This is a genomic window from Arcobacter sp. s6, from assembly GCF_040884245.1.
Classification (GTDB): domain Bacteria; phylum Campylobacterota; class Campylobacteria; order Campylobacterales; family Arcobacteraceae; genus Aliarcobacter.
The window spans coordinates 1-57,671 of the sequence record NZ_JBEVTN010000020.1; the positions used below are offsets into that span (position 1 = coordinate 1).

The window sequence follows — 57,671 nt, forward strand, 5'->3', positions numbered from 1 at the left end:
AAGTGTCTATTTATGGGCTTTATAAAGCTTTTATACATAAGAAATTGATGATTTTTTTATGTGCGAAAGTTGAGTAATTATTGTAAATAATTTACTACTTAAGAAAATTCTAGTAAAATGAGTAAAATCAAAAGAAAGTGAGAACGAAAATGTTTGTAAAATTAAATGAAAGAGTTTATTTAAACTTATCAAAAATCACAAGAACAAAAATTGACCATGTAGAAGATGGAATTAGAGTTAGATTTTATGAAGGTAAAGATCAAGTTGCTAAATCAAAAAGATTTGAAACAGTAGAAGATGCTAATAAATGGTTAGAAACATTAATTAATTTTTCAAGTAAGTAAGTATAATGAAAAAAATAATACTATTTTCATTATTTATTGCATCAACACTTTTTGCAGCAAAAGAAGATTTTCAAGGTTGTATTGAGTTGAAATTAAGTGAAGCAAAAAGTATTATTTCTTGTCCAAGTGGTGACTATGAAGTTACTTTTGCATTAAATCGTGATAAAAGAGATATGGTTGAAGAACCAAATATTGTGAAAATAGGTGAAGCTCCTCAAAAAGTTATTCAGTATATTACAAAATAAATAAGACACATAATGTGTCTTATTTAATATTATCTATTTAAAAATATCTGTCATTTGGTTTTTATACCAACCAACAGCATATTCTGCCTCTTGCATTCTGATACTTTCATTTGCATATGAAGGACTGAGTCCACCTGCACCTAATTCTTTTAAATCAATTATTTTCTCATCATGTGCTTCATATACAGCAGCAATTGAAATACCATAATTTGGAGCTACTAAACTATAACAAGTATTTGCAAGTTTTGGAGGATTTATTACTTCTTGTTTTGCTAGAATTCTAGAAATTTGAAGTGCAACAATTTTACCTTGAGAGTTTGCAGAAAAACCAGATTTAGGCATAGGAGATGCAATACATGCATCACCTATTACATATACATTTTTTACAAGTTTTGATTCAAATGTTTTAGTATTAATAGGACACCAATCTCCGTCTGTAAGGCCAGAATCAAAAGCTAATTTTCCAGCTTTTTGTTCAGGAATATAATTAAGTACATCTGCTACTATATCTCCCTCATCTGTTTTGATAGTTCTTGTTTTAGGATCTACAGATATTACTTTCCCTCCAAATTCAGAGCTTCTCCAATCAATCATACCTTTATAAAGTTTTTCCCAACCTTCTTGAAATAATCCTTGTTTAGAGAAATTGTTTTTTTGGTCAAGAATTACAATTTTAGAGTTAGGCTTATTATGTTTTAAATAGTGAGCAACTAAAGAAACTCTTTCATAAGGACCTGGAGGACATCTAAATGGATTTGCCGGGGCAACCATTATAAAAGTTCCTCCATCTTTCATATTTTGTAGTTGCTCAGTTAAAAGAACGGTTTGAGTTCCTGCTTTATATGCGTGAGGTGCATACTCTTCTGATCCTTCTATATAACCTTTATCATATTTAAAATCAATTCCTGGTGCAACAATAGCTTTAGTATAAGGTATGATTTCACCATTTTCTAAAATAACACTATTTGTAGTTCCATCAACTTTTTGAACTTTTTCATGTTTTACAATAATTTTGTATTTACTTTCTAAAGTTTTATAATCATGTTTTATATAATCAATTTTATTTATTCCAGCAATTACAGTATTACTAAATGGACAAGTATAATAATCTTTATTTTGCTCTATTAGCATAACTTCAGTATCAGGACTAAATTTTTTTAAATATTTAGCAGCTGTCGCTCCACCAAATCCACCACCTACAACAATAACTCTTTTTTTATTTGTAGAGAGTTTTGTATCTGCAATACTTGCGCAAGTTGCAAAAGATAGTGCTGTTGTTCCTAAAAGTATTTTGTTGAAACTTCTTCTATTCATCATCTTCAATCCTTCTATCTTTTAATATTTGAAAAGTAATAAGAGATTTGCTCTAACTCTTCATCGCTAAAACCTTTTGCATGTTTTTGCATCATAGTTTCAACTCTTTTACCATTTTTGTAATCTAATAAAATTTGGTACATATTAGCTTTACCCATACCAGCAATATATGGTGTAATAGCTTCAGATTTTCCATCAATTCCATGACATGAAGTGCAAGATAGGGATAACATTTCTCCACGAATTGGATCATAATCAGCAGCAAATGATAAGCTACTTAAACAAAGTAATGCTAGTGCAATTTTTTTCATTTTTTCTCCTTAGTTATACAAAGTATAATCTAAATATCATAGTTTAAAAAGCTTAAAGATAAGATAAATAGTTTTTAATAAAAACATAACAAAATGAAAGAAATTCATATTATTTTTTTTAAATAGTATAAAATATAAGTATGTTTGTTCATATTGACATCGATTGTTTTTTTGTTTCTGCTCACAGAACCCTTGATAATAGTTTATTTCATATTCCAGTTGCGGTTGGAGGACGAAGCAATCTTAATATTTTTTCATCAAAAAAAGAGATTAGAAAGATCTCAGAAAACAGTGGTGCTTTTGTTAGTACAATTCTTACTAATGAAGGTCAAAAAACTTTCAAAGAATATTTTGTAGATGAAAATGGAAAAATAAGAGGAATAATAACAACATCATCATATGAAGCAAGGTCTTATGGAGTAAAAACAGCCATGAGTGTAAATGAAGCTTTAACTTTATGTCCACATCTTAAAATGCTTCCTCCAAACTATCCTTTATATCATGATTTATCAACAAAATTAAAAGAAATATTAGTAAAAGAAATTCCTTTAGTAGAACAATTTTCTATAGATGAATTCTTTGGAGATTTAACTGGATATATAGGTGATGATGAGATAGTTGAATTTGCTTATTATTTAAAGAAAAAAATATTTAATGAGCTAAAATTACCTGTTTCAATAGGAATTGCAAATACAAAATTTCTATCAAAACTAATAACAGAATATGCAAAACCTGATGGGGTTAAATATGTTGGTGCTGATAATATAGGAAATTTTATAAAAGATATTCCAATAAAAGAGTTTCCTGGAATTGGAAAAGCTTTTCAAGAAAGACTAAAAGGTTATGGAATTAGAACTCTTGGAGATATTAAAAAAAATCAAAAACTTTTTTACTCTTGGAAAAAACCAGGAATTGATTTATACAATCGTGTTTGCGGAATAAGAGATAATAAACTAACAATAGAGCGAGAAAAAAAATCAATAGGAATAGGGCGAACCTTTGATGTTATATTTGATAGAGTTGAGCTAAAAAGAAGAGTAATGATACTTTGTAGATATCTATGCTTTTTAGTAAAAAAAGCAAATGTAAATCCACTCACCTATGCTATTTTAATAAGATATGAATATAAAGTTAAATCCAAAAACTATATAAATGTAAATAGAATATTTAATGAAATGGATTTCAAAAATGAAATGGTAAAACTTTTTGAAAGTACAGACAATCACAAAACCCATGGAATAATCCAATTAAATATCACAGTGTCAAATTTTGCAAAGGTAAATGAATATACTTATAATCTTTTTGAGTATGAAAGTGATACAAAAAAAAGAGCTTTGACAAATCAAATGCAGAAATTAAGAAATAAATATGGAATTGATATTATAAAAAGTGGTTTTGAGATTAAAAAATAAAATCATATTTATATAAAATATAGTATATTTAAATATAAAAATAAGAGAAGGATTTAAATGGCATATTTATTACAAGTTGACTTTCCACACCACGGACCTTTTGGTGAAGAATTTTCAAATGCTTTTATTGATTTAGCAAAAAATATATCAGAAGAATCTGGTTTAATTTGGAAAATTTGGACAGAAAATGAGCAAACAAAAGAAGCAGGAGGAATCTATCTTTTTGACAATGAAACTGATGCAAAAAGATATTTAGAAATGCACACAAAAAGACTTGAATCTTTTGGATATAAAGATATAAGAGTAAAGATTTTTAATGTAAATGAACCATTAAGTAAGATTACAAAAGCATCTTTTTTAAATTAAGAAAAAGGGATTATCCCTTTTTTAATCTCTTAAACATTTATGCCAAATTTGAGAAAATAAATTTATAGAAGGTTCTATTTCTTCCTCTTTTAATCCCCCAAATCCCATCATAAGAGCTTCCCATTCTCCACCAGATTTTTCTTTTGCATAGTGAAGTTTTATTTTATTTTTTACTGCTAATACTTTTAGTTTATCCCAATCAAAAGGAACAGTTGGATTAATATGAATAGATAATCCTCCTCCTTGATTTACAATCATCATTGTATCACCCAAATTTATCTCAAGATATTTTTTCATTAGAAGATATTTCTTTTTATTAAGTGTTCTCATTTTTCGTAATTGTCTATCCCAATGTCCTTCCTTCATAAACTTTTCTAATGTTTTTTGCGTGAATAAACATACTCTTGATTCAAAAACTTCGTTAAATTCTTTGAGTAAAATACTAGGAGCTACTAAATAACTAACTCTAATAGCTGGGGATAAGGATTTAGCAAATGTGCCCACATAAATTACTCTACCAAATTTATCTAACCCTTGCATGGAAGGGATAGGTCTATTGTCATATGTTAATTCACTGTCATAGTCATCTTCGATAATTAAAGCATCATTTTGTTTTGCCCATTCTAATAACTTGAGTCTATTAGAAATAGGTATAGTAACTCCTGTTGGGTATTGGTGTGATGGTGTTAAATAAACGAGTTTTGCATTTGATTTTTTAAGTTCTTTTAAATCAATTCCACTTTTATCAACAGGAATTTTTTTTATTTTATAATTATTAGCTTCAAATATTTTTCTTGTTACATAATAACCAGGATGCTCTATTGCTAATGTATTATGTGTTTTATTTAGAAGTCTTATTATAAGTTCCATAGAATCGCCAAAACCATTACATATAATAATTTGATTTGCAGTACACTTTACTCCTCTTGATTCAATAAGATATTTTGCTATTTCATCTCTTAAACCATATTCACCTTGAGCATCACGATAGGTACTAAAATTTATACTTTCATCAATAGCTTTATTAAAAATTCGTTTCCATGTTTTTAGAGGGAAAGACTCTTTTTCTAATCTTGCAGGATGAAAGTCGTATAAAAATTCCTCCTTAGTCTTCTCTTTTCCAATAGGGAGTTTAGTTTCATTTTTAAAGTTCTCATAATTTGTATCTGTCACAAAATATCCTTTTTGTGGATAACTATCAATAAACCCTTCAGCAATAAGTTGAGAATATGCAGATTCAACACTTGTTTTACTAAGATTATATATTGTTGCAACTTTCCTTATAGATTGGAGTTTATCTCCCACTTTTAGATTATGTATTATCTCTTTTTTTATCTCTTCATATACTTGGATATGAAGAGGAGTTTTACTATTTTTATTAATAAAATACAAAACTGTCCCTTTATTTTAAAATATTTTGACACTTGATAGAAGTACAGATAAATGATATATTACCATAAATAAAAGGAAAGGAATCAAGATGGAATTATTAGAAAATATAAGTAGGGATACATTAAAACTACTTAATAAATTGGAAAATATATTAAAATATATAGATGATAATACAATTTTTACAAAAAGAAATACACAAAATAGAACGATAAAACAAATTGTAGGGCATTTAATTGACTCAGCATCAAACAATACACACAGAATTATACATTTACAATATCGAAGAAGTCTATTGAATTTTCCTGATTATGCAAATCTTGGCGTCAATAATAAATGGATAGCAATACAAGATTATGATAACTATAACTGGGAAGATTTAGTGCAATTGATGAAATATACGAATATTCATATGACTAATGTAATAAAAAATATCAATATTTCAAAATTACAAAATATATGTATAAGTGCATTATTTACCAAATATACATTAGAAGAGATGATAATAGATTATCCAGTACATTTTAAATTACATTTAGATGAAATAAAAGAATTAATAGCACAAAAAAGGAAACCACGATGAAATTAACTGCATGTCCAATGGATTGTTTTGATGCTTGTGAAGTTATATATAAAGATGGTATTTGTAAAGCAAATGATAACTATATTACAAATAAAAAACTTTGTAAGAATTTTGCATATCTTATAAATGAAGAGAATATTTTTGATAAAGATTTGGTTTCTACATTAAAAAAAGTTGTAGCAAAATTAAAAGAACCTAATCAAAAAATTCTTTACTACAAAGGAAGTGGAAATATGGGTGTAATGCAAAAAATTCCAATGAAGTTTTTTGACAAAATTGGTGCTACATTTTCAAGTGGAAGTATTTGTGATGCTTCTGGTGAAGCAGGTATTGAAATGGGTAGAAAATATAATGTAAACCCAAGTATTGAAGAACTTCAAAACAGTGAGGTGATTTTGGTTTGGGGAAGAAACCTTACTCAAACATCAGCTCATATTTATAAATTAATAAAAGATAAAATATTTATCACAATTGATCCAGTAGCAACGCCTATATCTAAAAAGTCTGAAGTTTTTTTACAAATACCTCCAAAAGGAGATTTTCTTTTATCTAAGTTATTACAACAAGCTTTGGATAATAAAACTATAAAAACAGATGATTTAGCAAAACTAAATATCACACAAGAGCAGCTAAATAAAACAGTAGAACTATTAAGTAATAAAAAAGTATCTGTTATGCTTGGTGTTGGAGCCCAAAAATATAAAGAAGGTGCAGTTATATTTCATGAGATAGATAAACTATGCGATAAACTAAATCTTTTTGATGGTAAAAATAAAGGTGTTTGGTATTTGGCAAATAGTGCATATCCTTTTGAAAATAAAATATCTATAAATCCTAGTAAAACATGTACTTATGCAGATGTTAAATTTGATGATTATGATGTAGTATTTATACAAGGAGCAAACCCAGTAATATCAGCTCCTAATACTCAATATGTAATTGAATCATTAAAAAATACCTTTGTTATATTTATGGGTACCACTGCAAATGAAACTTCAAAATACGCAGATATAATCATTCCTTCCAAAACTTTTTTACAAAAAAAAGATGTAAGACTTAGCTATGGACATGATGAAGTTCGATTTTGTGAAGTGTGTGAAGAGAATAATCATGCAGTAAGTGAATATGAGCTTACTTCGTATTTATTTAAAGAGTTTGGATTTGATGGACTTCTTAGTGAAGATGAATATCTTGATTGTTTTAAAACAAAAGTAAATGATAAACCAGATATAAGATTTATGGCACAAGATACAAAAAATATAGAGTTATTAGATTTAAAAGATGATGAGTATTATCTTCTTACATCAAAACATACAGATACATTAAACTCACAATTTAAATATGATGAGTATGCATATATTCATCCAAGTAAAGGTTTTGTCGATAACCAGTTAGTTACAATATCATCTAAAATAAAGAGGATACAAATAAAAGTTAAAAATGATGAAAGAGTTTATTCAAATTCTATTTTGATATATGCAGGAAATAAGCAAGTAAATAAACTCACATCAAATGAAATAAGTGATTGTGGAACAAATGCAACATTTCAAGATATAAAATTAACTATAGTGTAATAAATAAAAAATAAAGGAGATTAAAATGAATATAGGAATATATATCTATGATGAAGCGGAAGTTTTAGATTTTGCAGGACCTTTTGAAGTTTTTTCAGTTGCAGCTAGATTTTTAGATGAGCAAAAGAAACATAATGTATTTTTAATTAGTGAAAATAATGAGCTTATTATGGCAAGAGGTGGTTTTAAATTAAATGCAACTTACCATTTTAAAAATTGTCCTAATTTAGATGTTCTAATTATAGTTGGAGGTATTCATACTGATGAGTTAAAAAAAGATAAAGTTATAGACTGGATTAAAGAAACTTCAAAAAATGCCAAACTAATAGCCTCAGTTTGTACAGGAGCTTTTTTATTAGCAAAAGCAAATGTTATTACAAATCACCAAGTTACAACTCATTGGGAAGATATAGATGATTTACAAAATGATTATCCAAGTTTAAAAGTAGTAAAAAATAAAAGATGGATAGACGAAGGAAATATTGTAACATCAGGAGGAATCTCTGCTGGTATTGATATGAGTTTGCATTTGATTCGTAAATTATATGATGAAGAACTAGCTATTAAAACAGCTAGACAAATGGAATTTGATTGGACTCAAAATTTTTAAAATTTTGAGATTAAAAAATAAAAGGGATTAGTTTTGATTAATCCCTTTTTTATGGCTGAAAAATATAAAACACAGTTAAATATTAACTATACTCTTCTGTTAATTTATTATAAAACTTTACGTATTGTGTATCACCTTCGTCTCTTGCTTTCATAGCAGGTCTTGGGTGTTCATTTAAGTGGCCAGTTAAAATATAAGGTACACTTGGCCCCCAATCTAATTCTTTTTCTAAAGGTACAATATGAGTTTCAATAAATTTAAGTACAGGAACTAATTTGTATTTTGGATTTTTTAAGAAACCTAATAATAGCTCCATTGCACAATTTCCAGCACCACGTCCAAGTCCTGAAACGGTAACATCTAAATAACTTGTACCATAAATCATAGCTTCTAGCGTATTTGCATAAGCAAGAGTTAGATTATTGTGTGCGTGAATTCCTACTTTTTTACCAACAGGTTTTGCAGCACCTAGGTATTTAGCAGTTAATTTATTGATTTGTTCTGGATAAAATGAACCAAAACTATCAGCAATATAAATAACATCAACATTTGTTTTGCTAAGTGTTTGTAAAACTTGATCTAATTCATCATCAAATGATTTTGAAATAGCCATAATATTACAAGTAGTTTCATAACCTTTTGCATGGAAATCTTCAATTAATTCAATAGCTTCTGGTAATTGATGAATATAAGTAGCAACTCTAATCATATCAACTACACTTTCACTTTTTGGTGGAATCTCTTCTTTTATTGTTCTTCCAACATCAGCCATTGTTGCAATTTTTAGATTTGTATTATTCTCACCTACAATTCTTCTAATATCAGCTTCTTTGCAGAAATTCCAAGCTCCATACTCTTCTTCCCTCATTACTGTTGGAGATACATTTTTACCAATCTCCATATAATCAATACCAGCAGCTACACATGTTTCATAAAGTGCTTTTACGAAATCGTCTGTAAAATGGTAATTGTTTACAAGTCCACCATCTCTGATTGTACAATCAAAAACTTTGATGTCTTCTCTAACTGTTAGTATTGAACCTTTTTTTTCAATCATTTTTTTCCCTCGTTGTTCTTCTTAAATAATATTTATTATAATATCTGAATGCTGCTCAAATCATCTTTAATATGAAGTTAAAGATAAAACATCTTCTACTTTATTATATGAATAAAAAGCAAAATCTTTATTTTTTGCTTTTATTGTATGCACAGCCATTCTATCAGCTAATTCATTTCCTTCTACACCTGAGTGGCCTTTTACATGATGAATTTCAATTTTATTTTTTAATTTTTCATATAATTGGTGAGTCTCTTTTATAAGTTCAAGATTTTTTATCTCTCCAGCTTTTTTTGTCCAACCCTTTGCTTTCCAGCCATAAGCCCAAGAGGTAATACAATCAATACTATATTTTGAATCGGAATAAATAGTGATAATATTTTGGCTATTTGTTTGTCTTGCTATTAATAAAGCTTGATAAAGAGCGTTTAATTCAGCAATATTATTAGTTCCTTCCTCTTCATAAGCTCCATAAAGTAAGACAGGATTTTTTTTATTTGAATAAATTGCAAGTCCACTTCCTGCATTTCCAGGATTTCCCGAACATGCTCCATCACAATAGATTCTTATATGCTCTTCCTCATCATCTTTTTCTTCAATTTTAGAAATAGTTGTTTCTTCTTTCTTAGGAATTTTATAAACTGATTTCGCTTTAATATTGTTAAACTCTAATACCATATGATAATTTTTTATTATTTGCTCTTGAGCTTTTAGGGATAAATCACCCTTTAAAAGCATTAATAAATTTGTATCATTCTTTGATACTTCTTTATTTAAAGCCAATTCTTTCCAATTTTCTAAAGCAGGGTAATCTAAATTTAATATTCTAAATTGTTCTTTATTTAGGGTATTTTTATGGGATATTAGCTCTATGAAACTATTATTTATGATCATTCTTATTTTCTCTATTTCTTTAAATTTAATAGGAAGTATACTAAAAAATATTATAGGGCTTGCTTTTATTAAAACATTCAGTTATACTGTGTGTACTTAAGATGAATTCGAGTTTCATCTGTTATTTTATTTTATGCTTTTTATTGATTCCCACACTATTAATATTACACATTATTTACATTTAGACAACAAGCTCATATTTATCTTTTGATTAACTTCATAAAAATGAAGAAAAAAAAGGAAAATCATATGTCAATTACACATATAAAAACAAACAAAAAAATCGAAGTTTTATTAAGACTTTTAGCAAATAATGAAAACTTAGCGGATGCAAGTTCAAAAGCTGGATTAAATATTGAAAAAACAAAAGTAATTCTTAATAAGAAAAACAACTAAAATTATATAGAAATTATTATTTCTATATAAAATCGAGTATAAAAGACTCCCTCTAATTATTTCTAATAATCTATTGACTATAATCATGCCTAACTTATTTTAAATTAGTTACAATAAATAAAATTAAAGAAAATGGAGTTTTTATGCTTTCAAAATTATCAATAAAACAAAAACTGATTTTAATAATGTTAATACCACTTATTGTGGTTATTTTATTAGCAGCAAAATTAGCAATAGATTCATTTAGTACATCTAAAAATTTAAGAAATTTAGATCAAGTTGTTATTCTTTCTACAAAAATTGGAGCTTTAGTTCATGAAACTCAAAAAGAAAGAGGAATGACCGCTGGTTTTTTAGGAAGTTCAGGTGAAAAATTTAAAACTGAATTACCATCTCAAAGATTAAATGTTGATGAAAGATTAAAAGAATTAAACAACTTTTTATCTGTATTTGATAAAAATAAATATAGTTCTGAATTTTTAGAATATTTAAGTAATGGACTTAAAAAACTTGAAGATTTGTCAAGCACTAGAAATGGTGTAAGCTCTTTATCTTTAGATGCTTCTATCGCTATTGGATATTATACAGATTTAAATAAATTATTATTAAATGTGATTGGAACAATTACAAAATTGTCAAATAGTGCAACTGTATCCCAAGAATTAGTTTCTTATATGAATTTTTTATTATCAAAAGAAAGAGCAGGAATTGAGCGAGCTGTAGGGACTAATACTTTTGCAAAAGATAGTTTTGGTGCTGGAATGAAAGCAAAATTTTATACTTTGGTAGCTGAACAAAATGCTTATATGGATTCCTTTTTAAAAGTTTCTGATTTAGAAATAGTTAAATTTTATAAAACTACTTTACAAGGTGAATCGGTAGATGAAGTTGAAAGAATAAGAAAAATTGCATTGTATAGTGATATTGATTCAAAGTTTAATGTAGATGCTAATCATTGGTTTAAAGAAATTACAGAAAAAATAAATCTATTAAAAAAAGTTGAAGATCATATTTCAGGAACTTTGTTAAAAACAATTGAAAATGAAATGAGTACAGCAAATCAAAATATGATTGTGTTTGGTTTATTAAGTATTTTAGGAATTGCTTTAACTATGATTTTAGCAAGAACTATTGCTTTTACTATTTTAATTGATGTTGATTCTGTAAAAAGAGGGGTAGAAAACTTTTTTGCATTTATTAATTTTGAAAAAGATGATATAGAACTTATAGATGTAAAATCTAATGATGAGTTAGGGGTTATGTCAAAAATCATCAATAAAAATATTGAAGATACAAAAGTAAATATTCAAAAAGATAGAGCATTAATAGCTGATACTATTCGTGTTACAAATGCTATTAACAATGGATATTTAAATACAAAAATAGAACTTGATTCAAATAATCCTTCTTTAAATGAATTAAAAAATATCATTAATGAAATGTTAGAAACTTTAAATGGAAATATTTCGAATATTTTAAAAGTACTAACTTCATATTCAAAACTTGATTTTAGACCAAAATTAGCCAATAATAATCTTGAAGGTATTATAAAAGAACTTGAAAAAGATGTAAATATTTTAGGTGATGTTATAACTCAAACTTTACTTGAAAATAAAAAAATAGGTGTGACTTTAAGTAATAATGCCAATATATTAACTCAAAATATGCAAGGAATTGCAAATGCTGCAAACTCTCAAGCAGCATCATTAGAAGAGACAGCTGCATCTTTAGAAGAGATAACTTCAAATATAACAAATAATACTCAAACAACAGCAAAGATGGCAGATTATGGGAATAAAGTTAAAACTTCAATCTCTTTAGGACAAGAATTAGCTAATAAAACTGTAGATTCTATGGAAGATATTAATTCTCAAACAACAGCTATTAGTGAAGCAATAAGTGTTATTGATCAAATTGCATTTCAAACAAATATTCTTTCACTAAATGCAGCTGTTGAAGCAGCAACAGCAGGAGAAGCTGGACGTGGTTTTGCAGTTGTTGCAGGAGAAGTGCGAACACTTGCTAGTAGAAGTGCTGAAGCTGCCAAACAAATAAAAGATTTAGTTGAAAATGCTCAAAGAAAAACTAAAGAAGGTAAAGATATAGCTTCTGATATGATAAAAGGTTATGGTGAATTAAATGAAAATATTACTATAACATTAGAATTAATTCAAAATGTAACAACAGCTAGTAAAGAGCAATCAATAGGAATGATTCAAATAAATGATACAGTTAATAGTTTAGATCAAATTACACAACAAAATGCGCAAAATGCATCTTCTGCAAATGAAATAGCTCAACAAACTCTTGAAATATCAAATGAAATTATTACTCAAGCTGATGCAAAAGAGTTTAATGGAAAAGATTCTATTAAAATATAAGAATTCTTATTTTAATAAAGTATTAGAGTAAAGGCTTAGTCTTTTACTCTTCTTTATGACGTCTTCCATTGAAAAGTACAACTTTATCTAGTCTTATTTTCTCTTTTGTATTTAAAACCATAAATTCAAACCCATCTATTACTTCCATTGTTTGAACTAAACCTTTAAGTGTTTTTTTCTCACCATTATCTAAGAAAACAACAGTTGATGGAATTTTTCTTTGCATTGCTACATTTAACTGATCAAAGAAATCTAAAGAAATTGGAGTGTACATAAATAAGACCTTTTTTTGATTTGAAAAAGGATTTTAGTATTAATTGAATTAATAAATGATTTTTTATTTTAAAATGATATACTTAAAATACTTATATAAAAGGAGCCACATGATAACAAGAAAAATAATTGGTAGTAGAATGAGTAAAATTGTTGAGCATAATGGTGTAATATATTTTGCAGGAATTGTTCCAACTGATAAAACGGTTGATGTAAAAGGTCAAACAAAAGAGGTATTAAATATTGCAAAAGAACTTTTTGAACAATCAAATACAGATAAAGAAAATATTTTAAGAGCTGAAATTTATTTAAAAGATATAGATAGAGATTTTGCAGATTTTAATGAAATTTGGGATGAATGGGTTTCAAAAGAGAATCCTCCTGCACGTGCTTGTGTACAAGCTAGTATGTCAACACCTCAAACTTTAGTGGAGATCATATTTACATCTGTAAAAAAGTAAAAACAATTTGTTTTTACTTTTTTAAGGTATATAGCTTTGCTTTTTATTTATAAAAGAAGTAGTATAAAAAATCTCTCTTAAAAATAAAAATAGAGAGATTATCAAACAAATCATCGCTAAAATAAATAAAATAGCGATAAATAAAAAGTCTTTAAAATCAAAGATAGCACTTAAAAACATAGTTACAATAACCATAGCTACAAGCAAGCCTGTACTTGTAGCAAATAGTATGGCTAGATTTGTATTTTTCATTCTCATAGTTAGGAATTCTCTTCTTTGAGTTATTTTTAAAATAGATTTTTCATCTTTTAATATATTCTCTTCTTCATATTTATCTAACTTATCAACTTTATCAATAATTCTTGAAAGTCTTCCAGTAAAAACATTTAACAATCCTGCCACGCCTGCCAGTAAAAATACAGGAGCTACAGAGAGTTGTATCAGTTGAGAAACTATATTTACGCCATCTGAATTTAATTGAGTTATCATATTTTCTTCTTATTTTTTTATTTACTTTATATTACATTTCCCAAATTTACATTTCAGAAGTTTTATTATCATATAAATGAAGTATAAAGCAATACCAACTTCAAATATTTTATATATTATTTCCAATATTTTGCCTATTTTATTTCATCAATAATTTCTAATAACTGATCTTGTGCTTCTTGAGCAATTTCTATTAAATCAGGATTAATATCATCAACTAATTGAACAAGTGAGTTCATGGCTATCATAGTTTCACCATCTTGAGTATAAACAGAGATTTTACAAGGCATAATAATAGAAAGAGACATATCTTCACTTAAAAACTTTTCAGCAATTATAGGATTGCAAATATCAACTATTTGACACTCATTTCCTAAGTCAATTCCTTTAGATTTTAAAGTTTCTTTTACATTATGAATATGTTGAATTCCAAATTTATATTTTGAAGATATTTCTTTTAGGCTCTCAACTACTTCTTGAACACTTTTACTTGATGTTTCTACATATTGCATTTATTTTCCTTCTTTTAGTTTTGAAATTTTATTAATTATATCAAATTAGTTTTTATAAAAAGCCAATTTTTTTACTTCAAGTTTATCAAACATACTTAGCATATTGTTATAATCTTGGTGTAAAGTTCTATTGATTAAAAACTCTTTTCCTTCAAGAATATTTACAGCTCTTTGTATTTTTTCTTTTCCATAAACATTATTTAAAGCCTCTTCATAATCAGCCCATACAATTTCTTCATTATTCATTCTAATTAATTGAGCAACTAAATGACCAAATTTATTACTTGAGAATTCTAAGATTTCTAGAGCATCATCATACTCTTGTAAAAGTAGTAACATTTGAGCTTTAAAATCTCCCATTGTGAAGTTTTCTTTGAAAATTACACCAATATAAAGTTGCATATTAAGTGAATCATCTAAACTATCAACTGTGTCTAAAATATCATTTACATCATATTTTTCAAAGTTTAAAACCATATCTCTGATTAGTTTTCCATTGTTTTTATTATTGTAAACCATATCATCAAGAGGATAAACTTCTGAGAAGTTTGGAACAATCATTTGACAAGAATAGAAATCTAAATATGTATATTCTCTTACATACATTTCTCTATTTTGTGAAGCTAAAATATCTAATAAAAATGCATATTCATCATCACTTCCATTTCCTTCATATTTCCAAGGAGCATATTCAAAGCTTTTTTTAGCACTTAAAAATGGGAATCCAATTTTCCCATTTGAATCAATAAAATGAGCTTCAATATTAAAGCTATCAGCTACTAAACTCATATCAAAAGTAGGAATTTCAAAGGCATCAAGATTTGTCAAATCTCTTCCTTGCATAAGTTCAGTCATGGTTCGCTCAAGACTCACTTCTAAAATAGGGTGAGCTCCAAAAGATACAAAAAGAGTATTGTTTTTAGTGTTTATTAGAGAAATTGCAGTTACAGGAAAAACTCCACCTAAAGATGAATCTAAAACTTCAATGATATAACCTAAACTTCTTAAAGTCTCTACATCTTTATAAACTTTTGGAAAAGATTTTACTAATTCATCCGGAAATTTAGGAAGTGCATAACCTTCTTTGATAATTGCGATTTTTACATATCTTTCAAAAATTTCACTTAAAGCTTGAACTTTTGCTTCATTTGCTGTGTTTCCAGTTGCAAGACCATTACTTACAAATAGGTTACTTAAGATATTTATTGGAATATATGTTTTTACTTTATCAGATTCTCTAATAAATGGAAGAGCTACTATCTTGTCCATATAATCACTGTTAAAGTCTACTAAGTCCTTGTCTTCTAGTTCACCATTTGCATCATAAATCTCTTTTAATTTAGGGTTTAAATAATCTCCTCCAAAATCAAAAGCAACTTCATCAGGATAATATTTTCTATTTGGAAGATGGAAATCTATAAAAAAGTTGTTAGTTTGTAATCTTTCGATATATTCTCCATAAGCACTTGCTATTGAAGCATCTGAGATTGTTCCTTTTCCATTTGAATAGATATGATTTGGAGCTTCATTTGAAGCTAAATTTACTGAAAAGCAATTTTCTAAAGGATGTTTTTCTTGTGAAAAAGATGCTTCACAACCTACATCTTTTAAAACTTCTTTCATTTTATTAATTGATTGTTCTACTGGGCTATTTTTTGATAATAAATTCATTTGATTATTTTTCTCGATTCATATTGATTTTTAAGATATTCAGATTATAGCCAAAAAAAATATATTTTAAGAATAGCTTAGAATTATTAGATACAATATGAAACTAATATAAAATAAAAGGTTGCTAAATGGCAAAAGGGAAAAAAACTTTAATCAAAGAAATTAAAAAATTAGATGATGATATTCTATTAATAAATGGAAAAGAGTATGTAATAGTTGAAGATACAGAAAATATTGAAACAGCAACAACAATGAAAATCTCATCAAATGGAAATAGAATTTTAAGATTTGAAGATGAAAAGAAAAAAGCTACAATAGATGTAAAAAGGGATATTGATATAGTTAAATATACATTTTTAGATGCAAGTGTTGCTAAAAAATTTGCAAAAGGCTACGACAAATCAGTAATCACAAAAGATGATAAAAGAGAAGAGATAGGAAATGCAAGTTCATTTGTAAAAGCTAGAAAAATCATAAATACATATATTTCAAAAAATGGTGAAAACTATGACCCAAAAAATGGTAAAACTACTTTTTACGTAACAGAAGAAGCGTAAAATAAGAAACATTAAATTGTTTCTTATTTACTAAAAGCAATTTTCAATCCAATTAATATTAATACTGCACCTACAACTCTATCAAACCAAATACCAAATTTTTTAAAGAATTCTCTAACTCTTCTTTGACTTAAAATTATCGATAAAAAAACAAACCATAACATAACTTCAAAAATACAAGCAATTCCATATATAGCCTGGACATAAATAGGCGTATCAATAGAGATAATAACTGTAAATAATGATATGAAAAATATTGTTGCTTTAGGATTTAGAGCATTACATAAAAATCCCATAGAAAAAGATTTTATATTGCTCATATTTTTTATCTCAATATCTTTATTTTCTTCTATTTTTAAACCTTTTGATTTTAGACTTTGATAACCTATATATATCAAATATCCAGCACCTAAAAATTTGATAATAGTAAATAGAATTATAGATTTAGAAATAATAAGCCCAATACCAAGTAGTGTATAAATCACATGAACACCAATACCTAAGCCAATACCAATACTTGTATATATTGATGATTTTTTCCCATAAGTTATACTTTGTTTTAAAACCATAGCAAAATCAGGACCAGGACTAATAACTGCAAAAAATGTAGCAATGATAACTATTAGAAATTCATTTAAATATGTAGAAAATTCAATCATTTATTTATTTCTTTTTTTAAAATTATATCATCAAATTTATTCTAAAATATAGAAGAAAATTGCTATTAACTTTGAGAATAGAGATAAATATTACAAAATGCAATAAAATAAGCTTTAAAAAATTAAATAATATATAATTCAAAATACATAAACTCAAGGAGTATATTTTGAAAATATGTGCAATAGACTTAAAAGCAAATAATACAATATTAGTAGTTTTAGAAAAAAACAATGATGAAATAGATTATATAGATTTAAAAGTGAAAAAAATCGAGTTAGCTGATGATGAAGTTCAAGAAAATATCATCGCTTATTCTAAAGTTATAAATGAGTTTTTACAAAAGAATCAAATAGAGCAAGTTCTTATCAAAAAAAGAGCTAAAAAAGGCTCTTTTTCTGGTGGCTCAAATACTTTTAAAGCTGAAGCTATTATCCAACTAAATACGGTTTGTAAAGTTGAGCTAATTTCTGCTCAAACTATCAATGCCTTTGAGAAAAAAAACAATATTGAATTTCCAAAAAATCTAAAAAAATATCAAGAGCAAGCATACTTATGCGCCCTGTCATTTTTGGAAAAACAGTGAAATAATCTAAATTAATTCAAAAATAGTTTTAATTGTTACAATTATGATATAATGTTGTAATTTCAGCGTACATCGGTCTACGCCTGACTTCGTTTTTGTATCCACTTTACAACTCAACTAAACTCATATTATATAACCTAGATCGTAACTCAAGTTTACAGCTTTTGATAGGTTCATAAAAAACAAGGTACTTATGTCATTTTCAAACTTAGGGCTATGCTCAGAACTTTTACGTGCAATAAAAGAAGAGGGTTATACAACTCCTACGCCTATTCAATCAAAGTCTATTCCAGTAATTTTATCAAAAAAAGATGTTTTAGCAGGTGCTCAAACGGGTACTGGGAAAACAGCTGGTTTTACACTACCTTTATTACAAAGGTTAAAAACATCTTATTCAAAAGATAAAAAATCTCATGTAAGAGCACTTATTTTAACTCCTACAAGAGAACTTGCAGCTCAAGTTGCAGCTAGTGTTGAAACTTATGGAAAATATCTTCCTTTTAAATCAGCTGTAATTTTCGGTGGAGTTGGAATCAATCCTCAAATTGCACTTTTAAGAAAAGGTGTTGATATCGTTATTGCAACTCCTGGAAGACTTCTTGATTTAGTTTCTCAAAATTGTTTAGATTTAACAAAAATAGAATTTTTTATTTTAGATGAAGCTGATAGAATGCTTGATATGGGATTTATAAATGATATTAAAAAAGTTCTTGCAATCTTACCAAAAGAGAGACAAAATCTACTTTTTTCAGCAACTTTCTCAGAAGATATCAAAAAACTTGCAGATAGTTTACTAAATACACCTGTTTTAATAGAAGTTGCTAAAGCAAATAGTACTTCACATAAGGTACAGCAAATAGTTCATCATGTAGATAGAGAGAGAAAAAAAGAACTTTTACTTCATCTTGTGCATAAAAACAATTGGAAACAAGTTTTAGTTTTTACTAGAACAAAACATGGAGCAAACAAATTGAGTGAAGCGCTTGTAAAAGATGGTATTACATCAGCTGCTATTCATGGTAATAAATCACAAGGTGCAAGAACAAAAGCCTTAGATGATTTTAAAGTTGGAAATGTAAGAGTATTGGTAGCCACTGACATTGCAGCACGTGGTATTGATATTGACCAACTTCCACATGTAATAAATTTTGAATTACCAAATATTGCAGAAGATTATGTGCATAGAATTGGAAGAACAGGACGAGCTGGAAATGAAGGTATTGCTATATCTTTAGTTTGTGTAGATGAGCATGATTATTTATGGGGAATTGAAAAACTAATTAAAGAAAAAATCAAAAAGATTGAAATACTAGGCTTTAAAGTAGATCCAAATATAAAAGCTGAACCAATTCAAAACAGAAGCAACAGAGGAAATAGTTCAAATCAAAATCGAACAGCAAAACCTAAAGATGGTGCAAAAAAATCATTTGGAAGAAAAAAAGAAGATGCATCTGCACCTTCTAAAAATAAAAATAACAGAAATAGTGAAAATAAATTTGGAAGTAAAAATAGTAACCACTCAACTAATAATACTTCAAAAAATAGAAGAACTAATTCTGGTTTTAAAAATAATTAGTAAATTCTAAAAATATGCAAGTAAAGTATGATGTTTATACAAAAATGACTTTACTTGTTTAAATACTAACTCAAAACTATCTAAAATCTCATCTTGAAAACTTCTTTGTTTATACATTGATGTTTGCATAATTTATCCTTTTATAAAGATTATTCCTTATTTTATCAATATTTATAAAAATTATCAATATATTTTGTTAGAATTGGAAAATAAAAATTAAGTGGAGTATAGATGTTTAGTCAGATAAAATTATCAAAAATAAAAGTATTTTTATTAGGAATATTTATTTCTAATTCTTTTTTATTTGCAAGTGACATTCAAATAGAAACTATTTTTAAAAATAAAAATATTGAAGGAACTCTTATTTTAGAGTCTTTAAATACAAAAAAAACATATATTTATAATGAGAAAAAAGCAGAAACTTTACTAAGTCCTGCCTCTACATTTAAGATACCTCATACTTTGATAGCTCTAAACGAAGGAGTAATTTCTGCTGATTCAATTATACTTTGGGATAAAACAGATAAGGGAATGACTCCTTGGAATAAAGATCAAACTTTAGAATCTGCATTTAAAGTTTCATGTGTTTGGTGTTATAAAGAATTTACTTCAAAAATTGCAGCTTCAAAATATAAAGAATATTTAGAAAAGCTAAACTATGGAAATAAAACTATAGGCATTGATGTAAGTGATTTTTGGTTAGATGGATCTTTAAAAATTACAGCTTTAGGACAAATTGATTTTCTAAAAAAACTTTATAAAAATGATTTGCCTTTCAAAATGGAGTATATAAATACATTAAAAAATATTATGATAGAAGAGAAAAATGAAAATTATACTCTTAGTGCAAAAAGCGGTTGGAGTACAAGATTTGAATTTGAGAGTGGTTGGTATATTGGATATATTGAAACAAAAGATGATGTATGGTTTTTTGCTACAAATATAGTCACACATGGGCAAAAAGATTTACCTTTACGAAAAGGGATTACATTAGAAGCTTTAAAAATAAAAGGAATTATAAATTGAATTATGAAATAAAAAATGCACTCATAAGTGCTAAAATTGACTCATTAGGAGCACAATTAAATAGTTTGAAAAACAATAATCAAAATCTTGAATATATGTGGCAAGCTAATCCAAAATATTGGAATAGACATGCTCCTATACTTTTCCCAATAGTTGGAAGATTAAAAGATGACGAGTATTTTTATGATGGAAAAACATATAAAATGTCTCAACATGGATTTGCTAGAGATTGTGAATTTGAACTTGTAAAACAAGAAGATGATTATTTAAGATTTAGACTTAAAAGTAGTGAAAAGAGTTTAGAAATATATCCTTTCTTCTTTGAGCTTAATCTTTCTTATGAGTTAGTTGAAAATAAATTAGTAATATCTTATGAAGTAAAGAATAAAACAGATGGAAAAATGCTTTTTTCAATAGGAGCTCATCCTGCTTTTAACTGGCCTTTAGATAATGAAGAAAAAAATGATTGTTTTTTCGAGTTTCAAAATATAAAAAATACAAAAAGATATTTTTTAAATGATAAAGGTTTAGTTTATAAAAGTGCAGATTTAGAAATAAAAGATAATAAAATACCTTTAAGTGAAGAGTTATTTAAAGATGATGCTTTAGTTTTTAATGATTTAAATATAAAACAAGTAACATTTAAAAACTCAAAAAATAAGAATTATGTAAAATTGCAGTTTGAGAAATTCCCATATTTAGGTCTTTGGTCAAAACCAAGTGGTGCGCCTTTTTTATGTATTGAACCTTGGTTTGGAGTTGCAGATAGTTATGATTCTTCAAAAAATTTAGAAGACAAAAAAGGGATAATTTCTTTGAAAAAAGATGAAATTTTTTCTTGTTTTTATAGTATTGAAATCTAAAAAAATTATAATATTTTTTAATAATGGAGTTTTAAATGAATGAAAAAATCTCAAATGTTTTATATGTAAAAGTAGGAAAAGTAACTACAACAAAAATAGAAAATAAAAGAAATGAATTAGTTTCAGGAATAAAAAAATATCCAGTTTCAAAAGCATACCTTACAAAAACAGGTTTTAAAGAGGATTCTCAAGCTGATTTACTTCATCATGGTGGAGAAAATAAAGCTTTATTTCTATTTTCTGCAATTACTTATGAAAAAATAAACTCTTTTTTTAATAATAATTTTGATATGACAAATATGGCGTATTTTGGAGAAAATTTGATTTTATCTAATATTTGTGAGAAAGATATTTGTATTGGAGATATTTTAAAAATAGGGCAAAGCAAAGTTCAAGTAACACAACCACGACAGCCTTGTTGGAAATTAAGTGCAAATACAAATGAAAAAAATATGACAAATTTTATTTTTAATTCTGGATTAACAGGTTGGTATGCAAAGGTTTTAGATGAAGGAATTATTTGTCAAAATGACGAAGTTATTTTAGAAAAAAGAGTTAATTCAAATCTTAGTATTGAGAAATTAAATCAACTAATAATAAATCCAATGAGTGATGAAAAGCTTACTCTTGAAGCTTTAAAGTGTGAAGATTTAGGAAAAGCATTTTTTGAGTCATTATCGAAAAGATATAATTTAAAAGAAAAAGATAATCAATTTTCTTTTTATCATACATAATGAATTAGAAGATGAATTAATCTTCTAATTCATCTTCGTCATTATCTTGACCTTTTTCTTTTGGTTTTCTAAATTCTGCTCTTGCTATTAGTTCTAAAAAGAAACTATCAAAGTTTTCAGATGCTGCTATGTCAATTGATTTTGTAATATCTACAAATCTAATTTCAACTGCTTCTTGGGCTGTTTTACCAAATTTACAATCAAAGTTCCAGTAGTTACAATTTTCTGGTAATTTTTTACTTCTTTCTCTTTTGATATACTTTCTTACTTCATTTTTTATAGAATCAACTTGTCTATCTTTGTTTTTGTTTTCAACTATTAGTTGGAATGTTTTTCTCATATAAATCCTTTTGATGATTATATCTAATTTATGGTTTAAATTAAAATATTTTAATTTTATGAAAGAATATTTATAGAACATATTTTATACAGTCAATTATAAAATAACCAAAGCAAATTTGATATAATTTTTATACATTTTAGAAAAAAAGAGAAATATGGAAAATATTTTATTAACGTTATTTTTAACTATTTTTATAGCTACTATTTTAAATATTATATTGAAGAGATTTGGAATCTCTCATATTATTGGTTATATAATCACAGGTACACTTATTAGTTATGGATTTAATTTTAATGGTGTTGATATAGGCTCTTTAGAACTTATAGCAGAATTTGGAATTGTTTTTTTGATGTTTACAATAGGACTTGAAATGAGTCTTGATAAAATCAAACGAATGAAAGAAATTTTATTATTAAATGGTTTTTTACAAGTTAGTATTAGTGCAGTATTGATATATCTTGTAACTTTTTTTATTTTCAAACTTAGTGTTGAAGTTTCACTTATAGTTTCTTTAGCTTTTTCTTTATCTTCAACGGCAATTGTATTAACATATTTAAAACAATCGAAGGATATTCATACTCCATATGGTGAAAAATCAACTGCTATTTTAATTTTCCAAGATTTAGCTGTTATTCCTATTTTACTTTTAATTACATTTTTGACAAATGATACTTTATCTATTGGTGAAGTATTAGCTAAAACATTTGTATTGGCACTTGCAATTATATTTTTTATGTTTACAATTGGGAAAAAGATCATTTCTTGGCTTTTAAAATTTGCGTCAGATACAAGAATTGAAGAGCTATTTTTAGGTTCAGTTTTATCTATAGTTATTGGAACTTCTTTATTAGCTCATGAAGTTGGTTTTACATATTCATTGGGAGCATTTATTGCAGGTATGATAATTTCTGATACGAACTTTAGTGTAAAAGTTGAATCAGATATTTCAAGCTACAAAGATTTACTTTTAGGGGCATTTTTCTTTAGTGTGGGAACAAAAATAGATGCTTTATATTTTTTATATAATGTACATATTATTTTGGCAATTTTTATAGCTATTATGCTTATAAAGGCCTTAGTTGTTTATGTAATTATTAGAAGAAAATCGGATAAAAGTACAGCTATTAAAGCAGCTTTAGCTCTTTGTCAAGTTGGAGAGTTTTCTTTTGCTATATTTGCATTAGCATCAAATGATAATTTAATTTCCCATGAAATGGCAAGTTTTTTAATACTTATTTCTGTTTTATCTATGATTTTGACGCCATTTATAATAAATAATATCTATAAAATCGCTTCATATTTTGTAATTGAGTTTTATGAATCTGACAAAATTACGCCAATTAAAGCAAAAAATCATGTTGTTATTTGTGGATTTTCAATTTTAGGAAGAGTAATAGCAAGAGATTTATCTGAGAGAAATATTCCTTTTGTAATAATCTCAGATGATTTAAGACATGTTCTTCTTGGAAGAAAATTAGGATATATGGCATATTTTGGTCACTTAGATAAACTTCCTGTTTTAGAATCTTTAAAAGTGGATGAAGCTTCTAGTGTTATCATAACTCTTAGTGATACTCATAAAAAAAGATTAATTTGTGAAGCTGTATTAAAATTTCATGGTGAAGCAAATATTTTATTAAAGATTGAATCTCTTGATGAAAAAGCACAATTAAAAGATTTAAATATTAAAAAATTTGTTCACGCTAATATAGAAGTTGGGCGTTTGTTAGTAGATGAGGCTTTACTTAAGTTAGAAAACAAGTAGATTTGTTAATCTTCTTGTTGTTCAAGTTCATGTCCGTGTGCATGTTCATCTAAGTTTTGCATAATATAATCATAAATTCTTTGATATTCACTATCTGGCGTTTTATTCTCTTCTATAACTGCTAAAACATTTTGAAGTTCAACAAGAAATGATTCCATTTCTTCAATTGCTAACATATCATCTGGTGTTTGAGAATTAGTCTCTAAAAGTTTGTGTAAATCTTCTAAATAATTTTCAACTTCAGGAATCATAGTATTTTCAACTAAATCTTTTAACTCTTCTTTTATGTTTTCCATAATCTTCCTTTTTTATTACTTCTTTATTATATTATCTTATTCATTTAATTAACAAATGAAAATTTGAAAAAATCTGTTACAATTGCACCATGAAAAAAATTTTATTAATATTAACTCTTTTTATTTATGCATATTCTATTGAAATTAAACAAATGCCTATTAGTTTTTCACAAAATAGAATTGATTTAACTAAACAATATATAAAAAGTTCTTATGGTTTGGATGTTGAAAATATAGATATTATTCCTAAAGTTATTGTTATTCATCATACTGCAATGGATGATTTAAAAGAATCATTTGATAGATTCAATGCTGAAACATTAACACCAGATAGAAGTTATATATTAAAAGCAGGAAGTTTAAATGTATCTGCACATTTTTTAGTAGATTTTGATGGAATAATTTATGCTTTAATGCCCGAAACTCATATGGCAAGACATGTAATAGGATTAAATCTTTCAAGTATTGGAATAGAAAATATTGGTGGAAATGAAAAAGATTTAACAAAAGAGCAATTAAAAGCAAATATTGAATTAGTTAAATATTTAAAAAATAAATATAAAACAATTGAATACCTAATTGGTCATTATGAATATACAAAATTTGAAAATCATCCTTTATTTTTAGAAAGAGATGCTAAATATAGAACAGTAAAACATGATCCATCTGAATGGTTTATGGAAAGTTTACGAAGCAATTTTTCTGATTTAAAAGTCTACGAAAAGTAATTCCCTAAGTAATTTATTGTAATTATTGTATAATAATAAGATAACTTTCAAGTAATAAATAAACAACTAAAAGTAAAGCTTAAGATAAAATATGTTAGTTTCTTTCAATGAATGACAATATAAATACACACTCGTACATAGAAAAGTTCTCACTAAGTCCTATTTCATCACTATTTTTTGCAGTTGCTTTTTTAGCTATTGGTTATGGTATGATACTTACTTATGTTGGGGTTTACTTAAAAGATTTAGGTTTAAATGATGCAATTATCGGTTTAATCAATGCTTCATTTTTTTTAGGGGCAATTGGTTCTTCAATTTTTAGTCAAAAAATTATCTCTTCTGTTGGGCATATTCGAAGTTTTGCTACTTTTGCTTCTTTGATGGTTATTTCTTTTTTAATTCAAGCACTATTTTTTAATGAATATCTTTGGGCATTTTTGCGTTTTGTTTCAGGTTTTGCATTTTATGCTTTACTTATAATAATAGAGAGTTGGTTAAATGAAAAGAGTAGTCAAACGCATAGGGGAAAAATACTTGCAATTTATACAATCATTTTCTATCTTGCAACTGCATTAGGGCAGCTTTTTTTAAATATAAAAGGTGATACAACTTATATAATTTTTATTCTGGGTTCTGTATTAATTCTTTTTTCAGTTTTATTTATTTCAATGACAAAAATTAAAGAACCTATTTTAAAACCTTTTGAAAAATATAGTTTCCCAAAACTATTTTCAGTGGTACCCCTTGCTTTAGTTAGTTGTTTTGTTGGTGGTTTTTTAGTTGGTGGATTTTTTACAATGATACCAATATATTTAATACAGAAATACTCCTCAATAGAAATGGTTTCTTTATTTATGGCATGTACGATTATAGGAGGTTTGATTTCTCAATGGCCTATAGGATTATTATCAGATAAATATGGAAGAAGAAAACTTATTGCAATTAATGGATTTTATATTGCTATTGTTTCTTTATTATTTATTGTATCTTTTTCATATGAAAATATGATTTATCTATTAGGAATTTTATTAGGACTTAGTATTTTTTCTATTTACCCATTGGCATTAGCTAGAGCAAATGATGTGGTTGATGAAAATAAAGATATTGTAGAAATAAGTAGAGCACTTTTATTTACTTATGGTTTAGGCTCTTTTATAGCTCCTATACTTTTAGGTTTTGGTCTTTACTATTATTCAGAATTTATATTTGTAGTTTTTGCAATTTTAGGTGTTTTTTTAGGTTTTTATTCATTGTCTAAAAAAAGAATAGCAGATGATCATATGAGCGTATTTGTTAATATACCAGTAGCTTCAGGAAGTACTGTAGTTGAAATGGACCCAAGACAAGATTTAGATTATAAAAAGGAATTAGATGACAGACAATAATTTTAAGACAACAATCTTAAAACCCGTATTTATACCATCAGTATTATTTATAATATTACTAGTGGTTTTTACAATGATAATGCCAACAGTGGCAAGTGATGTTTTTAGCACAGTTAAAAATTTTGTAGCAGAGAAATTTGGTTGGTTATATATGTTAAGTGTAGGAATATTTACACTTTTTGTGCTATTTTTAGCAATTTCACCATTTGGAAGATTTAGATTAGGGCCTGATCAATCAAAACCTGCATATAATAATATATCTTGGTTTGCTATGTTATTTTCAGCTGGAATGGGAATAGGACTTATGTTTTGGGGTGTTGCTGAACCTGTAATGCATTATGTATCTCCTCCTATTGGAGCGGGTGAAAGTATAGAATCAGCTAAGATGGCTATGAATATAGTATTTTTTCATTGGGGATTACATGCTTGGGGAATTTATGCTGTGGTTGGTTTAGTATTAGCTTATTTTTCTTTTAGACATGGATTACCTTTGTCTATTAGATCTGCTTTATATCCTTTGGTTGGAGATAAAATATATGGAGGAATTGGACATAGTGTTGATACAATTGCTGTTTTAGGAACTGTTTTTGGAGTTGCCACTTCTCTTGGTTTTGGTGTTTTACAAGTAAATTCAGGATTAAACTATTTATTTGATATTCCCGTTGGAATTACTACTCAAATAATATTAATTGCAGTAATTACAGCACTAGCAACAATTTCAGTTGTTTTAGGTCTTGATGGTGGAATTAAAAGATTATCTGAATTAAATCTTTATTTAGCTTGTTTTTTAGTTTTATTTGTATTTTTAGCTGGACCTACATTTTTTCTATTAAATGCCTATATTCAAAATATTGGTTCTTATTTATCAAATATAGTATTTATGACTTTTAATCAATATGCTTATGATAAAACATCATGGATTAGTTCTTGGACTTTATTTTATTGGGCTTGGTGGATTGCATGGGCTCCTTTTGTTGGTATGTTTATAGCACGAGTTTCAAGAGGTAGAACTATTAGAGAGTTTGTAATTGGAGTATTATTTGTTCCTGTTGGATTTACTTTTATTTGGATGACAGTATTTGGAAATAGTGCACTTGATGCTATTATGCATGATGGATTTACTGTTTTATCATCAGCTGTATCAGCAGATGTTTCAACTGCTTTATTTAAATTTTTAGAGCACTTTCCTTTTTCTGGTTTCACATCTATTATTGCTATTATTTTAGTTATAACTTTCTTTGTAACATCATCTGATTCAGGATCTCTTGTAGTTGATACAATTGCATCAGGTGGACGTGATAATAATCCAGTTTGGCAAAGAATCTTTTGGGCAGTTACTCAAGGTGTTGTTGCTATTGCTTTATTACTTGCAGGTGGTTTAGGAGCTTTACAATCAGCTTCAATTATTATAGCCTTACCTTTTGCTATTGTTATGCTAATTGCTTGTTGGGGACTTTATAAAGCTCTAAAGCTTGAAACAATTAGAAATGAAAGCTTAAGACATCATATGAATGCAGGTCGTCATGGGAAAATAAGTGGAACATGGAAAGTAAGACTTAATAGAATCATTGAATTTCCAAAAGTTGAAGAAACAAAAAGATTTATTAATGAAGATGTAATTCTTGCAATGGAAGCTGTAAAAGAAGAACTTTCAAAATATGCATGGAATGTAGAAGTTATAAGTGATAAAGAAAAAGCTATATCAGTTTTAAGAGTTGAACATTCTAACGACTTTGATTTTATTTACGAAGTAAGAGCTAGAAACTATGATACACCAAGTTATGCTTATCCTGAGTCAGTAAACCCAACAAAAGAGCAAAAGAAATATGCTCGTGCTGAAGTTTATTTACAAGATGGAAATAAAGCTTATGATATTTATGGTTATGACGAAGATGCAATAGTTATTGATATTATTGATCAGTTTGAAAAACATAGACATTTTTTACATAATACATCTACACTTAATCCTGTAGTTCCTATTGATTAAAAACTATTTTATTAGAAGTCAATTTGACTTCTAATATTTAGTTCTTTATTATTTCCATAATCTCTTTTTGTTCTTCTGTTTTACTATTTGTTATATCTTTTTTACTGCGAGAATTTTTTAAACAGCTTAAGGTTTGTGATAAAAGATTAATTCTTTGATATAAGTTTTTAGCTTGTGCTATTTTTATTTTTATTTCATATTTACTAATTAAACTTTCTTTTTCTTTTGTTAAAGCATTTAATTTAAATTCATTTGAGAATAAACTTGTAGATATAAATAAGTAAATAATTATTTTGTTAATTATATATTCCTATTATGTGGATTTTTTTGGATTTGTAATATACAAAATAATTAATTAATATTAGTTTTAAAATGATTGAAAGGTACTTAAAAGTTAAGAATTGATTTGAATAACCAGAAGTCTTAAGACTTCTGATTTTTAAGAGATTGTACTTCAAGTATTCTCATAACAATTGCTGAGATATAAGGGATACTTTGAATAAATATAGTTGCTGCAAAAACATAAATTTCTGTAATACCTGTATAATTTGTAAATATTAATCCAAAAAATGAAATTAATAATAATGTACCTAAAATAGTTTCATATTTAATAGGGTTAGTACTAGTTGCTGCTTTTTTAGCTTTTCCACCTTTATCAGTTCTTTTAAATGGTAAACCATCTTTTACAAAACCATCAAAAACAGCTTTGAAAATGATTAATTGTAAACTCATAGATGCAATAGAACTTAAAATTGTATTTTTAAATGATGTTTTTACTTTGATTCTATATAAAATAAAAGTATGTAAAACATTTACTAAAAACGCCGTAATAATTGGAATTGTTAAAGGAATTGTAGGAATAGTAACCCCCACAAATATAATAACAGGAACCCAAATGATATTCATAATAGCCATAACTGGACCTAAAGCATCACTTAACCAAAAGAACCAACCAGCAACAAATTTATTTTTTTGTCTAGAAGTTAGTTTTTTAGCAGATGGTGTAAATTCTCTCCAGTGTTTTTTAAGGATTTGAATAGCTCCATATGCCCATCTATGACGTTGTGTTTTAAATGCTTCAATAGTATCAGGAAGTAATCCATAACCATATCTTCTATTTGTATAGTGTGCAAGATATCCAGCTTCAAATAGTCTAAGACCTAATTCACTATCTTCAACAATAGTGTCAGTTCCCCAACCACCAACTTCCATCATAGCACTTAATCTTACCATCACCATAGTTCCATGAACAACAATAGCATTTTCTTCATTTCTATCAATCATACCAATATCAAAGAATCCAGCATATTCAGCATTCATAGCTGCTTTGATAATTGATTCATTACCATCTCTATGATCTTGTGGAGCTTGAACGATTGCAACTTTTGGATCATCAAATAATGGAACTAAATCAACTAACCAAGGAGATTCAACAACATAATCAGCATCAATAACCGCAATAATTTCAGCTTCTTTGCTTGTATAATCTAAAGCTGCATTTAAAGCACCTGCTTTAAATCCAGTACAAGTAATATTCATAAATACAAATTTATCACCAAGTTCTTTACATAAAGCTTCAATTGGTTTCCAATAATACTCTTCTGAAGTATTATTGATAATTACTAAAACTTCATAATTTGGATATTGTAATTTAGATAAAGCTCTTAGTGTTTCAGCTAATACATGAGGTTGCTCTTTATATGCAGGAACATGAATTGAAACAAAAGGAATATTTTCTGATCTTAAATCAAGAGGAACAAGTCTTTGTGGTCCAACTCCTAAAGAATTTCTAAATAATTCATTTGCTTTTGCAAGTGTAATAATAATCAAAGGAATCATTAAAAATGTTCCCATTCCCCACATAACCCACATACCAAAGTTCATATAGTTTGCAAATGGATATATAACCGCCATTACAATACCAAATGCCATACCTTGAGCTGTAACTGCGTAAGCTAAAGCATGATTGATATTTAATCTTTGATTTCTAAGACCATATAAAGTTAATAAAGCTCCAATGATAATTGCAGCAATCATTTGGTATAACCAATATTGGTTTAGTTCAATATCCCCACTTAAATAGAATTTTAATTCTCTATCTGATGTGAAAATTCCCCAGTATTGACCAACATTACCCTCATCATAACCTTTCCATTGTTGATCAAATGCTTCAACAATATTATACGACCAACCTTTTTCAGAAGCTAAGTTTATAAAACCTCTAATTGCAACAGCTTGATTTTTTAAACTTGGAACTGCATTATTATTATTATATCCATGGCTTGGCCATCCTGTTTCCCCAATATTTATCTTTTTATAGGGGAATAATTTTTCAACAACACTATATTTTTCAATAATAAAGTCATTAAATCTATCAATAGGAACCTTTTCCCAATAAGGTAAAATATGGATAGTGATAAAATCTACATGTTTTGCAAGATCTGGAATTCTTTCCCAAACATCCCATGTTTCAGCACAAGTGATTGGTTTATTAGTAAATTCAGAAACAAAATCAATATATGCAAATAATTCTGTTTCATTTAAATCAGCTCTTAGAAGAGTCTCATTTCCTACTATAACATTTGCAATATTATCTGGATATTTTTCCAATAATTTTAATGCTCTTTGTATTTCTAAGTGATTTTCTTTGTGATCACCACTTATCCAAATACCTAAATCAACAGGTAAATCTGTTTTAGAAGTTGCTTCTAATATTACTTTAGCATCAGCAGTAGAGTAAGTACGAACTTTATTAGTAAAGTGCGACAGCATACTTACATCTTCTTCTATTTGCTCAGTTGATAAAACTTTTTTGTCGTAACCTTCAAATGGAGAGTAAGAGAGTGACTCTACTTTTTCGAATGAAGTTTCAATTAATGACACACGGTTATCCTGAGTAATCCAAAAAAATACTTGGAATAACCCTGCCATGATAAGACCTAAGATAATATATCTCAACGTTAGTTTCCTTTTAAATAATTAATATATTATATTACCATTTTTTCGTTTATTATAAAGTTAACTAGATTGAGATATTAAAGTAGAGAGTTAAATTAGTTTTGATTTAGTTAAAATAATTCCATCATTATCTGCATAAATATAATCACCTGTATTAAAAGTAAGACCTTCAAAACTTAATTCAATGTCTCTTTGTCCTTGAGTTTTTTCAAAATTTCTTAATGGACAAGTTCCAATTGCAGCTAAACCAACATTAATATTTTTTGTTTCATCAGTATCTCGAACGTAACCATTTAAAATAATTGCTTTCCAATTATTTTTAAGTGCAAAAGCCATTAGTTTATCTCCAACAACTCCATAAAATTCTTGTGAATTATCTACTACAACAATTCTACCTTCACCATCTTCATCTCTTAGCATTTCTAATAATAACCAATTACTTTTATCAAGTTTTACAGTTACTATTTGTCCTGAAAATTGTTTTAGTCCACCATAATTTGTAAATTTTGAAGATAAAACTTCTATTTTTTTGTCTCTATTTTCATCGCATAAATCTGCTGTTTGAATGTTCATATTTGATCCTTTCTTTCCTAATAAATATAACAGAGTGTATGGTATATAAATAATATGTATAAAAAGTGTATAAAATTAAAAATTTATTAATTTTAAATATTAATTTTATTTAATAAGCTATAAAAAACATTGTATATTTTTTAAAAGTATAATATAATCCAAAAAATTGCCTAAAATGAGATTATAAATGAAAAAATTTATTAATGAAGAAATGTTTGAAATAATTCAATACTTAGAAAATGAATTAAAAACTAATAATGAAATATATATTGAAGTTTTAAATCCAAATGTTAAAGATAATATATATACGGGTGAAAAAATAAAAATAGAAGAAAAAGAGTTTATTTATAGATCTTATAAATCATGGACTGATTTATCAGAAATTCTATTTTGCAGAATGTTAATTATTGCTTTAAATGAAAATACTGTTGTATTGAAGTTTTTAAAATTAAATAAACTTGATTCTTTTCATAACGATTTAAATGATGAAAGAAATGAAAAATATGGTGAAAATTCAACTTTTTTTAGAATTAATAAAAATGAAGAACCAGTTTTTTTAAATACTTATTTAAATGCTTTAAAAAATGTAAAAATTGAAGAAAAAAGAAATATATTAAATCTAGGTATAAATAAAGCAGATGAATTTGATGTTATAAAAAAACTAATAAATGAAGAAATTTTAAATCAAATGAATTTTGTGGGAATTGATTATTCTAAAAGTGCAATAGAATATTCAAAAAATAGATTTCCTAAAGAAAATTTTAGTTTTTATACTCATGATATAAATAAATTAGATGAATTAAATCTAAAAAAAGCAGATTTATTAATTTCAATAGGAACATTACAAAGCTCAGGTTTAAATTTTAAACTATTATTTATGGATTTAATCCAAAATTATTTGGAAGATAAAGGGTCTATAATTTTAGGTTTTCCAAATTGCAGATGGATAAATGGAGAAATGATATATGGAGCAAAAGCAGCCAATTATTCCTATAGTGAGCAGTCTGTATTATATAAAGATGTTTATTTTTGTAAAAAATATTTACAACAAAAAAAATATAGGGTTACATTAACTGGGAAAAATTATCTATTTTTAACGGCTACCTCAATAAAATAAGTAAAAATGTTTTGTTTATGATATTTTTTTTGTTACAATTGTTAATAAATTAAAAGGAGTATATCATGCCATCAAAACATATAGAAGTAAAAACATTTAAGTTGGCTCATTCTACTGATGATACAGTAAGAATCGAGCATGTTGAAAAGCCTTATGGTGAATATAGTAGTCCAGTTGTAAGTATTGCTGTTTATTCTCATGGTAAAACAAAAGTTTCTGAAATTGAAATTCCTTACGAAAATATTTCAGAATTTTTTAAAGCTCTAAATGAATCTGTTGCATTATGTGATTCAATTCCAAGAAATAGAATTCATGACGAATTAAATTCAGATATTGGTGGAGGAGCTTAATTGAGTTTTGATTCGATTAATAAGTCAAGTTCTGGTAACTTGACTTATGTTTTTTTTGCTTTAATAGTATCTTTGATAGCTACTTTTGGTAGTCTTTTTTTTTCAGAAATAATGCATTTTATTCCTTGTTCTTTATGTTGGTATCAAAGAATATTTATGTATTCATTGGTTTTTTTATTTTTAGTAAATCTTTTATTTCCTGATGATAAAATTTTTAAATATGCATTTCCTTTAGTAATTTTAGGATGGATAATTTCAATTTATCATAATTTATTAATGTTTGGAATAATCCCTGAAAATCTGTCACCTTGCGTACAAGGAGTCCCTTGTTCTACTGCTTATATTAATTGGTTAGGTTTTATTACTATTCCTTTGTTATCTTTTTTTGCATATACTACAATATTAATTTTATTATTAAAAATTAGAAAATAGAAAAAGGAAATTAAATTTATGCAAAATAAGAAATTAGTTTTAAGTTCAATATTAGTATTAGTATTAATATTTTTAGGTTTAGGTTATTTTTACAAAAATAATGAAGTAAAAAAAGAAGAATTACAAACAAAAAGTAATAGTAATTCATTAATTAGAGATCATTCAATTAAATTTGGTGATAATAAAAAGAATATTTCAGTAGTAGAATTTTTAGACCCTGAGTGTGAATCTTGTGCACTATTTCATCCAATTATGAGAAAATTATATAAAGAATATCATGAAGAAATACAGTTAGTCGTAAGATATGTTCCAAATCACAAAAATTCAAGATTTGCAATAAAAATTCTTGAAGCATCAAGAATACAAAATAAATATGAAGAAGTTTTAAGTGTAATATTCGAAAAACAGCCTCTTTGGGCACAGCACAATAATGAAAAACCAGAATTATTATGGGAATTTTTAGCTGTAATTCCAGATTTAGATATAAATAAATTAAAAGAAGATTCAAAAAATCCAGAAATTGAAAAAATTATGGATATTGATACGCAAGATGCAAACCAGTTAAATGTAAGAGGAACACCTACTATTTTTGTTAATGAAAAAAGACTAAGTGTTTTATCGCAAAAAGATTTATTTGATATGGTGGAGTCAGAAATTTATAAATAAAAGGGAAAATGATGTCATTTTTAGAAAAAATTAGTGAATTCTTAACACTTGTAAAAGAGTCAAATTTTGATTTAGGATTAATTTATTCACAAAATCCAAATGGAATTTATATTGTAGTTTTAATAATATTAGTCTTGTTACTAATTGCAGTATTTTTTATAAAAAATGCTTTTAAAAAATCAGAGCTTTTAAGACTTGTATCCAAAGTGCAAAATTCTTCTGATTTTGATGAATTTGATAGGAAATTATCAAAAATTGCTTTTGAATTACCAAAAAGAGGAGTAGAAGTTGCTTCTAGTTTAAATGTGCTAAAAGAAGATATTTTAACTTCTCAGTTGGCTTTATTAAAAGATTTTAGTATAAAAAAGAAAATAAAATCTTATAAGCAAATTTCATCTGTATACTCTTTAATTGCAGCTAATTCAAAAAAGTATAAAAATGAAGAATTAACTAAATATTATGAAAATAAATCTCGAATATTATTGGATGAAAATCTGAAAAATGAGATAGAAACTTATTATAAAAATATTAGTTTTAAAGAAAATGACATCAAATATGTAAATAGTATTGTGGCTTTCGCAAATACTTTGGAAAATCCTGAGTCTATTTTAACTCCTTTACAAGAAGAAATAAATAGATTTAGTTTTGCTTTTAATTTAGATTTATTTAAATTTGTAAAAGCTTTAACAAAAGAAGAATCAGGAAAAATATTTATTAATTGTAATGAAAAAATAAATTCATTATTTGAAAATAGTAATATAATGATTTCAGAAAATATCTTAGCTTATATGATGGAAATTGGTCAAAAAGAGAAAGTTTATGAGTATATTTCAAACTTAAAAAATCCAATTTACTTACAAAGTTTATATTATAGATTCTTTGCAAAAGTAGAAGATGATATTAATTTAGATTTGGCTTTTGTTAAAAATGAAACACAAATAAATGAGAATTATAAAGAGCATTTAGATAATAAAATCACATTTAATTGGAAAGATTTAGGCTTGATAAAACATATTTTAAATGCACCAAGAGTTTTAGAAACAATAGGGCATATAGATTATAGAAATGTTTTAGAAAGAATTGAAAAACTAGAAAATGAAGTTGATTACAATGCAAAAGTTGCAGAGATATTAGAAATTGCAAGACGAGCTGAGACTATTGCAAAAGAAGCCAAAGCAATAGCAAGAAGTAGTAAGTAAAATGGAATATGTATTAGCCTTATTTTTAAGTGCTGTTTTAACTATTATTTTTATTTATTTTAAAAAGAATAAAAATATTGTTATCAAATCAGCACCTCTAAAAAAAGAGGAGTTAATACAAGCTTATAAAGAGGAGCTTCTAAATATTTTAGAAGAAAACGAAGAGAATAAAGAGTTACAATTTCAAGAAAAAATAAAGTTTTTAAAGAGAGTAAATTATGAACTTTCAATGAATATATTTTTTGATGAGATTGAAGCAAAAAAATTAATACAAGAATTATCGGGTTTAGGTAAATAATAATGAAAAAAAGTTTATTAATAGGTTTAATGATAACAGGTCTTCTATTTAGTGGGTGTGATAATAAAACAACAATAGATGAGAGTGCAATTGTGAAAGCAGGAACACATCCAAGTAGTGCTCCCGTTGAGTTTGTTTCAGAAAATTTTACACTGCTTACTACAGATGAAAAATTTATTACTTTAAAAAGTACAGAGCAAGGATTGGATTTTGAAGAGTATAAGGGGAAAAAAGCTATTTTAGTTGATGTTTTTGCTACTTGGTGTCCACCTTGTATTGAAGAACTTCCAGTTTTAAAAGAGCTTAGAGAAAAATATAAAAATGATTTTGAAATCGTTTCTGTATTATTTGAAAAAGATAAACCAAAACAAGAAATTTTGGATTTTATAAAAAAATATGAAATAGAATATCCTGTTACTGTTGGTGAAGAAAATTTTAAATTAGCAAAACAATTAGGTGATGTGAAAAAGATTCCTGAAATGTTTTTATTTACAAAAGAGGGTAGATTTGTGAAAAAATTTGTTGGAAAAACTTCAAAAGAAGATTTAGAACAGTATATTAATTTAGCAATTAAAAACTAATTTAAAATTCTTTCTAATTGCTCTAAATTATCTATAAAATAGTTAGCTTTAGAAAAATCGTGTGTTTTTGTAAATTCATTTTTTACAATAACACACTCTATATTTGCATTTACAGCAGACGTTAATCCTCTTTGAGAATCTTCAACAACAATAGTATGCTCAGGCAAAGCATTAAATAACTCTAATCCTTTTAAATAAGGATCAGGGTAGGGTTTAGCTCTTTTGTAGTCTTCAACACATAATACGAACTGCATATAATCACTTATTCCTCTATTTTTATGAATAAGCTCAAAGTCTACTCTTCTAGAAGTTGTAACTATTGCCATTTCATATTTTTTTGAAAGATTTTTTAAGACTTTTTTTACATTTGGAATTTCAAGATTCTTTGTATGTAAAAACTCTTGATAATAAGCATCTCTGTGAACTCTTTTTTTGTCAATAGTTTCTGCTTTAACACCAGCTTCAATAGCGACTTCCCAAGCTGTTCCACCTCTTGCCATAATTTCTTGATATTTATCCATATGAAGAGTTAATCCTAACTCTTTTAGTGCCTTTTTATTAGCCTCATAATACCAATTCTCAGTTTCTACTAAAACTCCATCATTATCAAATAATATGTATTTTTTCATATATAATTTATTTCCTATAGTTTAATTTTATTGTGTAAAAAAAAAGGAAAACTAAAAAAGCTTTCCTTTTGGACTTTGTATATAGTAGGAGGAAGGTTAATTTTAGATCTTAACATCGCAAAAAATTAAGTTTATTAATTAACTTGTAAAACAATTATAAGGTCTTAGTATTAACTCTTATTAAATAAAGAGTTAACAAAAAGTAAATAATTTTTATTTTGTTATTTAGCCCATTTACTTTGTGGTGCTTTATATGATTCAATTCCTTTTATGATTTCATCAATATCATCACTAACAATCAACATATCAACAAAACTTTTTCCAATAAAACCTTCTTTAACACAGTTTTCTAGAAAGTCAATTAGTTTATTATAGTAACCATTTACATTGTAAAATGCAAAGGGTTTTTCATGGTGTCCAATTTGTGCTGAAGTTAGTACAGAAAAAGTTTCATCTAATGTTCCAAAACCTCCTGGAATTGCTATAAATGCATCTGCTAGTTCTTCCATTTTTGCTTTTCGTTGATTCATTGTGTCAACTTTATAAATTTTAGTAATATTTTTATTTTCAATTTCTTTTGTAACTAGGTCATATGTGATTACACCTGTTACCATATTATTATGTTTAAGTGATTCATTTGAAATAATTCCCATTAATCCTTGAAGTGAACCACCATAGACAATATTGAATTTTTTCAATGCTAATTTTTTAGCTAAATTTTTTGTTGATTCTTCATAAATTATATTATTCCCAAATGAAGAACCACAATATATTGCTATATTCATTTATTTATATCCTTTAGTTTTTCATATGGTCTAAAAATTAAAATTAATCTTGGTAGCAATATTAAATTTGCAATTAATACTGTAATCATAGTAATAACTGTTAATAATCCAAAATATATAGTTGGAATTAGATTAGATAAAACTAAAATTGAGAATCCCATGATTATCACTAATGAAGTATAATACATAGCATATCCAATACTTTCATGTGATCTTCTCATTGAGTTTATATAATTGTGATCTTTTTTAAACTCTTCTTTAAATCTATGAATAAAGTGAATGGTATCATCAACTCCAATTCCTATAGCAATTGCTGCTATCGTAATAGTCATAATATCTAAAGGAATATTTAGCCAACCCATTATTCCAAATATTGCTGAAATAGGTATTATATTCGCTGCAATGGCTATTAGAGATATTTTTAATGATCTGAATAAAATTATAAACATTATAAATAAAATAATAACTACAAATCCTAATGTAGCAATTTGTGATTCAAATAAAGATTGAAGCATATTGTTATATAAAACCATAAGATTAGATAGTTTTACGGTTGTTTCTTTATTTTGGATTATTGTTTTTAAATCATGATTTATTTTATTTAATAAATCATTTCTTCTTAAATTAGGATTTGAATCAACTATTCTAATAGTAATTCTAGCTTCATTCTCATCTATATTAATATATGGAGAAAGTATTAATGTTTTATATTTAGGTGGTAATTGATTATATAATAATGCTAAAGTAATTCCATCTAATTTTTTTCCATTATTTAATGATTGTCCAATTTTTAATAAGGTTGCTAATGATTGAACTTTTCCAACTTCAGGAAGACTCTCTAGATAATCATGAACGGCTGTTATAGTATCCATTTTATCTTGGCTAAACCAATATTGTTTATCATCTGCACTTGCTGCAAATTCATTTTCAAAATCATCAAATTGATCTTTTACTACTTCTTTTATAACAGCTTTAGGCTCATCTTTAAACTTGATAATAATATCTAAAGGTGTTGTTCCTCCGAGATTTTCATCAATTACTTGCATACCTTTATATATGTCTGTTGATTGTTTAAAATAACTAATAAAACTATTCTCAACTATAAGTTTTAAGCTTCCACTTAAAGAAAAAATAAGAACAAGAATACTTGTAACAATAATTAGTTTTCCATTATGTTCTACAATATCTGAACATTTTTTTATAAAAGAAAATCTTGTATTTTCTTGCTCATGTTCATCTTTTTTGTCCATCATTATTAAGATAACTGGGAAAATTAAAAAAGATAAAACTAAAGAAATTGCAATACCTGTACTCATCATAAGACCAAGATTTATAACTGGTTCAATATTTGATAAAACTAAAGAACCAAATCCTGTTATTGTGGTGATAATTGCAAAAAATGATGGATTGAATTTTGATAAAATAGTATTAATAATAAGCTTATATTGACTTGCATTTTTATATTTTACATTTAACTCTCTATATCTTACAATTAAGTGTAGAACTATAGAAATAGTTATGATTAATTGTAAAGCAATAAAGTTTGATGATATAACAGTTACTTCCCAGCCAAATAAACCAAGTGTTCCAGCTGTTGCAATAACAGAGACTAAACATATAAATAAAGGAATTATAATCCATCTAATATGTCTAAAAATATACCATAAAATAAAAACTAAGATTAAAAGTAAAGATGTTCCATAAATAAGTAAGTCATTTTTAACATAACCAACTATATCGCTGGCTATCATATTTACTCCACCTAAAAATATTTTCCCACTAGCTTCATATTTCTTGATAATATTTCTGATGTTTTGTATCTCAATAGTTTCATTTTTTCTTAGTACATCTCTGTACTCTTTAAACTCTAAAATCACTTCTTCAAGTTGTTTATCTTCATCTTTAGATATATTGTTTTCTCTTTTTTTTGCTAATAAAACATTTCTTTTTTCAAGTAATTCAAAATATTTTGTATCTTTTTTTAGATTTAAAACTAAGGCAGTAGTTTTAAAATCACTACTTACTAATGCATTTGAATATAAAGGTGAATTTAGTAACTCATTTTTTACAAGACTTTTATCAAATTCTTTAGTTTCAAGAGAGTCTACTCCTGAAACTAAGTCTGATATTGGTCTAATTGGTGATTGTAATAAAGGAACATTTAAAATTGAAGTTATACTTTCTATTCCTTCAACTTTTGAAAAATCCTCTGAAATATTTTTTATAGTTTCTAAGCTATTTTTTGAAAGTAAATCACTTTTTGGAGAGTAAGTAACAACTAAAAAATCAGAACTATTGTATCTTTTATTAACTTCTCTAAAAAATTTTAAATCTTTATCATCATCTAGAAGTAAAGTTTCAGCAGATGCATCTATCTCAAGTTTTGTAGCATAATAAGCTAAGCTTGAGATAAATACCATTAAAGCTATTAATATAGCTGTTGGATACTTTAATATAAAAGTATCGTATATTCTTTTTACCATTATTTACTATTAGGGCTTTCTAATAATGCAAGCATTTCATCAAAAGATTTTTCTTTTAATAATCCAGCAAATTGTTGTCTATATGTTTGTATAATACTTACACCAACTAAATCTACATCGTAAATTAGCCATTGTTCAGAACCTTTTGCTTTATTATAAAAATTATAGTTTATTTGATAATTTCCATCTTTCCCAACTAATTGTGTTTCTAATTGTAATCTTGTGTTATTATGAGGTTTCAAACCTATTATTTTAACTTTTTGATCATTATAAAGCTCAAGTTTTTCTATATATGATTTTTTTAATTTATTCTCAAATACTTTTGTAAACTCTTTTTGTTTTTCACTTGATATTGAGTTCCAAGTCTCTTTTCCAAGAGATATTCTAGCCATTAACTCATAATCAAAAACTTCATCAATTATTTTAACAATCTCCTCACCTTTTTGAGGGATAGTTAAATTCTTCTTTTCTAAAACTAATAAAACACTATCGATTTTTTTTGTCATTTGTTCTTGTATTTCACTTTGTTTTAAAGCATTTGCATAAGAAAATGTAGATGCAATTATTAATAAAATTGTAAAAATTTTTTTAAACATCATTTATATTATTCCTCTATTTGTTTTTTTCTAGCTTGTGTATAAACATCTCTTAAAAATGGGTATAAGTCTAAAGCATCTTTTTTTATTGATTCGTATTGTCCTAATTTTAATGATGTAGTATTTACGATATTAAAAGTAGCAATTCCCATTTGTTGTAAGAATGTATCTGGTATTTTATAGTTTAAATCACTGCTTCCTGTAGTGCTTAATACACTTACATAAGAATCAGCTCCAATACCTACAATATCTCTTAAATTTGATGGCCCAAGAAATGGTAAAACTACGTGAAAACCATCTCCCACCCCATAAAAACCTAAAGTCTGTCCGAAGTCTTCATTATGTGCTTCCCATTTTAATTCACTTTTAGCAACATCCATAAATCCTGCTAATCCCCATATTGTATTTACTAAAAATCTACCTAGCTCTTCTGCGGAATTTTTGAATTTAAGTTGTAAAACATTGTTTGCAAATCTAACTGGAAACATAAGATTTTTGAAAAAGTTATCAAAGCCAATTCTTACTGTTTGAGGCACTATAAATTCATAACCTCTAGCTGCTGGATCTAAGACATTCATATATATTTTATCATTAAAAGTAGTCATTAATCTATTATAACCACTTAAGGGGTCAAAAACTTCAATTTTGTTTTTATTATATTCCAAATCAAAACCATGGGCAAAGTCATTTTTATTTTTATCTTCAGCAAAGCAAAAAATTGTTAGGGTTATTAATAAAATTATTTTTTTCAAATTTATCCTTTCTGATATATAGTTAACATTATATTAAAAAATTATATAAAAAATGTTTAATAACTATTTTTTAAGTTATTTAATACTTCAATAGCTTGTAATGGATCAACTTGTAAGCCATTTATTCTAAAGGTAAAATGCAAGTGAGGACCTGTTACTCTTCCTGTACTTCCACTAAGACCTAAGACTTCACCTTTTTTTATAAAATCACCAACTTTATAATTCATTGTATTTAAGTGAAAATAACATGAATAAATACCATGACCATGATCTATTACTATAGAGTTTCCTGCATAAAATCTATTTTCTGAGATTCTTACAATTCCTGAGTTTGAAGCAAGAATAGGAGTATTTTCTTTTGCTTGAAAATCTGTGCCTCCATGATATGATTTTAATTCTTTATTATAAACTCTTTTTGTCCCAAAATTACTTGTTATTTTTGAATTTAATGGATATATAAAATCTTCATTCCAATATAGTTCTGGACTTGAGCTATTATAAACCTTCATAGCCTCTTCATACTCTTTTTTTGTTCTAGCTTGTCTTTGTTTATTTGGCTTAAAAATTGAAGGTTTTACATTTATAACTTCACTTTCATAATTTCCATCTATTACATTTAAATCTAAGCCTTTAAATATTTTTTGATTATTTTTTAAATAAGAAAAAATAATTCTATTTTTCCCAAGTTTTTGATAGTAAGAAATAGGAAGTAGGGCATAATAAGAATCAGAAATAAATGGATTTTTATAGAAATCTATATTTTGTTTATCAAAGGTAAGTTTAGGATCGCTTATATTTTCTTCTTTAATTTTTACTAAAACTGTGTTTGCATTTTTAACTTTTGAGCTGGATATATTTAAAGCATTTAAGTTTAAAAATAATATAAATGAGAGTAATAATATTTTTTTCATTCTTTATACTATCAAATTTTATTTTAGAATAAGTTTTATATTTATAAAAATATTATTACAAACCTGCTATAATCCAAAAAAATTTGAAAAACAAATTGGAGTTATTATGGGTAGAGCTTTCGAATATAGAAAAGCAGCAAAAATGAAAAGATGGGGAAATATGTCAAGAGTTTTCCCAAAACTAGCAAAAGCAATTGAAATGGCAGCACGAGCAGGAGTTCCTGATCCTGAAATGAATTCGGCACTTAGAACAGCTATTTTAAATGCAAAAGCTGAAAATATGCCAAAAACAAATATTGATGCAGCTATAAAAAGAGCAAGTGGAAAAGATGCAGCAAATTTTTCTGAAGTAAACTTTGAAGGAAAAGGTCCTCATGGAGTTTTAATTTTTGTTGAAACAGCAACAGATAATAATACAAGAACTGTAGCAAATGTAAAAATGTATTTTAATAAAAATGGTGGTCAAGTTGTACCAACAGGTTCATTAGAATTTTTCTTTGATAGAAAAGCAATTTTTGAGTTTACAAAACCTGCTGATATGGAACTTGAAGATTTAGAATTAGAGTTAATAGATGCTGGTCTTGAAGAGATTGAAGAAGAAGAAGGTCTTGTATTGGCTTATGCTAATTATACTGACTTTGGAAATATGAACCAAAAATTTGAAGAGTTAGGAATAGAGCTTACAAAAGCTGAGTTAAAAAGAATTTCAAATAATCCTCAAGAGTTTTCAGAAGCTCAACAAGATGACATTGGTAAATTACTAGAGAAGCTTGAAGATGATGATGATGTTCAAGCTGTTTATACAAATATAGCTTAATTAAAAAATATTTATTCACTTCTCCATTATTGGGGAATTGAATAAAAGCTTCAAAAACTTAAAAATACTAACAATAATTTAATAATTACTATAATTTTTATTAAGAAAATTAGATATAATCCTTGCATAATTACCCCTTTTTTAGTTTTCATAATTCATTTTAAAAGTTATTAAAATCGGAGTTAAGTTGATTTTCCTTGTGGAAAAATAAAAGGTTTGTGATGTTTAATTATAAGATTGTTTTATTAGGTGATTTTGGAACAGGCAAAACAAGCCTAATCAATCGTTATGTCGATGATAGTTTTAGAGAAGAATATCTAAGTACTATAGGAGTTAGTATTTCAAATAAGACTATTGATACTTTAATAAATAATAAAGTATATACTTCAAATACAATGATATGGGATATTGAAGGAAAAACAGAATTTAAACCAATATTAAGCCATTACTTAAGTGGAGCAAAAGGGTTTATTATAGTTGTTGATGTAACTAGAAAAAATACAATTAATTTAATAGAAGAACATCTAATTCTTTGTGAAAAAACAGAACCTAATTTACCTATTTGTATTGCGTTAAATAAAAGTGATTCTGAACATGAGGAAATTGATTTAATAAATTTTAAAAAACTTTATCCTAATATTATATTTATTACCAAAACTTCTGCAAAAAATAATAGTAATATAGAAAAATTATTTAAAGCATTAAGTGAAAAAATAATTGAGCAATTATTATGATTTTATCAGGATTGATTTTACCTATTATTTGTAAGAAATATAATATTTCTTGTATTTTATTCTCAGAAGATTTTAAAATAGTTGAATTTACTGATAATTTAATTGATTTTGTTAATGATTCCAAAGAAATAACAGTAAATTCAGATATACGAGATTTTTTCTGGGAATTTGTAGGATTAGAAGATAAATTGAAAGATTTAAATATTAATAATAAAGATTATTTACATATCCCAATGCTTTCAAAAAGAGATATATTTTATGATGTGAATATAGAACTTTGTTATTTAGAAACAAATAAAGTTTTTTATATAGCAATGTTTACAAAACAATCAAAACTTACTATGGACTATGTTCAAGCAATACAATTAACAAATCAAGAAAATTTATATAATGAATATCAAAAAGAAGATACAAAGAATAATGAGATTTATTATAATCTAATAAATCAAAAGTTAATTAGCTTTCATATTGATGATAAAGGAATAATTACAGAAGTTAATGAAGCTTGTATCTCTTTTTTTGGTTTAAATCAAAGTGATATGATAGGTTCTCACTTTTCTAAATATTTCTTTTCAAGAGAAATAAAAGTTTCATCAACCCAAGTAGGTAGTGTTTTAAGAGCAAGAGATTTAAATGGAGTTGATATATTTTTTCATACTGATATTATTCCAATGAAATTAACTTATAATAATATGCCTGATAACATAATTATCTGTCAAGATATTACATATCTTAAAAAAATACAATCAGAACTTGAATACTCTGTTAATCATGATAGTTTAACAGGTTTACCTAATCGTACAATGTTAATGAGTAAAATTGAAAATGCCATTTTTGAAAGTAAAAATTCAGAAGACTTTTTCGCACTATGTTTTATTGATTTAAATAAATTTAAAAAAGTAAATGATGAACATGGTCACCATGTAGGTGATATGTTACTTAAACATATTGGAGAAGTTATATCTGATATTATTAGAGATGAAGATACAATTGCACGTCTTGGTGGTGATGAATTTGTAATACTTTTTGAGCATCTTAAATCATTAGAATATTTAAATTTAACATTAAAAAGAATAGAAGAAATTTCAAAAAAGAGTCCACTTTATTATAATAAAGATTTAACAATTCCCTTATCATTTAGTTTAGGAGTAAGTATTTACCCAAAAGATGGAGATAATATTGAAGATTTATTAAATCATGCTGATGAGAAAATGTATGAAGATAAGAAAATAAGAGTATAAACTTACTCTTATTTTATGGTTGAGTTTGAACTTTTGCTATTACTTTTTTTATATCTTCTATTCTAGTGCTTGAACTTGGATGTGTAGATAAAAATTCATTTGTGTCTGTTTTACCTTCACTCATATTTTCCCAAAATTTAAGTGCTTCTTGCATATTGTAACCTGCTTTATGCATTAGATAAATTCCAATTTCATCTGCTTCACTCTCTTGCATTCTCCCATAAGGAAGCATAACCCCAACTTGTGAACCAATTCCATAAGCTTGATTAAATACATTTTGATATTCAGGTGCTCCAACTGCTAATACAACATTTCCTAATAATTGAACTCCTTGTTGTACTTTTGCTGAACTCATTCTTTCTGCTCCATGTCTAGCTAATGCGTGAGCTATTTCATGTGAAATAACAGTTGCTAATTGGTCATCATTTCGTGCAGCTGTTAAAATTCCTGTATATACTACAACTTTACCACCTGGTAAACAATAAGCATTCATAGCTTTGTCTTCAACTAAATTAAATTCCCAAGAAAAGTCGCTTCTATTTGCAACCTTTGCGATTCTTTCTCCAATAGCTTTTACTCTATTAGCATCTTTTGTGCCTGTGATTACTTTTGCATTTGATAAAGCTTCTTCATATGATTTTTCACCTAAAGCTAACTCTTCTTCTTGTGACATAAAAATCATTTGAGACCTATTTGTATAAGGAGTTTTATGTGTACATCCAGCTATTATAATTAAGCTAAGTATTATGAAAATACCGTTTCTTAGAAGTTTCATTTTAGATCCTTTTATTTTTATTATTTATTCTATAATATTATTTATTATAAAATAGTTTACTTTTGTCCTTCTTGTATAAAATTTAATATGTAATTAAACAATTCATCTGTATTTTCACCTCTTATTATTACATGATTTGAAGCTTCAATAATTTTAATACTTTTATATCTTGATTCAATATTTTCATAAATTTCATGGGCTGAACTTGGATTTACAATAGGGTCATCTTTTCCTTGAATTATGAGTATTGGTTTTCTAATTTTATGCAAAGTTTTTTTAGTTTTTTTCATAAGAATACTTAGCTGTTCTATTGCATCAACATAGTGTTTATTATAGTTGATTTCAGGATTTTCAGGAGAATTATCAATATACTCTTTTGCATATTTATCTTCATGAAAAACACTTACAATATCATTCCAAAATGAGATAGCAGGAAGTAGTGTTTTTATTCTAATATCGTTTAGATGAAGTGCTGCATTTATACAAACAAGTCCAACAAACTCTTTGTATTGTTTTTTTGTACTTAAAAGAGCTAATAATCCACCTGTTGAAAAACCTACAATGTAAATTTTTTTATATTGCAATGAGGCTATTATAATAGCTCGTGAAACTGATTTATACCAATCTTCCCATTTTTTATCTTTTAAATCTTCAGGTACGATTCCATGTCCTGCTAATCTTGGAGTAATTACATTTAGATTATTTTTATTTAGATAAATTGCTAATTGTTCGACTTCTTTTGGAGCTGAAGAAAACCCATGAATTGCAATAACACAATTATTTGAATTTGTAGTTTCAAAATATTTTGCTTTTCCAATATTTTTAGGTTTTATATTTTTATCATCTTTATATAATAAATAGCTCTCTTCGTATTCTTTATTTTCTTCATCTTTTAAAATCTGAACTAAATTTTTATTGTTTTCTAACTCATTTTTTTCTAATAGATTTTTTACTATATTTACAACTTTTTCATTTATTAGAATTTCATTTAAAATCACTTTTAAAATATTTTTTAGCCTTATTGTATGATGAGTATGTGAATTTGATAGTTTTTCTTTATTTATTAAAAATTTGTTTTCATCAATAGTGATAATTTCATCTTTTATTGCTAGTTCTAAAATATCTTCAAAGAGTTTGAATTTTTCATAAGAGATTAGATAAATTAAATCTTTATTTATATCTTCATCATAAAAAAGATTTTCTTTTTTTATTTTATAAATTACTAAATAAATCAATCTTTTAAAATACTCTATTTCTATATTATCTGTTGGATTTAAATAAAGAATTAAAGCAAATATATGATCAAAACTTATGGTTAATGACTCATAAATATAGTTCATAAGATTATGAGTAACATCATATCTTAGGGTTTTTAAAATCTCTTCTTGTGAAAGATTTTTATTATATAGTTCACTAATAATATCTTTTGTACTAACAGGTTTTAAAATACGAATTATGATTTTTGAATTTAATATTAAATTACTTTCTATTTCAAGCTCTTCTTTAAAATTATCTCCCATATCATCTATAAGTTTAGAAGCCATATCAACTAAAAAGTTTTTTCCATTTCTTAATTTTGTATAGCTTATATTTATGGGTACTATCATAGTTTCATTTTTATTTATATCACTACATTCATTTATAAAATACTTAGAACTAAAAGAGTCATAATCATCTATTTTATATTCAAAATATTTTTCTCTAAAATATTGTGAGCTAAGAGCAAATACAGCCGCTCCTGTATAAACTCTTTGGCAAGCATCATTTATTTTTACACAAAAGTTATTATCTATTTTAGTAATATCTTTTGCTTTTACCATTATACCCTCAGGAAAAATCATCCAATTTTTGCAAGAAGTTATTAAATCCCCAATAATATGTTCATTTCTATTTTCTTGACTTTTTCTCATGGCACCTAGATTTTGTAAAAAATCACCAAAATATGATTTAAACAAAGAATCATCAGCTATAACTCCTACTTTTTTACCTGTTAGATTATATAGAGTATAAGGTACAAGCATTGCTTCTGTTCTTGTAAAATGATTTGCAATAAACATTTTTGGATTGTCATTTGGAATATTTTCTATTCCTTTTATTTCTATGTTTGCATCGAGAATTTTCTCTAATAAACTTAAAACATATCCATTTGTGTTTAATAACAAATCACTTTGTATCATCGAAGAGTCCTATAATTACTTGCTTTAAATGAATCTACACTTATAACTTCTTGTTTTAAGGCATGGGCTTCTAGCATTTTTTCTATCTCTTCTTTTGATAAAAGATTTTTTTCTAAAAGTTCATTTATCATATTTTCAGAATTGTCTTTTTTTACTGTTTTATTTTTAATAGCTTCTTTTAATATTTTGAAGCTATTTTGAGCCTCTTTATTTAGTTTAACAGCTTCTTGAATTTTTGCTAATCTATCTTCTTTATTTTTAGATATAAATAAACTTGATGTTATATTTTGTAAATAATCGTCATCACTTAAGGTTTTTACTATTTTTGCATTTAAAGAGTCTTTTGCTTTTATTGAAAATGGATTTATTTTCACAAGTGGAAGTAAAAATCCTAAGTATCCAATATTTGAAATAATCTCTTCTCTAGCTTTTTGTATCTCATTAAAACAATAATTGCAAATATAATCAACTAAATCTTCATCTTTTTGATTTGGATTATTTTCAAACTCTCTTAAAGTTGCTGTTATTAAATAGCAGTTTGATAAAATATCTCCAAATCGTGCACTTATATTTTCTCTTTTTTTAAGACTTGGTCCTAAAATTCCTAAAGCTACATTTGTTAAAAGTGTAAATTCAGCACTTACCCAAGTTAATTTTTGTTTATATCTTTGGAAATGCCCTTTTTGACAATTTATTTGCGCTCTTGAAAAATAGTAAGCAAATGATTTTGAAAATGCATTAAATACTAATCCAATATGAGAAAAAAATGCCCTATCAAAACTCTTAACATTGTTGTTATTTAAAGAATTTATTTGAGTGTAAATATATGGATGAGATTTTATTAATCCCTGTCCAAATTGCATTAAATTTCTTGTTAATATATTTGCACCTTCAACTGTGATTGAAATAGGAATTGCAAAATATGCATGGGCTAAAAGATTATTTTCACCTCTAATAATTGCACTTCCACCTAATACATCCATTGCATCGTTTATTACAGTTCTAAACTTTTCTGTTGCATGGTATTTCATAATTGAGTTTATAACACCTGGTTTATGTCCATCATCAATAGCATCTAAAGTGTAGTTTCTTGAAGCATTTAACATATAAGTAAATGCTGCAATTTTTGCAATTTTCTCTTCAACACCTTCAAAATGGTTAATACTAAGTCCAAATTGTTCTCTTAATTGGCAATATGAAGCTACCACATTAAGTGCTAGTTTACTTCCACCAAGACTAACACTTGGAAGAGAGATTCCACGTCCAATTGATAAAGACTCAACTAGCATTTGCCAACCTTTTCCAATACCATCATTTTCACCAATAATATTTTCTAAGTCTATAACAACATCTTTTCCATATAAAGGTGAGTTTACAAATGGAATTCCAAGAGGATCATGTCTTCTTGAATTATCAACTCCTTTTGTTTTAGCATCAATAACAGCAAAAGTAATTCCTAAATCCTCTTTGTCTCCAAGTAAGTGATCAGGATCTTTTAATACAAAAGCAAGACCTATTAAAGTTGCAATATTTCCTAAAGTAATATATCTTTTTTCAAAATTTAATTTGATCTTGATATTTCCTTTTTTATCTTTAAATAAAACACCATTTGATGAAATAGAAGTGGCATCACTTCCTGCATTTGGTTCTGTTAAACCAAAACAAGGAACTTGAATACCAAGTGCTAAATCACTTAGATATTTATCTTTTTGTTTTTGAGTACCATGTTTTAATATTAATTCAGCAGGCCCAAGGGAATTAGGCACCATAATTGTAATAGCTAAAACTTGAGAACGAGAAACTAGTTTTTCAATAACTTTTGAGTGAGCAGTTGCAGAGAATCCTAATCCTCCATACTCTTTTGGGATAATCATTCCAAAGAATTTTTTATCTTTTATAAACTGCCAAACATCAGCCCTTAAATCTCTATCTTGAAAGATTTCCCAGTCATTTGTCATTTCACAAAGTTCATTCACTTCATTGTCTAAAAACTCTTGTTCTTCTTGTGTTAGGTAGGTGATTTTTTGAGCATTTATTTCTTTGAAATTAACTTGTGCCTTAAAAAAATCTGCTTCTACCCAGTTTGTTCCAGCTTGCAGTGCTGCTTCTTCTGTTGGAGATATTTTGGGTAATAAACCATTTTTATTTATAAAATTTACTATTTTACTAGTTATAAATTTTATTCTTAAAGACTGAATCATAAAAATAGCAGCTGCAAGGAAAAATATACTCCAAGAAATAAATCCAAAATCAAAAAATACTAGTGAATAAACACCAACAAATGCAAAATAACTATATAAAGGAAATGAGTAAAACCCAAAAACTAATATAACTAATAATAAAACTAATGCTTCCATAATGCCTCTCCCGTTTCAAAATCTTCATACTGCTCAACTAATTTAATTAAAAGATTAGAAGGCGTAAATCTTTCTCCAAACTCTTTTTCATATTGTTTTAAAGAATCTAAGATATTTTTTAAGCCAATTTCATTTGCATATGATAATAATCCACCTTTATAAGCAGGAAAACCAATACCTGTAATCATTGCAAAATCGATAATTGAAGCATCTGTTACGATATTTTCTTCTAAGCATCTTGAAGCTTCATTTATCATAATATAAATACATCTTTTAACTATTTCATCTTCTTCAATAATTTTATTATTGTTTTCTAGCATAGACGTAACATGTTTATTTGGGTATGCATCATTGCTTGAATATTCATAAAAACCAGCTTTTGTTTTTACTCCTAAAAGCTTAGCTTCATACATTTTTTCTATGATTGAAGCTATTGGCATTCTGCTTCCATAAGACTCATTTAATATAGAAGCTACTTTAAATCCAATATCAACTCCTACGGTATCAGCTAGTGTAAAGGGCCCCATTGGCATTCCAAACTCTTTTATAGCTCTATCTATTTTTTCTATTGATGAGCCTTGTTCTAGTATAAAAGCAGCTTCGTTCATATATGGAAGTAAAATTCTATTTACAATAAATCCTGCACAATCTCCTACTAAAATTGGAGTTTTACCACAAGAAATAAGAAGTTCAAAAACCTTATTTATACTCTCTTTTGAGGTATTTTTTGTTGCTATTACTTCAACAAGAGGCATTATATTTACAGGATTAAAAAAGTGAACTCCTAAGAAGTTTTCTTTATTTTTTACTTCACTTCCTAGTTTTTCAATAGAAATTGAAGAGGTATTTGTAGCTATAATTGCATTTTCATTTATCACTTCTTCAAGCTCTTTATATGTATCCTTTTTGATTCTTTCATCTTCTATAATAGCTTCAATAATAAAATCAAAGTTTTTAAAACCACTTAAATCTTCTGTATAAGAAATAGTATTTAGTTTAAAATCTGCTTGATTTTTAGTCATTCTTTTTGTTTTTATTAGATGATTATATATTTTTGAGACATCTTTTATTAGTTCATTTACTTGGGAAATATCTCTTAGTTTTATTCTTACATCTTTTAAGTATTTTGAGAATAACCAGATTATTCCTTTCCCCATAACACCATTTCCAAGAACAATTGCATTTGAAATAGGATTTGAAGTTTTCTCATAGTTTTTATTTAGTTTTTCAAAAAAGAAAAATAGTTTTATCATATTTTTTGATTCTTTTGAAACAGCCAATTTTGCAAACTCTTTTGCTTCAATTTTTATAGAGTCTTCTAACTCTTTATTTATAGTAGCTTTTATTACTTCCAAAGCAACATAAGGAGCTTTAAAGTCTTTGTTTACCTTTTCTTCTAGACCTTTTAAAGCTTTATTAAATATTATTTGATTTAAAGGTGCATAATTTAAAAGATTGAAATTGTTTCTTGTTTTTAGTGTTCCATATATTGCTTTTTTTACAAAGTCATCTAACATAAACTCTTTTTGTGCATCATCAAATATCGCATCTGCAAGTTTTAATTTATAAGCTTTTTTAGCATCTACTGTTTTACCCGTTAAAATCAAATCTAAGGCATTTATAAGACCTATTAGTTTAGGAGCCCTTATTGTTCCTGCGAAGCCTGGGAAGATTCCTAGTTTTATCTCTGGAAAGGCTAGTTTTGTTTTTTCATTTGTAGATAAAACTCTATATTTACAAGCAAGGGCCAGCTCAAGGCCTCCACCCATACAAGCACCATTTATATAAGCAATTGTAGGAATTGGAAGATTCTCAAGTTTATTAAATATTTCATGAACTTCCATCAAAGCTTCATAAACTTCTTTTTCATCTTTTAGTTTTTCAATCTCTTTTATATCAGCACCTGCAATAAAAATATTCTTTTTTGCACTATCTATTACTAAAGCTTTTATTGAAGTATCATCTTTTATTTGATCTAGTATTTCATCAAATTCTCTTAAAATTTCGAATGATAATTTATTTATTTTTTCATTTTCTAAATCAAAAGTAAGTGTTGCTATGTTTTGATTTATTTCTAAAGTCATATTGCTCATTTTATACCTCCAATAGAAAAGATGCACCTTGTCCGCCACCAATACAAAGTGTCGCAAGACCAAGTTTTTTATCTTTTCTTTTTAATTCTTTTAAAGCAGTTAATACAATTCTAGCTCCACTCATACCAACAGGATGACCAAGAGCTATTGCTCCTCCATTTACATTTAAAATAGATTCATCAATCTCGCCAATTACAGAACTATTAAAGGTTTTTTTACAAAACTCATTTGAGTTAAATGCCTTTATATTTGCTATAACTTGTGCTGCAAAAGCTTCATTTAATTCTATTAAATCTATATCTTTTAAACTTACACCTGTTTTATCAAAGAGTTTTTTTGTAGCATAAACAGGACCTAATCCCATCCTATGTGCATCAAGTCCTGCGTATGCATAATCATTTATAAAACCAAGCGGCTCTAGGTTTAACTCACGTGCTTTTGATTCACTACAAACTATCAATGAGCAAGCTCCATCTGAAACTTGAGATGAATTTCCAGCTGTTACTGTACCACTTAGTCTGTCAAAAATTGGATTTAATTTATTTAAAGCTTCAATAGTTTGATTAAATCTAACTCCATCATCATCCATAATAGAAGCATCTTTTGTCATAATAGGATGGATTTCATTTTTAAATATTTTGTTTTCTATGGCCTTTTGGGCTTTTAAGTGAGAATTTAAAGCATATTCATCTTGAGCAGCTCTGCTTATTTTAAACTCATTTGCTAAATTCTCAGCTGTTATTCCCATGATTTTTCCAGATATTGGATCGGTTAATCCTGAAATTAAGCCAATAGTAGGTTTTAAAAATCCTAATCTAAAAGAAGCTAGAGTTTTTAGTTTTTCACCGGCACTTCTTGCATAAGTAAATTTTGTAATAAAATTTCGAAATTCATCACTATAAAGTATTGGAATATTACTCATAGATTCCATTCCCCCAACTAGATATAAGTCACCTTGTTTTGAGTGAATTTTTTCAATTGCACTTGAAATTGATTGCATTCCAGAGGCACAGTTTCTATGAACTGTATACGCTGGTGTAGCTTGAGGAAATCCAGCACGAATTGCCATTACTCTTGCTATATTTGCAGAGTTTGCAGGTTGGGCTACATTTCCCATAATTACTTCATCAAAAAGTTCATAAGGAAGATTGTTTCTTAAAACTAACTCTTTTGTAATAATTGCTCCTAAGGTATCTGCACTAACACTGTTTAATTTACCATTTGCTTTTGCTATTGGACTTCTAAGTCCATCTATTATGGCTATTCTTTCTTTCATTTTTAGCTCCTAATACATACTATTTATAATCTTTTCATATTTCTCTTCGATTTTATTTCTACAAATTTTCATAGAAGGAGTTAACTCACCACCCTCTATGGAAATATCGTTTGTAATGATTTTAAAATCTACTATTTTTTCCCACTCATTTAAATCTTTGTTTATACTTTTTATATAATCTGAAATATTTTTAATAATATCACTTTTGTTATAATATTCTTCTATAGTTAAAGAACTATTTGCTTTTTTTGCAATTTCATATTTTTCTTTATCCACGAAAAGTAGGGCAGTGGTGTATTTTTTATTTTGAGATATAACAAGAGCAAACTCTACATATCTATTTTTTGAGAGTTTTTGCTCAATGGCAACTGCATTTACATACTCACCCGTTGAAGTTTTGAATATCTCTTTTGCCCTAGATGTAATATAAAGGTATCCATCTTCATCTAAAAAAGCATTATCTCCTGTATGAAGCCAGCCTTCTTTATCTATGGTTTTAGCTGTTAATTCTTCTTGATTTAAGTAACCAGCCATAAGAGATGGACCTTGTACTAAAAGCTCCTTATTTTCATTTATTTTAATTTTTGCACTTGGGATTATTTTTCCACAAGAACCTACTTTATTTGCATTTGGATAGTTTGTAGAAATCACAGGTGAAAACTCTGTTAATCCATAACCTTGATAAACAGGCAGACCAATATTTACAAAAAACTGAGCTATCTCTTTAGAAAGTGGTGCTCCACCGCTTATTAGTTTTTGTAGTCTTGAGCCAAATATATCTCTTAGTTTTGAGTAAACAATTTTGTCATACACTTTGAAAAGTAGAGCATTTTTATTTATGTTTTCTTTTAGGGCATATTTAAATGCCAAACTTGCAATTATCTTAGAAATCAAAGGTTTTTCAGAAATATTTGATTTGATTTTATTAAATATTTTTTCAAGAAGTCTAGGAACGGCTGTCATAATAGTAGGTTTTACTATTTTTAAAAGATTAGAAACATTTGTAATCTCATCTACAAAATAAATAGAAATCCCACGAGATAAATAATAACTCATTACAGTTCGTTCAAATATATGAGCCAAAGGAAGCAAAGACAAAGCAATCTCTTTTTGATCTAAATTTATTAAAGTATTAATATCGTGAAGTTGTGAAACTATATTTTTATGAGTTAACATCACACCTTTTGGTGTTCCTGTATTTCCACTTGTGTATATGATAGAAAACACTTCATTTTCATTTGAAATATGAGGAATAAAACCACTTGCATCACATATTTGTTTTCCAATAACAAGTATTTCATCAAAATTATAAAAATTTGACTCTTTGATACAAAAATTATGGGTAATAAAAATTAAATGTGAATTTTCAACTTCTATATCTTTTAGTCTTTCTTGGGAATCAATAAACATATATTTCATCTTTGAATCACTAATTTCAAAGTTTAAATTCACACTAGAAATATTTGCAAAAATTGGTACAGAAATAGCACCCACTTCATGAATAGCAAAATCAAAAATCAACCAAAATGGAGATGAATTAGCAAAGATACCAACAGTATCACCTTTTTGAATACCTAAATCTTTTAGGGCAAGACTTAAGCAAATGATTTTATTTTTAAAATCATCGGTTGAAATATTTTGATATTTGCCATTTGATAGATAATTTAAAAAATATTTATTCTCATAATTTGAGCTTATGTGAGAAAATAGTTCACTATATGTTTTGAAATTGTAATTATTCATACCATATCCTATTTATAAATATTGTACTTATGTCTATAATTGTAACAAAAAAATGAAAAACAATTTTTTTTGCTCTTTAAAGAGAAAGTAATTTTGATAGATTTTTGGATTTTATGTCTGATTTTACACAATTTATCCCTTAAAACTACCCCTCTATATAATATTGTCTAAAGTTATTTTCAAGGGGCTTTTGGCTATTATTCGGAAAAATTTACAAATTTTGCAAAAAAGAGTCATTTGAGAGTCATTTGATTGGTATAATTATACTTGCAAAAAAAATCGGCATATTTACGACACTCGAAAAGTGTAAAATCAACTAATTTAATAAAAAGGAAAACGATAAATGAAAGGCATAATCCTAGCAGGTGGAAGTGGAACAAGACTTTACCCAATCACAAAAGGTATCTCAAAACAATTAGCACCTATTTATGATAAGCCAATGATTTATTATCCTTTATCAGTTTTAATGCTAGCAGGTATCAAAGAAGTACTTATTATCTCAACTGCAAATGATTTACCAAGATTTGAAGAACTTTTAGGTGATGGAAGTGATTTAGGAATGGAATTTTCTTATGTTGTTCAACCCTCTCCTGATGGATTAGCTCAAGCTTTTATTTTAGGTGAAGAGTTTTTAGCAGGTGATGATGCTTGTTTAGTTTTAGGTGATAATATTTTTTATGGTCATGGTATTACTAATCTTTTAGCTAACTCAATTAAAAATGCAAAAGAAGAAAATAAAGCTACAGTATTTGGTTATAGAGTAATGGATCCAGAAAGATATGGAGTTGCAGGATTTGATGAAAATGGTAATGTAACTTCAATAGAAGAGAAACCAAAAGTTCCAAAATCAAACTACGCAGTAGTAGGTTTATACTTCTACCCAAATGATGTAGTAAAAAAAGCAAAAGAAGTAAAACCTTCAGATCGTGGTGAACTTGAAATTACAACTTTAAATCAAGATTATCTAAATGAAAATAGATTAAAAGTAGAACTTATGGGAAGAGGATACGCTTGGCTTGATACAGGAACACATGAAAGTATGCTTGAAGCTTCTAATTTTATTCAAACAATAGAACATAGACAAGGACTAAAAGTAGCTTGTTTAGAAGAAATAGCATATGAAATGGGATATATCTCAAAAGAAAAACTTCTAGAACTAGCAGAGCCTCTAAAAAAGAATAACTATGGTCAATATTTGATAAAAAGAGCTGCTGAAGGAAAAGTTGCAAGATGAATTTTGTAAGAACAAATATAGCAGATGTTGTTGTAATAGAGCCATTGGTTCATGGAGATCATAGAGGTTACTTTGTAGAAACTTTCAGAGCTGATAAATTAGAAGCTTT

General features: G+C 26.6%; 59 protein-coding genes (1 of these 59 running past the window's edge). 32 read left to right on the forward strand and 27 right to left on the reverse strand.

What is annotated here, in order from left to right; genetic code table 11:
• The first annotated feature begins 149 nt into the window (after nt 1-149).
• Nucleotides 150-344: a sodium-dependent tyrosine transporter gene (locus ABVS04_RS12665; protein WP_368031106.1), complete on the forward strand. Its 195-nt coding sequence runs from the start codon at nt 150-152 to the stop codon at nt 342-344.
• Nucleotides 345-349: 5 nt separating this feature from the next.
• Nucleotides 350-589: a hypothetical protein gene (locus ABVS04_RS12670; protein ID WP_368031107.1), complete on the forward strand. Its 240-nt coding sequence runs from the start codon at nt 350-352 to the stop codon at nt 587-589.
• A 33-nt stretch (nt 590-622) separates the two neighbouring features.
• Here ABVS04_RS12670 and ABVS04_RS12675 read toward each other — a convergent pair whose 3' ends face one another.
• Nucleotides 623-1,903: an FCSD flavin-binding domain-containing protein gene (locus ABVS04_RS12675; protein ID WP_368031108.1), complete on the reverse strand. Its 1,281-nt coding sequence runs from the start codon at nt 1,901-1,903 to the stop codon at nt 623-625.
• Between the two features lie 14 nt (nt 1,904-1,917).
• Nucleotides 1,918-2,214, reverse strand: coding sequence for a cytochrome c (locus tag ABVS04_RS12680; RefSeq protein WP_368031109.1), 297 nt, complete (start codon nt 2,212-2,214; stop codon nt 1,918-1,920).
• 140 nt (nt 2,215-2,354) lie between these two features.
• Between ABVS04_RS12680 and ABVS04_RS12685 the strand changes: the two genes are divergently transcribed.
• Both ABVS04_RS12685 and ABVS04_RS12690 read left to right on the forward strand, forming a co-directional pair.
• A complete protein-coding gene (locus ABVS04_RS12685) occupies nt 2,355-3,626 on the forward strand; it encodes a DNA polymerase IV (RefSeq protein ID WP_368031111.1) in 1,272 nt (423 codons plus the stop codon).
• Nucleotides 3,627-3,683: 57 nt separating this feature from the next.
• Nucleotides 3,684-3,992: a monooxygenase gene (locus ABVS04_RS12690; RefSeq protein ID WP_368031112.1), complete on the forward strand. Its 309-nt coding sequence runs from the start codon at nt 3,684-3,686 to the stop codon at nt 3,990-3,992.
• A gap of 21 nt (nt 3,993-4,013) precedes the next feature.
• Here ABVS04_RS12690 and ABVS04_RS12695 read toward each other — a convergent pair whose 3' ends face one another.
• Nucleotides 4,014-5,384 (reverse strand): PLP-dependent aminotransferase family protein, encoded by a 1,371-nt coding sequence (locus tag ABVS04_RS12695; RefSeq protein WP_368031113.1) that lies wholly within the window; start codon nt 5,382-5,384, stop codon nt 4,014-4,016.
• Nucleotides 5,385-5,472: 88 nt separating this feature from the next.
• On the opposite strand from ABVS04_RS12695, the gene ABVS04_RS12700 reads away from it, so the two are divergent.
• From ABVS04_RS12700 to ABVS04_RS12710, 3 genes are read left to right on the forward strand one after another with little or no spacing between them, the layout of a single operon-like run.
• Nucleotides 5,473-5,964 carry a hypothetical protein gene (locus ABVS04_RS12700; RefSeq protein ID WP_368031114.1) on the forward strand — a complete coding sequence of 164 codons (492 nt, stop codon included), beginning with the start codon at nt 5,473-5,475 and terminating at the stop codon, nt 5,962-5,964.
• Nucleotides 5,961-7,538 (forward strand): molybdopterin-dependent oxidoreductase, encoded by a 1,578-nt coding sequence (locus tag ABVS04_RS12705; protein ID WP_368031115.1) that lies wholly within the window; start codon nt 5,961-5,963, stop codon nt 7,536-7,538. Before ABVS04_RS12700 ends, ABVS04_RS12705 begins: the two co-directional genes overlap by 4 nt.
• 25 nt (nt 7,539-7,563) lie before the next feature.
• Nucleotides 7,564-8,148 (forward strand): DJ-1/PfpI family protein, encoded by a 585-nt coding sequence (locus ABVS04_RS12710; protein WP_368031116.1) that lies wholly within the window; start codon nt 7,564-7,566, stop codon nt 8,146-8,148.
• 82 nt (nt 8,149-8,230) lie between these two features.
• Here ABVS04_RS12710 and ABVS04_RS12715 read toward each other — a convergent pair whose 3' ends face one another.
• Nucleotides 8,231-9,205: an aldolase catalytic domain-containing protein gene (locus tag ABVS04_RS12715; RefSeq protein WP_368031117.1), complete on the reverse strand. Its 975-nt coding sequence runs from the start codon at nt 9,203-9,205 to the stop codon at nt 8,231-8,233.
• 66 nt (nt 9,206-9,271) lie between these two features.
• Nucleotides 9,272-10,099 (reverse strand): ribonuclease H family protein, encoded by an 828-nt coding sequence (locus tag ABVS04_RS12720; RefSeq protein WP_368031118.1) that lies wholly within the window; start codon nt 10,097-10,099, stop codon nt 9,272-9,274.
• 249 nt (nt 10,100-10,348) lie between these two features.
• Between ABVS04_RS12720 and ABVS04_RS12725 the strand changes: the two genes are divergently transcribed.
• Complete coding sequence (locus ABVS04_RS12725; RefSeq protein WP_368031119.1) at nt 10,349-10,495, forward strand: hypothetical protein; 147 nt, start codon at nt 10,349-10,351, stop codon at nt 10,493-10,495.
• A 143-nt stretch (nt 10,496-10,638) separates the two neighbouring features.
• Nucleotides 10,639-12,876: a nitrate- and nitrite sensing domain-containing protein gene (locus ABVS04_RS12730; RefSeq protein WP_368031120.1), complete on the forward strand. Its 2,238-nt coding sequence runs from the start codon at nt 10,639-10,641 to the stop codon at nt 12,874-12,876.
• Between the two features lie 43 nt (nt 12,877-12,919).
• Here the strand turns inward: ABVS04_RS12730 and ABVS04_RS12735 are convergent, their stop codons facing one another.
• On the reverse strand, nt 12,920-13,150 hold the full coding sequence (locus ABVS04_RS12735) for a transcriptional antiterminator Rof (RefSeq protein ID WP_368031121.1): 231 nt from the start codon (nt 13,148-13,150) through the stop codon (nt 12,920-12,922).
• A 109-nt stretch (nt 13,151-13,259) separates the two neighbouring features.
• Here ABVS04_RS12735 and ABVS04_RS12740 point away from each other — a divergent pair, with 109 nt between their 5' ends.
• Nucleotides 13,260-13,610, forward strand: a complete 351-nt coding sequence (locus tag ABVS04_RS12740; RefSeq protein ID WP_368031122.1) for a RidA family protein — start codon at nt 13,260-13,262, stop codon at nt 13,608-13,610.
• Nucleotides 13,611-13,631: 21 nt separating this feature from the next.
• On the opposite strand, the gene ABVS04_RS12745 is transcribed toward ABVS04_RS12740, so the two are convergent.
• The 3 genes from ABVS04_RS12745 to ABVS04_RS12755 form a co-directional block, all read right to left on the reverse strand.
• Nucleotides 13,632-14,099: a DUF2721 domain-containing protein gene (locus ABVS04_RS12745; protein WP_368031123.1), complete on the reverse strand. Its 468-nt coding sequence runs from the start codon at nt 14,097-14,099 to the stop codon at nt 13,632-13,634.
• Between the two features lie 134 nt (nt 14,100-14,233).
• Entirely contained in the window at nt 14,234-14,611 is a 378-nt protein-coding gene (locus ABVS04_RS12750) for a DUF302 domain-containing protein (RefSeq protein ID WP_368031124.1), read from the reverse strand.
• A gap of 45 nt (nt 14,612-14,656) precedes the next feature.
• Nucleotides 14,657-16,282, reverse strand: coding sequence for a YcaO-like family protein (locus tag ABVS04_RS12755; RefSeq protein WP_368031126.1), 1,626 nt, complete (start codon nt 16,280-16,282; stop codon nt 14,657-14,659).
• Nucleotides 16,283-16,410: 128 nt separating this feature from the next.
• Between ABVS04_RS12755 and ABVS04_RS12760 the strand changes: the two genes are divergently transcribed.
• On the forward strand, nt 16,411-16,839 hold the full coding sequence (locus ABVS04_RS12760) for a hypothetical protein (RefSeq protein WP_368031127.1): 429 nt from the start codon (nt 16,411-16,413) through the stop codon (nt 16,837-16,839).
• 23 nt (nt 16,840-16,862) lie between these two features.
• Here ABVS04_RS12760 and ABVS04_RS12765 read toward each other — a convergent pair whose 3' ends face one another.
• A complete protein-coding gene (locus tag ABVS04_RS12765) occupies nt 16,863-17,498 on the reverse strand; it encodes a LysE family translocator (protein ID WP_368031128.1) in 636 nt (211 codons plus the stop codon).
• Between the two features lie 167 nt (nt 17,499-17,665).
• Here ABVS04_RS12765 and ABVS04_RS12770 point away from each other — a divergent pair, with 167 nt between their 5' ends.
• Nucleotides 17,666-18,082 (forward strand): DUF3010 family protein, encoded by a 417-nt coding sequence (locus ABVS04_RS12770; protein WP_368031129.1) that lies wholly within the window; start codon nt 17,666-17,668, stop codon nt 18,080-18,082.
• Between the two features lie 193 nt (nt 18,083-18,275).
• The gene (locus ABVS04_RS12775) at nt 18,276-19,658 is read left to right on the forward strand and encodes a DEAD/DEAH box helicase (protein ID WP_368031130.1); all 1,383 of its coding nucleotides are present in this window, start codon (nt 18,276-18,278) and stop codon (nt 19,656-19,658) included.
• A gap of 6 nt (nt 19,659-19,664) precedes the next feature.
• Here ABVS04_RS12775 and ABVS04_RS12780 read toward each other — a convergent pair whose 3' ends face one another.
• The gene (locus ABVS04_RS12780) at nt 19,665-19,787 is read right to left on the reverse strand and encodes a hypothetical protein (protein WP_368031131.1); all 123 of its coding nucleotides are present in this window, start codon (nt 19,785-19,787) and stop codon (nt 19,665-19,667) included.
• A 102-nt stretch (nt 19,788-19,889) separates the two neighbouring features.
• On the opposite strand from ABVS04_RS12780, the gene blaOXA reads away from it, so the two are divergent.
• From blaOXA to ABVS04_RS12795, 3 genes are read left to right on the forward strand one after another with little or no spacing between them, the layout of a single operon-like run.
• Nucleotides 19,890-20,684: a class D beta-lactamase gene (blaOXA, locus tag ABVS04_RS12785; RefSeq protein WP_368031132.1), complete on the forward strand. Its 795-nt coding sequence runs from the start codon at nt 19,890-19,892 to the stop codon at nt 20,682-20,684.
• Nucleotides 20,681-21,547, forward strand: coding sequence for an aldose 1-epimerase family protein (locus ABVS04_RS12790; protein WP_368031133.1), 867 nt, complete (start codon nt 20,681-20,683; stop codon nt 21,545-21,547). The genes blaOXA and ABVS04_RS12790 overlap by 4 nt, the downstream gene beginning before the upstream one ends.
• 35 nt (nt 21,548-21,582) lie before the next feature.
• Nucleotides 21,583-22,281: an MOSC domain-containing protein gene (locus tag ABVS04_RS12795; RefSeq protein WP_368031134.1), complete on the forward strand. Its 699-nt coding sequence runs from the start codon at nt 21,583-21,585 to the stop codon at nt 22,279-22,281.
• Nucleotides 22,282-22,297: 16 nt separating this feature from the next.
• Here ABVS04_RS12795 and ABVS04_RS12800 read toward each other — a convergent pair whose 3' ends face one another.
• Nucleotides 22,298-22,621 (reverse strand): DUF6172 family protein, encoded by a 324-nt coding sequence (locus ABVS04_RS12800; RefSeq protein WP_368031135.1) that lies wholly within the window; start codon nt 22,619-22,621, stop codon nt 22,298-22,300.
• A gap of 157 nt (nt 22,622-22,778) precedes the next feature.
• Here ABVS04_RS12800 and ABVS04_RS12805 point away from each other — a divergent pair, with 157 nt between their 5' ends.
• The gene (locus ABVS04_RS12805; RefSeq protein WP_368031136.1) at nt 22,779-24,389 is read left to right on the forward strand and encodes a cation:proton antiporter; all 1,611 of its coding nucleotides are present in this window, start codon (nt 22,779-22,781) and stop codon (nt 24,387-24,389) included.
• A gap of 5 nt (nt 24,390-24,394) precedes the next feature.
• On the opposite strand, the gene ABVS04_RS12810 is transcribed toward ABVS04_RS12805, so the two are convergent.
• Nucleotides 24,395-24,685: a hypothetical protein gene (locus ABVS04_RS12810; protein ID WP_368031137.1), complete on the reverse strand. Its 291-nt coding sequence runs from the start codon at nt 24,683-24,685 to the stop codon at nt 24,395-24,397.
• An 89-nt stretch (nt 24,686-24,774) separates the two neighbouring features.
• On the opposite strand from ABVS04_RS12810, the gene ABVS04_RS12815 reads away from it, so the two are divergent.
• The 3 genes from ABVS04_RS12815 (at nt 24,775) to ABVS04_RS12825 (ending at nt 28,785) form a co-directional block, all read left to right on the forward strand.
• Complete coding sequence (locus tag ABVS04_RS12815) at nt 24,775-25,413, forward strand: peptidoglycan recognition family protein (protein WP_368031138.1); 639 nt, start codon at nt 24,775-24,777, stop codon at nt 25,411-25,413.
• Nucleotides 25,414-25,520: 107 nt separating this feature from the next.
• Nucleotides 25,521-26,798 carry an MFS transporter gene (locus tag ABVS04_RS12820; protein WP_368031140.1) on the forward strand — a complete coding sequence of 426 codons (1,278 nt, stop codon included), beginning with the start codon at nt 25,521-25,523 and terminating at the stop codon, nt 26,796-26,798.
• Nucleotides 26,785-28,785: a BCCT family transporter gene (locus ABVS04_RS12825; RefSeq protein WP_368031141.1), complete on the forward strand. Its 2,001-nt coding sequence runs from the start codon at nt 26,785-26,787 to the stop codon at nt 28,783-28,785. The genes ABVS04_RS12820 and ABVS04_RS12825 overlap by 14 nt, the downstream gene beginning before the upstream one ends.
• Nucleotides 28,786-29,208: 423 nt before the next feature.
• On the opposite strand, the gene ABVS04_RS12830 is transcribed toward ABVS04_RS12825, so the two are convergent.
• Both ABVS04_RS12830 and rraA read right to left on the reverse strand, forming a co-directional pair.
• Complete coding sequence (locus tag ABVS04_RS12830) at nt 29,209-31,716, reverse strand: glycosyltransferase family 2 protein (protein ID WP_368031142.1); 2,508 nt, start codon at nt 31,714-31,716, stop codon at nt 29,209-29,211.
• Nucleotides 31,717-31,833: 117 nt separating this feature from the next.
• Nucleotides 31,834-32,316 carry a ribonuclease E activity regulator RraA gene (gene rraA, locus ABVS04_RS12835; RefSeq protein WP_368031143.1) on the reverse strand — a complete coding sequence of 161 codons (483 nt, stop codon included), beginning with the start codon at nt 32,314-32,316 and terminating at the stop codon, nt 31,834-31,836.
• A gap of 187 nt (nt 32,317-32,503) precedes the next feature.
• On the opposite strand from rraA, the gene ABVS04_RS12840 reads away from it, so the two are divergent.
• The 7 genes from ABVS04_RS12840 (at nt 32,504) to ABVS04_RS12870 (ending at nt 36,959) form a co-directional block, all read left to right on the forward strand.
• Nucleotides 32,504-33,433 carry a methyltransferase domain-containing protein gene (locus ABVS04_RS12840; RefSeq protein WP_368031144.1) on the forward strand — a complete coding sequence of 310 codons (930 nt, stop codon included), beginning with the start codon at nt 32,504-32,506 and terminating at the stop codon, nt 33,431-33,433.
• 65 nt (nt 33,434-33,498) lie between these two features.
• Nucleotides 33,499-33,783 (forward strand): hypothetical protein, encoded by a 285-nt coding sequence (locus ABVS04_RS12845; RefSeq protein ID WP_368031145.1) that lies wholly within the window; start codon nt 33,499-33,501, stop codon nt 33,781-33,783.
• Nucleotides 33,784-34,215 carry a disulfide oxidoreductase gene (locus ABVS04_RS12850; protein ID WP_368031146.1) on the forward strand — a complete coding sequence of 144 codons (432 nt, stop codon included), beginning with the start codon at nt 33,784-33,786 and terminating at the stop codon, nt 34,213-34,215.
• Nucleotides 34,216-34,233: 18 nt separating this feature from the next.
• A complete protein-coding gene (locus ABVS04_RS12855; protein WP_368031147.1) occupies nt 34,234-34,881 on the forward strand; it encodes a DsbA family protein in 648 nt (215 codons plus the stop codon).
• Nucleotides 34,882-34,892: 11 nt separating this feature from the next.
• Nucleotides 34,893-36,080 carry a hypothetical protein gene (locus ABVS04_RS12860; RefSeq protein WP_368031148.1) on the forward strand — a complete coding sequence of 396 codons (1,188 nt, stop codon included), beginning with the start codon at nt 34,893-34,895 and terminating at the stop codon, nt 36,078-36,080.
• Between the two features lies 1 nt (nt 36,081).
• A complete protein-coding gene (locus ABVS04_RS12865; protein WP_368031150.1) occupies nt 36,082-36,378 on the forward strand; it encodes a hypothetical protein in 297 nt (98 codons plus the stop codon).
• A 2-nt stretch (nt 36,379-36,380) separates the two neighbouring features.
• A complete protein-coding gene (locus tag ABVS04_RS12870) occupies nt 36,381-36,959 on the forward strand; it encodes a TlpA family protein disulfide reductase (protein WP_368031151.1) in 579 nt (192 codons plus the stop codon).
• Here ABVS04_RS12870 and ABVS04_RS12875 read toward each other — a convergent pair.
• The 6 genes from ABVS04_RS12875 to ABVS04_RS12900 form a co-directional block, all read right to left on the reverse strand.
• Entirely contained in the window at nt 36,956-37,588 is a 633-nt protein-coding gene (locus ABVS04_RS12875; protein ID WP_368031152.1) for an HAD family hydrolase, read from the reverse strand. The genes ABVS04_RS12870 and ABVS04_RS12875 overlap by 4 nt on opposite strands.
• 221 nt (nt 37,589-37,809) lie before the next feature.
• Nucleotides 37,810-38,373, reverse strand: coding sequence for a TIGR00730 family Rossman fold protein (locus tag ABVS04_RS12880; protein ID WP_368031153.1), 564 nt, complete (start codon nt 38,371-38,373; stop codon nt 37,810-37,812).
• A complete protein-coding gene (locus ABVS04_RS12885; RefSeq protein ID WP_368031154.1) occupies nt 38,370-40,856 on the reverse strand; it encodes an RND family transporter in 2,487 nt (828 codons plus the stop codon). The genes ABVS04_RS12880 and ABVS04_RS12885 overlap by 4 nt, the downstream gene beginning before the upstream one ends.
• Nucleotides 40,856-41,455, reverse strand: a complete 600-nt coding sequence (locus tag ABVS04_RS12890; RefSeq protein ID WP_368031155.1) for an ABC transporter substrate-binding protein — start codon at nt 41,453-41,455, stop codon at nt 40,856-40,858. Before ABVS04_RS12890 ends, ABVS04_RS12885 begins: the two co-directional genes overlap by 1 nt.
• Nucleotides 41,456-41,460: 5 nt before the next feature.
• Nucleotides 41,461-42,204, reverse strand: coding sequence for a VacJ family lipoprotein (locus tag ABVS04_RS12895; RefSeq protein ID WP_368031157.1), 744 nt, complete (start codon nt 42,202-42,204; stop codon nt 41,461-41,463).
• Nucleotides 42,205-42,260: 56 nt separating this feature from the next.
• The gene (locus ABVS04_RS12900) at nt 42,261-43,115 is read right to left on the reverse strand and encodes a M23 family metallopeptidase (protein WP_368031159.1); all 855 of its coding nucleotides are present in this window, start codon (nt 43,113-43,115) and stop codon (nt 42,261-42,263) included.
• 106 nt (nt 43,116-43,221) lie between these two features.
• Here ABVS04_RS12900 and ABVS04_RS12905 point away from each other — a divergent pair, with 106 nt between their 5' ends.
• The 3 genes from ABVS04_RS12905 to ABVS04_RS12915 all read left to right on the forward strand — a co-directional run bounded on the left by ABVS04_RS12905 (nt 43,222) and on the right by ABVS04_RS12915 (nt 45,907).
• Complete coding sequence (locus ABVS04_RS12905; RefSeq protein ID WP_368031161.1) at nt 43,222-43,932, forward strand: YebC/PmpR family DNA-binding transcriptional regulator; 711 nt, start codon at nt 43,222-43,224, stop codon at nt 43,930-43,932.
• Between the two features lie 221 nt (nt 43,933-44,153).
• Nucleotides 44,154-44,666 (forward strand): Rab family GTPase, encoded by a 513-nt coding sequence (locus ABVS04_RS12910; protein ID WP_368031163.1) that lies wholly within the window; start codon nt 44,154-44,156, stop codon nt 44,664-44,666.
• Complete coding sequence (locus ABVS04_RS12915; RefSeq protein ID WP_368031164.1) at nt 44,663-45,907, forward strand: diguanylate cyclase; 1,245 nt, start codon at nt 44,663-44,665, stop codon at nt 45,905-45,907. Before ABVS04_RS12910 ends, ABVS04_RS12915 begins: the two co-directional genes overlap by 4 nt.
• A gap of 13 nt (nt 45,908-45,920) precedes the next feature.
• Here ABVS04_RS12915 and ABVS04_RS12920 read toward each other — a convergent pair whose 3' ends face one another.
• From ABVS04_RS12920 to ABVS04_RS12945, 6 genes are read right to left on the reverse strand one after another with little or no spacing between them, the layout of a single operon-like run.
• A complete protein-coding gene (locus tag ABVS04_RS12920; RefSeq protein ID WP_368031165.1) occupies nt 45,921-46,682 on the reverse strand; it encodes a M48 family metallopeptidase in 762 nt (253 codons plus the stop codon).
• A 56-nt stretch (nt 46,683-46,738) separates the two neighbouring features.
• On the reverse strand, nt 46,739-48,859 hold the full coding sequence (locus ABVS04_RS12925) for an alpha/beta fold hydrolase (RefSeq protein WP_368031166.1): 2,121 nt from the start codon (nt 48,857-48,859) through the stop codon (nt 46,739-46,741).
• Nucleotides 48,856-51,216 (reverse strand): acyl-CoA dehydrogenase, encoded by a 2,361-nt coding sequence (locus tag ABVS04_RS12930; RefSeq protein ID WP_368031167.1) that lies wholly within the window; start codon nt 51,214-51,216, stop codon nt 48,856-48,858. The genes ABVS04_RS12925 and ABVS04_RS12930 overlap by 4 nt, the downstream gene beginning before the upstream one ends.
• Entirely contained in the window at nt 51,204-53,300 is a 2,097-nt protein-coding gene (locus ABVS04_RS12935) for a 3-hydroxyacyl-CoA dehydrogenase NAD-binding domain-containing protein (protein WP_368031168.1), read from the reverse strand. Before ABVS04_RS12935 ends, ABVS04_RS12930 begins: the two co-directional genes overlap by 13 nt.
• A gap of 10 nt (nt 53,301-53,310) precedes the next feature.
• A complete protein-coding gene (locus tag ABVS04_RS12940; RefSeq protein ID WP_368031170.1) occupies nt 53,311-54,585 on the reverse strand; it encodes an acetyl-CoA C-acyltransferase in 1,275 nt (424 codons plus the stop codon).
• Between the two features lie 9 nt (nt 54,586-54,594).
• Nucleotides 54,595-56,328 carry a long-chain fatty acid--CoA ligase gene (locus ABVS04_RS12945; protein WP_368031171.1) on the reverse strand — a complete coding sequence of 578 codons (1,734 nt, stop codon included), beginning with the start codon at nt 56,326-56,328 and terminating at the stop codon, nt 54,595-54,597.
• Between the two features lie 343 nt (nt 56,329-56,671).
• Here ABVS04_RS12945 and rfbA point away from each other — a divergent pair, with 343 nt between their 5' ends.
• Nucleotides 56,672-57,562, forward strand: a complete 891-nt coding sequence (rfbA, locus tag ABVS04_RS12950) for a glucose-1-phosphate thymidylyltransferase RfbA (protein ID WP_368031172.1) — start codon at nt 56,672-56,674, stop codon at nt 57,560-57,562.
• A protein-coding gene (gene rfbC, locus ABVS04_RS12955; RefSeq protein WP_368031173.1) for a dTDP-4-dehydrorhamnose 3,5-epimerase crosses the window boundary here: on the forward strand, nt 57,559-57,671 show its 5' portion. The gene runs 463 nt beyond the window's last position; 113 of the gene's 576 nt are visible here — the first part of the coding sequence; the start codon lies at nt 57,559-57,561; its stop codon lies off the right edge, out of view. Before rfbA ends, rfbC begins: the two co-directional genes overlap by 4 nt.

Bases quoted from the DNA above. Each gene is read 5' to 3' on its own strand.
- ABVS04_RS12665 (WP_368031106.1), top strand. From the start codon at position 150: ATGTTTGTAAAATTAAATGAAAGAGTTTATTTAAACTTATCAAAAATC.
- ABVS04_RS12670 (WP_368031107.1), top strand. From the start codon at position 350: ATGAAAAAAATAATACTATTTTCATTATTTATTGCATCAACACTTTTT.
- ABVS04_RS12675 (WP_368031108.1), bottom strand. From the start codon at position 1,903: ATGAATAGAAGAAGTTTCAACAAAATACTTTTAGGAACAACAGCACTA.
- ABVS04_RS12680 (WP_368031109.1), bottom strand. From the start codon at position 2,214: ATGAAAAAAATTGCACTAGCATTACTTTGTTTAAGTAGCTTATCATTT.
- ABVS04_RS12685 (WP_368031111.1), top strand. From the start codon at position 2,355: ATGTTTGTTCATATTGACATCGATTGTTTTTTTGTTTCTGCTCACAGA.
- ABVS04_RS12690 (WP_368031112.1), top strand. From the start codon at position 3,684: ATGGCATATTTATTACAAGTTGACTTTCCACACCACGGACCTTTTGGT.
- ABVS04_RS12700 (WP_368031114.1), top strand. From the start codon at position 5,473: ATGGAATTATTAGAAAATATAAGTAGGGATACATTAAAACTACTTAAT.
- ABVS04_RS12705 (WP_368031115.1), top strand. From the start codon at position 5,961: ATGAAATTAACTGCATGTCCAATGGATTGTTTTGATGCTTGTGAAGTT.
- ABVS04_RS12710 (WP_368031116.1), top strand. From the start codon at position 7,564: ATGAATATAGGAATATATATCTATGATGAAGCGGAAGTTTTAGATTTT.
- ABVS04_RS12715 (WP_368031117.1), bottom strand. From the start codon at position 9,205: ATGATTGAAAAAAAAGGTTCAATACTAACAGTTAGAGAAGACATCAAA.
- ABVS04_RS12720 (WP_368031118.1), bottom strand. From the start codon at position 10,099: ATGATCATAAATAATAGTTTCATAGAGCTAATATCCCATAAAAATACC.
- ABVS04_RS12725 (WP_368031119.1), top strand. From the start codon at position 10,349: ATGTCAATTACACATATAAAAACAAACAAAAAAATCGAAGTTTTATTA.
- ABVS04_RS12730 (WP_368031120.1), top strand. From the start codon at position 10,639: ATGCTTTCAAAATTATCAATAAAACAAAAACTGATTTTAATAATGTTA.
- ABVS04_RS12735 (WP_368031121.1), bottom strand. From the start codon at position 13,150: ATGTACACTCCAATTTCTTTAGATTTCTTTGATCAGTTAAATGTAGCA.
- ABVS04_RS12740 (WP_368031122.1), top strand. From the start codon at position 13,260: ATGATAACAAGAAAAATAATTGGTAGTAGAATGAGTAAAATTGTTGAG.
- ABVS04_RS12745 (WP_368031123.1), bottom strand. From the start codon at position 14,099: ATGATAACTCAATTAAATTCAGATGGCGTAAATATAGTTTCTCAACTG.
- ABVS04_RS12750 (WP_368031124.1), bottom strand. From the start codon at position 14,611: ATGCAATATGTAGAAACATCAAGTAAAAGTGTTCAAGAAGTAGTTGAG.
- ABVS04_RS12755 (WP_368031126.1), bottom strand. From the start codon at position 16,282: ATGAATTTATTATCAAAAAATAGCCCAGTAGAACAATCAATTAATAAA.
- ABVS04_RS12760 (WP_368031127.1), top strand. From the start codon at position 16,411: ATGGCAAAAGGGAAAAAAACTTTAATCAAAGAAATTAAAAAATTAGAT.
- ABVS04_RS12765 (WP_368031128.1), bottom strand. From the start codon at position 17,498: ATGATTGAATTTTCTACATATTTAAATGAATTTCTAATAGTTATCATT.
- ABVS04_RS12775 (WP_368031130.1), top strand. From the start codon at position 18,276: ATGTCATTTTCAAACTTAGGGCTATGCTCAGAACTTTTACGTGCAATA.
- ABVS04_RS12780 (WP_368031131.1), bottom strand. From the start codon at position 19,787: ATGCAAACATCAATGTATAAACAAAGAAGTTTTCAAGATGAGATTTTA.
- blaOXA (WP_368031132.1), top strand. From the start codon at position 19,890: ATGTTTAGTCAGATAAAATTATCAAAAATAAAAGTATTTTTATTAGGA.
- ABVS04_RS12795 (WP_368031134.1), top strand. From the start codon at position 21,583: ATGAATGAAAAAATCTCAAATGTTTTATATGTAAAAGTAGGAAAAGTA.
- ABVS04_RS12800 (WP_368031135.1), bottom strand. From the start codon at position 22,621: ATGAGAAAAACATTCCAACTAATAGTTGAAAACAAAAACAAAGATAGA.
- ABVS04_RS12805 (WP_368031136.1), top strand. From the start codon at position 22,779: ATGGAAAATATTTTATTAACGTTATTTTTAACTATTTTTATAGCTACT.
- ABVS04_RS12810 (WP_368031137.1), bottom strand. From the start codon at position 24,685: ATGGAAAACATAAAAGAAGAGTTAAAAGATTTAGTTGAAAATACTATG.
- ABVS04_RS12815 (WP_368031138.1), top strand. From the start codon at position 24,775: ATGAAAAAAATTTTATTAATATTAACTCTTTTTATTTATGCATATTCT.
- ABVS04_RS12820 (WP_368031140.1), top strand. From the start codon at position 25,521: ATGAATGACAATATAAATACACACTCGTACATAGAAAAGTTCTCACTA.
- ABVS04_RS12825 (WP_368031141.1), top strand. From the start codon at position 26,785: ATGACAGACAATAATTTTAAGACAACAATCTTAAAACCCGTATTTATA.
- ABVS04_RS12830 (WP_368031142.1), bottom strand. From the start codon at position 31,716: ATGGCAGGGTTATTCCAAGTATTTTTTTGGATTACTCAGGATAACCGT.
- rraA (WP_368031143.1), bottom strand. From the start codon at position 32,316: ATGAACATTCAAACAGCAGATTTATGCGATGAAAATAGAGACAAAAAA.
- ABVS04_RS12840 (WP_368031144.1), top strand. From the start codon at position 32,504: ATGAAAAAATTTATTAATGAAGAAATGTTTGAAATAATTCAATACTTA.
- ABVS04_RS12845 (WP_368031145.1), top strand. From the start codon at position 33,499: ATGCCATCAAAACATATAGAAGTAAAAACATTTAAGTTGGCTCATTCT.
- ABVS04_RS12855 (WP_368031147.1), top strand. From the start codon at position 34,234: ATGCAAAATAAGAAATTAGTTTTAAGTTCAATATTAGTATTAGTATTA.
- ABVS04_RS12860 (WP_368031148.1), top strand. From the start codon at position 34,893: ATGTCATTTTTAGAAAAAATTAGTGAATTCTTAACACTTGTAAAAGAG.
- ABVS04_RS12865 (WP_368031150.1), top strand. From the start codon at position 36,082: ATGGAATATGTATTAGCCTTATTTTTAAGTGCTGTTTTAACTATTATT.
- ABVS04_RS12870 (WP_368031151.1), top strand. From the start codon at position 36,381: ATGAAAAAAAGTTTATTAATAGGTTTAATGATAACAGGTCTTCTATTT.
- ABVS04_RS12875 (WP_368031152.1), bottom strand. From the start codon at position 37,588: ATGAAAAAATACATATTATTTGATAATGATGGAGTTTTAGTAGAAACT.
- ABVS04_RS12880 (WP_368031153.1), bottom strand. From the start codon at position 38,373: ATGAATATAGCAATATATTGTGGTTCTTCATTTGGGAATAATATAATT.
- ABVS04_RS12885 (WP_368031154.1), bottom strand. From the start codon at position 40,856: ATGGTAAAAAGAATATACGATACTTTTATATTAAAGTATCCAACAGCT.
- ABVS04_RS12890 (WP_368031155.1), bottom strand. From the start codon at position 41,455: ATGATGTTTAAAAAAATTTTTACAATTTTATTAATAATTGCATCTACA.
- ABVS04_RS12900 (WP_368031159.1), bottom strand. From the start codon at position 43,115: ATGAAAAAAATATTATTACTCTCATTTATATTATTTTTAAACTTAAAT.
- ABVS04_RS12905 (WP_368031161.1), top strand. From the start codon at position 43,222: ATGGGTAGAGCTTTCGAATATAGAAAAGCAGCAAAAATGAAAAGATGG.
- ABVS04_RS12910 (WP_368031163.1), top strand. From the start codon at position 44,154: ATGTTTAATTATAAGATTGTTTTATTAGGTGATTTTGGAACAGGCAAA.
- ABVS04_RS12915 (WP_368031164.1), top strand. From the start codon at position 44,663: ATGATTTTATCAGGATTGATTTTACCTATTATTTGTAAGAAATATAAT.
- ABVS04_RS12920 (WP_368031165.1), bottom strand. From the start codon at position 46,682: ATGAAACTTCTAAGAAACGGTATTTTCATAATACTTAGCTTAATTATA.
- ABVS04_RS12925 (WP_368031166.1), bottom strand. From the start codon at position 48,859: ATGATACAAAGTGATTTGTTATTAAACACAAATGGATATGTTTTAAGT.
- ABVS04_RS12930 (WP_368031167.1), bottom strand. From the start codon at position 51,216: ATGGAAGCATTAGTTTTATTATTAGTTATATTAGTTTTTGGGTTTTAC.
- ABVS04_RS12935 (WP_368031168.1), bottom strand. From the start codon at position 53,300: ATGACTTTAGAAATAAATCAAAACATAGCAACACTTACTTTTGATTTA.
- ABVS04_RS12940 (WP_368031170.1), bottom strand. From the start codon at position 54,585: ATGAAAGAAAGAATAGCCATAATAGATGGACTTAGAAGTCCAATAGCA.
- ABVS04_RS12945 (WP_368031171.1), bottom strand. From the start codon at position 56,328: ATGAATAATTACAATTTCAAAACATATAGTGAACTATTTTCTCACATA.
- rfbA (WP_368031172.1), top strand. From the start codon at position 56,672: ATGAAAGGCATAATCCTAGCAGGTGGAAGTGGAACAAGACTTTACCCA.